This window comes from Burkholderia sp. IMCC1007, assembly GCF_027257875.1.
Taxonomy (GTDB): domain Bacteria; phylum Pseudomonadota; class Gammaproteobacteria; order Burkholderiales; family Burkholderiaceae; genus Burkholderia.
Genome location: NZ_JAPVQY010000048.1, coordinates 1 through 56,148 on the forward strand (window position 1 = coordinate 1; position 56,148 = coordinate 56,148).

54 protein-coding genes (1 of these 54 only partly in view) are annotated in these 56,148 nt (G+C 66.7%); 25 read left to right on the plus strand and 29 right to left on the minus strand.

The annotated features are described in order from the left end of the window. Together tssM and O1Q03_RS29970 are read right to left on the minus strand one after the other, a co-directional pair. Positions 1-1,831: type VI secretion system membrane subunit TssM (gene tssM, locus O1Q03_RS29965; RefSeq protein WP_269507728.1), on the minus strand; the 1,831-nt coding region annotated here is incomplete at its 3' end. Between the two features lie 301 nt (positions 1,832-2,132). Beyond that, positions 2,133-2,978, minus strand: a complete 846-nt coding sequence (locus O1Q03_RS29970) for a M15 family metallopeptidase (protein ID WP_269507731.1) — start codon at positions 2,976-2,978, stop codon at positions 2,133-2,135. Between the two features lie 121 nt (positions 2,979-3,099). Here O1Q03_RS29970 and O1Q03_RS29975 point away from each other — a divergent pair, with 121 nt between their 5' ends. Continuing rightward, a complete protein-coding gene (locus O1Q03_RS29975; protein ID WP_269507733.1) occupies positions 3,100-4,062 on the plus strand; it encodes a phage tail protein in 963 nt (320 codons plus the stop codon). A gap of 205 nt (positions 4,063-4,267) precedes the next feature. Continuing rightward, positions 4,268-5,296, plus strand: coding sequence for a transporter (locus tag O1Q03_RS29980; RefSeq protein WP_269507836.1), 1,029 nt, complete (start codon positions 4,268-4,270; stop codon positions 5,294-5,296). A gap of 56 nt (positions 5,297-5,352) precedes the next feature. Here the strand turns inward: O1Q03_RS29980 and O1Q03_RS29985 are convergent, their stop codons facing one another. Next, the gene (locus O1Q03_RS29985) at positions 5,353-5,502 is read right to left on the minus strand and encodes a DUF1427 family protein (RefSeq protein WP_332112558.1); all 150 of its coding nucleotides are present in this window, start codon (positions 5,500-5,502) and stop codon (positions 5,353-5,355) included. Between the two features lie 26 nt (positions 5,503-5,528). Next, positions 5,529-6,506, minus strand: a complete 978-nt coding sequence (locus tag O1Q03_RS29990; RefSeq protein ID WP_269507736.1) for a quinone oxidoreductase family protein — start codon at positions 6,504-6,506, stop codon at positions 5,529-5,531. A 157-nt stretch (positions 6,507-6,663) separates the two neighbouring features. On the opposite strand from O1Q03_RS29990, the gene O1Q03_RS29995 reads away from it, so the two are divergent. Next, positions 6,664-7,584, plus strand: coding sequence for a LysR family transcriptional regulator (locus tag O1Q03_RS29995; protein WP_269507739.1), 921 nt, complete (start codon positions 6,664-6,666; stop codon positions 7,582-7,584). Positions 7,585-7,744: 160 nt separating this feature from the next. Here O1Q03_RS29995 and O1Q03_RS30000 read toward each other — a convergent pair whose 3' ends face one another. Next, positions 7,745-9,913 carry a M1 family metallopeptidase gene (locus tag O1Q03_RS30000; protein WP_269507742.1) on the minus strand — a complete coding sequence of 723 codons (2,169 nt, stop codon included), beginning with the start codon at positions 9,911-9,913 and terminating at the stop codon, positions 7,745-7,747. Here O1Q03_RS30000 and O1Q03_RS30005 point away from each other — a divergent pair. The 4 genes from O1Q03_RS30005 to O1Q03_RS30020 all read left to right on the plus strand — a co-directional run bounded on the left by O1Q03_RS30005 (position 9,912) and on the right by O1Q03_RS30020 (position 13,293). Further along, entirely contained in the window at positions 9,912-10,142 is a 231-nt protein-coding gene (locus O1Q03_RS30005; RefSeq protein ID WP_269507745.1) for a hypothetical protein, read from the plus strand. The genes O1Q03_RS30000 and O1Q03_RS30005 overlap by 2 nt on opposite strands. Before the next feature lie 412 nt (positions 10,143-10,554). Beyond that, the gene (locus tag O1Q03_RS30010; RefSeq protein ID WP_269507748.1) at positions 10,555-11,049 is read left to right on the plus strand and encodes an LEA type 2 family protein; all 495 of its coding nucleotides are present in this window, start codon (positions 10,555-10,557) and stop codon (positions 11,047-11,049) included. A gap of 130 nt (positions 11,050-11,179) precedes the next feature. Then, entirely contained in the window at positions 11,180-12,313 is a 1,134-nt protein-coding gene (locus O1Q03_RS30015) for a class I SAM-dependent methyltransferase (RefSeq protein ID WP_269507751.1), read from the plus strand. 89 nt (positions 12,314-12,402) lie between these two features. Next, the gene (locus O1Q03_RS30020) at positions 12,403-13,293 is read left to right on the plus strand and encodes a class I SAM-dependent methyltransferase (RefSeq protein WP_269507754.1); all 891 of its coding nucleotides are present in this window, start codon (positions 12,403-12,405) and stop codon (positions 13,291-13,293) included. 55 nt (positions 13,294-13,348) lie between these two features. On the opposite strand, the gene O1Q03_RS30025 is transcribed toward O1Q03_RS30020, so the two are convergent. Together O1Q03_RS30025 and O1Q03_RS30030 are read right to left on the minus strand one after the other, a co-directional pair. Beyond that, on the minus strand, positions 13,349-13,921 hold the full coding sequence (locus O1Q03_RS30025) for a DUF1415 domain-containing protein (protein WP_269507757.1): 573 nt from the start codon (positions 13,919-13,921) through the stop codon (positions 13,349-13,351). 76 nt (positions 13,922-13,997) lie between these two features. Beyond that, a complete protein-coding gene (locus O1Q03_RS30030; protein WP_269507837.1) occupies positions 13,998-14,621 on the minus strand; it encodes a TetR/AcrR family transcriptional regulator in 624 nt (207 codons plus the stop codon). Positions 14,622-14,839: 218 nt separating this feature from the next. Here O1Q03_RS30030 and O1Q03_RS30035 point away from each other — a divergent pair, with 218 nt between their 5' ends. The 3 genes from O1Q03_RS30035 (at position 14,840) to O1Q03_RS30045 (ending at position 18,330) form a co-directional block, all read left to right on the plus strand. Next, entirely contained in the window at positions 14,840-16,123 is a 1,284-nt protein-coding gene (locus O1Q03_RS30035) for an MFS transporter (RefSeq protein ID WP_269507760.1), read from the plus strand. Positions 16,124-16,281: 158 nt separating this feature from the next. Further along, complete coding sequence (locus tag O1Q03_RS30040) at positions 16,282-16,887, plus strand: nitroreductase family protein (RefSeq protein ID WP_269507763.1); 606 nt, start codon at positions 16,282-16,284, stop codon at positions 16,885-16,887. 192 nt (positions 16,888-17,079) lie between these two features. Next, complete coding sequence (locus O1Q03_RS30045) at positions 17,080-18,330, plus strand: Hsp70 family protein (RefSeq protein ID WP_269507838.1); 1,251 nt, start codon at positions 17,080-17,082, stop codon at positions 18,328-18,330. Between the two features lie 124 nt (positions 18,331-18,454). On the opposite strand, the gene O1Q03_RS30050 is transcribed toward O1Q03_RS30045, so the two are convergent. Further along, a complete protein-coding gene (locus O1Q03_RS30050; RefSeq protein WP_006477070.1) occupies positions 18,455-18,658 on the minus strand; it encodes a cold-shock protein in 204 nt (67 codons plus the stop codon). Positions 18,659-19,080: 422 nt separating this feature from the next. Here O1Q03_RS30050 and O1Q03_RS30055 point away from each other — a divergent pair, with 422 nt between their 5' ends. Continuing rightward, positions 19,081-20,679 (plus strand): APC family permease, encoded by a 1,599-nt coding sequence (locus tag O1Q03_RS30055; protein WP_269507766.1) that lies wholly within the window; start codon positions 19,081-19,083, stop codon positions 20,677-20,679. A gap of 111 nt (positions 20,680-20,790) precedes the next feature. Here O1Q03_RS30055 and O1Q03_RS30060 read toward each other — a convergent pair whose 3' ends face one another. The 7 genes from O1Q03_RS30060 to O1Q03_RS30090 form a co-directional block, all read right to left on the minus strand. Then, positions 20,791-21,582: a DODA-type extradiol aromatic ring-opening family dioxygenase gene (locus O1Q03_RS30060; protein WP_269507770.1), complete on the minus strand. Its 792-nt coding sequence runs from the start codon at positions 21,580-21,582 to the stop codon at positions 20,791-20,793. A gap of 221 nt (positions 21,583-21,803) precedes the next feature. After that, positions 21,804-22,400: a UbiX family flavin prenyltransferase gene (locus O1Q03_RS30065; protein WP_269507773.1), complete on the minus strand. Its 597-nt coding sequence runs from the start codon at positions 22,398-22,400 to the stop codon at positions 21,804-21,806. A gap of 13 nt (positions 22,401-22,413) precedes the next feature. After that, entirely contained in the window at positions 22,414-22,725 is a 312-nt protein-coding gene (gene grxD, locus O1Q03_RS30070) for a Grx4 family monothiol glutaredoxin (protein WP_011883132.1), read from the minus strand. Positions 22,726-22,792: 67 nt separating this feature from the next. Continuing rightward, a complete protein-coding gene (gene prmC, locus O1Q03_RS30075) occupies positions 22,793-23,635 on the minus strand; it encodes a peptide chain release factor N(5)-glutamine methyltransferase (protein WP_269507777.1) in 843 nt (280 codons plus the stop codon). Between the two features lie 7 nt (positions 23,636-23,642). Further along, positions 23,643-24,725, minus strand: a complete 1,083-nt coding sequence (prfA, locus tag O1Q03_RS30080) for a peptide chain release factor 1 (protein WP_269507779.1) — start codon at positions 24,723-24,725, stop codon at positions 23,643-23,645. A 90-nt stretch (positions 24,726-24,815) separates the two neighbouring features. Further along, a complete protein-coding gene (gene hemA / locus O1Q03_RS30085; protein ID WP_269507782.1) occupies positions 24,816-26,114 on the minus strand; it encodes a glutamyl-tRNA reductase in 1,299 nt (432 codons plus the stop codon). A gap of 26 nt (positions 26,115-26,140) precedes the next feature. Beyond that, entirely contained in the window at positions 26,141-26,902 is a 762-nt protein-coding gene (locus tag O1Q03_RS30090) for a response regulator transcription factor (protein WP_269507785.1), read from the minus strand. 171 nt (positions 26,903-27,073) lie between these two features. Between O1Q03_RS30090 and O1Q03_RS30095 the strand changes: the two genes are divergently transcribed. The 4 genes from O1Q03_RS30095 (at position 27,074) to O1Q03_RS30110 (ending at position 30,395) form a co-directional block, all read left to right on the plus strand. Beyond that, on the plus strand, positions 27,074-27,328 hold the full coding sequence (locus O1Q03_RS30095; protein ID WP_269507788.1) for a hypothetical protein: 255 nt from the start codon (positions 27,074-27,076) through the stop codon (positions 27,326-27,328). A gap of 18 nt (positions 27,329-27,346) precedes the next feature. Further along, positions 27,347-29,161, plus strand: a complete 1,815-nt coding sequence (locus O1Q03_RS30100; RefSeq protein ID WP_269507790.1) for an aminopeptidase P family protein — start codon at positions 27,347-27,349, stop codon at positions 29,159-29,161. A 62-nt stretch (positions 29,162-29,223) separates the two neighbouring features. Next, on the plus strand, positions 29,224-29,775 hold the full coding sequence (locus O1Q03_RS30105; protein WP_269507793.1) for a cysteine hydrolase family protein: 552 nt from the start codon (positions 29,224-29,226) through the stop codon (positions 29,773-29,775). After that, on the plus strand, positions 29,772-30,395 hold the full coding sequence (locus tag O1Q03_RS30110) for an HAD family hydrolase (protein ID WP_269507796.1): 624 nt from the start codon (positions 29,772-29,774) through the stop codon (positions 30,393-30,395). The genes O1Q03_RS30105 and O1Q03_RS30110 overlap by 4 nt, the downstream gene beginning before the upstream one ends. Before the next feature lie 130 nt (positions 30,396-30,525). On the opposite strand, the gene ettA is transcribed toward O1Q03_RS30110, so the two are convergent. The 3 genes from ettA to gcvA all read right to left on the minus strand — a co-directional run bounded on the left by ettA (position 30,526) and on the right by gcvA (position 33,719). Continuing rightward, on the minus strand, positions 30,526-32,193 hold the full coding sequence (ettA, locus tag O1Q03_RS30115; RefSeq protein WP_027783420.1) for an energy-dependent translational throttle protein EttA: 1,668 nt from the start codon (positions 32,191-32,193) through the stop codon (positions 30,526-30,528). A 189-nt stretch (positions 32,194-32,382) separates the two neighbouring features. Further along, complete coding sequence (locus O1Q03_RS30120) at positions 32,383-32,691, minus strand: DUF3761 domain-containing protein (protein ID WP_269507799.1); 309 nt, start codon at positions 32,689-32,691, stop codon at positions 32,383-32,385. Positions 32,692-32,801: 110 nt separating this feature from the next. Next, entirely contained in the window at positions 32,802-33,719 is a 918-nt protein-coding gene (gene gcvA, locus O1Q03_RS30125) for a transcriptional regulator GcvA (RefSeq protein WP_269507801.1), read from the minus strand. A 193-nt stretch (positions 33,720-33,912) separates the two neighbouring features. Between gcvA and O1Q03_RS30130 the strand changes: the two genes are divergently transcribed. The 4 genes from O1Q03_RS30130 to O1Q03_RS30145 all read left to right on the plus strand — a co-directional run bounded on the left by O1Q03_RS30130 (position 33,913) and on the right by O1Q03_RS30145 (position 38,755). Next, positions 33,913-35,175 carry an MFS transporter gene (locus tag O1Q03_RS30130; RefSeq protein WP_269507802.1) on the plus strand — a complete coding sequence of 421 codons (1,263 nt, stop codon included), beginning with the start codon at positions 33,913-33,915 and terminating at the stop codon, positions 35,173-35,175. A gap of 603 nt (positions 35,176-35,778) precedes the next feature. Then, positions 35,779-37,170, plus strand: coding sequence for a GABA permease (gene gabP / locus O1Q03_RS30135; RefSeq protein WP_269507804.1), 1,392 nt, complete (start codon positions 35,779-35,781; stop codon positions 37,168-37,170). A gap of 396 nt (positions 37,171-37,566) precedes the next feature. Beyond that, the gene (locus O1Q03_RS30140; RefSeq protein WP_269507806.1) at positions 37,567-37,980 is read left to right on the plus strand and encodes a lysozyme inhibitor LprI family protein; all 414 of its coding nucleotides are present in this window, start codon (positions 37,567-37,569) and stop codon (positions 37,978-37,980) included. A 469-nt stretch (positions 37,981-38,449) separates the two neighbouring features. Beyond that, on the plus strand, positions 38,450-38,755 hold the full coding sequence (locus O1Q03_RS30145; RefSeq protein WP_269507807.1) for a hypothetical protein: 306 nt from the start codon (positions 38,450-38,452) through the stop codon (positions 38,753-38,755). 206 nt (positions 38,756-38,961) lie between these two features. Here O1Q03_RS30145 and ychF read toward each other — a convergent pair whose 3' ends face one another. Next, positions 38,962-40,056, minus strand: coding sequence for a redox-regulated ATPase YchF (ychF, locus tag O1Q03_RS30150; RefSeq protein ID WP_269507808.1), 1,095 nt, complete (start codon positions 40,054-40,056; stop codon positions 38,962-38,964). A gap of 245 nt (positions 40,057-40,301) precedes the next feature. Here ychF and O1Q03_RS30155 point away from each other — a divergent pair, with 245 nt between their 5' ends. From O1Q03_RS30155 to O1Q03_RS30170, 4 genes are all read left to right on the plus strand, one after another. Continuing rightward, the gene (locus tag O1Q03_RS30155) at positions 40,302-41,486 is read left to right on the plus strand and encodes a UbiH/UbiF family hydroxylase (protein ID WP_269507810.1); all 1,185 of its coding nucleotides are present in this window, start codon (positions 40,302-40,304) and stop codon (positions 41,484-41,486) included. A 90-nt stretch (positions 41,487-41,576) separates the two neighbouring features. Continuing rightward, positions 41,577-42,305 carry a DsbC family protein gene (locus O1Q03_RS30160; RefSeq protein WP_269507812.1) on the plus strand — a complete coding sequence of 243 codons (729 nt, stop codon included), beginning with the start codon at positions 41,577-41,579 and terminating at the stop codon, positions 42,303-42,305. A gap of 114 nt (positions 42,306-42,419) precedes the next feature. Further along, positions 42,420-44,219, plus strand: coding sequence for a M61 family metallopeptidase (locus tag O1Q03_RS30165; RefSeq protein WP_269507814.1), 1,800 nt, complete (start codon positions 42,420-42,422; stop codon positions 44,217-44,219). 146 nt (positions 44,220-44,365) lie between these two features. Further along, positions 44,366-44,962, plus strand: coding sequence for an FMN-dependent NADH-azoreductase (locus O1Q03_RS30170; protein WP_269507816.1), 597 nt, complete (start codon positions 44,366-44,368; stop codon positions 44,960-44,962). A 163-nt stretch (positions 44,963-45,125) separates the two neighbouring features. Here O1Q03_RS30170 and O1Q03_RS30175 read toward each other — a convergent pair whose 3' ends face one another. The 8 genes from O1Q03_RS30175 to rpe all read right to left on the minus strand — a co-directional run bounded on the left by O1Q03_RS30175 (position 45,126) and on the right by rpe (position 52,447). Then, positions 45,126-46,028, minus strand: coding sequence for a uracil-DNA glycosylase (locus O1Q03_RS30175; RefSeq protein ID WP_269507818.1), 903 nt, complete (start codon positions 46,026-46,028; stop codon positions 45,126-45,128). 13 nt (positions 46,029-46,041) lie between these two features. Next, positions 46,042-46,668, minus strand: a complete 627-nt coding sequence (locus tag O1Q03_RS30180; protein WP_269507820.1) for a CYTH domain-containing protein — start codon at positions 46,666-46,668, stop codon at positions 46,042-46,044. After that, entirely contained in the window at positions 46,668-47,453 is a 786-nt protein-coding gene (gene trpC / locus O1Q03_RS30185; protein ID WP_269507822.1) for an indole-3-glycerol phosphate synthase TrpC, read from the minus strand. Before trpC ends, O1Q03_RS30180 begins: the two co-directional genes overlap by 1 nt. Before the next feature lie 29 nt (positions 47,454-47,482). After that, positions 47,483-48,514: an anthranilate phosphoribosyltransferase gene (gene trpD, locus O1Q03_RS30190; protein WP_269507824.1), complete on the minus strand. Its 1,032-nt coding sequence runs from the start codon at positions 48,512-48,514 to the stop codon at positions 47,483-47,485. A 13-nt stretch (positions 48,515-48,527) separates the two neighbouring features. After that, a complete protein-coding gene (locus O1Q03_RS30195; RefSeq protein WP_269507826.1) occupies positions 48,528-49,127 on the minus strand; it encodes an aminodeoxychorismate/anthranilate synthase component II in 600 nt (199 codons plus the stop codon). A 12-nt stretch (positions 49,128-49,139) separates the two neighbouring features. Next, on the minus strand, positions 49,140-50,633 hold the full coding sequence (gene trpE / locus O1Q03_RS30200; RefSeq protein ID WP_269507827.1) for an anthranilate synthase component I: 1,494 nt from the start codon (positions 50,631-50,633) through the stop codon (positions 49,140-49,142). A 358-nt stretch (positions 50,634-50,991) separates the two neighbouring features. After that, positions 50,992-51,756 (minus strand): phosphoglycolate phosphatase, encoded by a 765-nt coding sequence (locus O1Q03_RS30205; RefSeq protein WP_269507828.1) that lies wholly within the window; start codon positions 51,754-51,756, stop codon positions 50,992-50,994. Positions 51,757-51,760: 4 nt separating this feature from the next. After that, positions 51,761-52,447: a ribulose-phosphate 3-epimerase gene (rpe, locus tag O1Q03_RS30210; RefSeq protein WP_006482066.1), complete on the minus strand. Its 687-nt coding sequence runs from the start codon at positions 52,445-52,447 to the stop codon at positions 51,761-51,763. A 177-nt stretch (positions 52,448-52,624) separates the two neighbouring features. Between rpe and apaG the strand changes: the two genes are divergently transcribed. Together apaG and mltA are read left to right on the plus strand one after the other, a co-directional pair. Beyond that, positions 52,625-52,999 carry a Co2+/Mg2+ efflux protein ApaG gene (apaG, locus tag O1Q03_RS30215; RefSeq protein ID WP_014898204.1) on the plus strand — a complete coding sequence of 125 codons (375 nt, stop codon included), beginning with the start codon at positions 52,625-52,627 and terminating at the stop codon, positions 52,997-52,999. Between the two features lie 83 nt (positions 53,000-53,082). Further along, positions 53,083-54,315 (plus strand): murein transglycosylase A, encoded by a 1,233-nt coding sequence (gene mltA, locus O1Q03_RS30225; RefSeq protein ID WP_442865888.1) that lies wholly within the window; start codon positions 53,083-53,085, stop codon positions 54,313-54,315. A 293-nt stretch (positions 54,316-54,608) separates the two neighbouring features. Here mltA and paaK read toward each other — a convergent pair whose 3' ends face one another. Beyond that, on the minus strand, positions 54,609-55,907 hold the full coding sequence (gene paaK, locus O1Q03_RS30230; protein WP_269507830.1) for a phenylacetate--CoA ligase PaaK: 1,299 nt from the start codon (positions 55,905-55,907) through the stop codon (positions 54,609-54,611). A gap of 38 nt (positions 55,908-55,945) precedes the next feature. After that, on the minus strand, positions 55,946-56,148 hold the final stretch of the coding sequence (gene paaI, locus O1Q03_RS30235; RefSeq protein WP_269507831.1) for a hydroxyphenylacetyl-CoA thioesterase PaaI. 250 nt of this gene lie beyond the right edge of the window; 203 of the gene's 453 nt are visible here — the last part of the coding sequence; the start codon falls outside the window, past its right edge; the stop codon is at positions 55,946-55,948.

A 56,148-nucleotide genomic window follows, 5' to 3' on the forward strand; every position in this document is an offset into this window, starting at 1 on the left:
CGGCCGCGGCGGACGCGCCCGGTGCGGCGCCGGCCGGCGGCGCGGCACCCGGCGGGTTCGTCGAAACGGGCAGCGTGCCGCCCTGCACGGCGCCCGATTCGGGCGGGCGCGTCATCGGCACGAGCTGTTCAGGGTGTGCGTTCACGTCCTTCATGAACGACGCGAGATTCTGCGAGACCGGAGCCAGCAGGATCTGGCGCACGCCGTTGTAGTACTCGGTCAGCAGATGCTGTTCGAGACGGTCGCCCTGATACAGGCCGAGCGACACCGACAGCGGCTTGTCGCGGCGGAACTGCTCGAGCTGTTCGATCCGGTCTTCGAGGATGTCCATCGCCTGCAGGCGCGACTGCAGGTCGTTGCGGCCCTGCTGCAGGCGCGTGACGTTGTCGAGGTCGGCCTGCACGTTCGTGACGAGCTGCTGGTTGCCGATCGTCGACCAGGTCCAGCCGCCGAGCGCGAGCGCGAGCGCGGCGACGAAGCCGAAGAAGGTCGCGTAGCGCAGCCGCGTCTTGGTCGGGCTTGCGAACTGGCGTACGGTCTGGCGGTCCGCGAAGATCACCTTCGAGAACAGGTCGCGCAGGAAGAAGCCGTTCTTCGAGAATGCGCTGTGCGGCTTCGGCAGCGCGTTCGCGTCGAGGCCGAAGCGGCTCGCGATGCGCTGCGCGGCGGCGCTGTTGGTTTCGCCTTCCTGCAGTGCGCTCGTGAAATAGAAGCCGCGGAAGATCGGCTTGTACTGGAACGGATTGTTTTCGAACAGCGTCGCGAGGAACGCGCGCAGCGCCGGCTTGATCGTCGAGAATTCGAGCGGGAAGCTCAGCTGGCCCGGCGACAGCTGGTTGCCGCGCGACAGCGACAGCTGCGCGACGCTGATCTCCTTGAGCCCTTCGTAGAGTTCCTCGAAGTGCATGTCGAACTGCGCGACGACGTCGCGCTTGTCGTCCGGCTCGTAGGGCAGGGTAGCGCCCCACACGCGGTCGTACTCGTGCTTGTCGCTGCTGCTGAAGAATTCGGTGAAGCCGGTGATCAGGTCGGCCTTCGTGAACATCACGTAGACCGGTGCGAACACTTCGAGCTTCTCCGTCAGTTCCTGAACGCGCTGGCGGAGGTTCTTCGCGAGGTTGATCGCGAATTCGGGGCGGTTGCCGGTGAGTTCGGCGATGCTGGCCGTGACGATGATCCCGTTGATCGGCGCCTTCGGACGGTAGCGCTTGAGCAGCCCGAGAAAGCCGAGCCATTCGCTGCGGTCTTCCTCGTGCACCGAATAGCGGCCGGCCGTGTCGAGCAGGATCCCTTCGGTCGTGAAGAACCAGTCGCAGTTACGCGTGCCGCCGATGCCGTGGATCACCGCGCTGTTCTTGTCCGCGAACGGGAACTGCAGGCCGGAATTGAGCACGGCGCTGCTCTTGCCCGCGGCCGGGTTGCCGATCACGATGTACCACGGCAGTTCGTACAGCGCGGAGCCGCCCGACACCTGGCCGATCTTCGACGTCTTGATCGTCTTCACCGCATCGGACAGGCGCGTGCGCAGCACGTCGAGGTCGGCCGTCTTCGCGTCGGGGGCGACCGCGGCGGCGGCCGGTGCGGCGATCTTGCCGGTTTCCGCCTGCTCTTCCAGCACCTGGCCGAGCTGCTGGTTCGCGCGCTTCACGCGCCAGCGGCGCCACAACGCGACGCCGACCCACAGCACGAGGATCGCCGCGAAGGCGGTCGCCGCCCACGGGAGCGGCAGATCGAGCATGTCGACGGCGATGAGGAGAATCGCTGCGAGCGCGACGATCCCGACGATCGAGAGCGTACGCGGATGAGTCAGCACGTTGAGGATGCGTTGCATAGGACGTTCAGGTTCCGGTGCGATTCGGTGAGGCGACGCACGCGCGTCGAGCGGCAAGGGTGGCGCCGCGATGTGTCGCCATGCTGTCAAACGGGATGAAGGGGGCTGGCATCAATGCGCTCGCGGCATCGGAGAGCGCGCGCGCATTAATGAAAGGGCGCTGTGAGAATTAAAACGGAAGCGGCGGCCTGACAAAATCGTGCAACGGAATGCCCGATCGATTGCGCCGCCCAAATAGTTTCCTGCCGGGTGATTAACAAGCCCCATGCCGCCCTCATTATTTCTTGTCCGGCAGCCCTGACTAGCTGCCGCGTCCCAGTTTAAAACCGGGTTTATGGTATTCCACGTGCCCGAGATCCATCATTTTCCAGCGGCCTCCCCAGGTCAGTCCTACTTGCTCGGCGACCTGTCCGTACAACTGGTAACCGCGCATCGCCCAGGGATCTTTCTCGGAAATGACCAGCTTGCCGTCGCGCAGGAATGCGTTGTCGGCTGCCAACCCGAATTGGTGATAACTCTGGAAGGCTGCCGCATTGGTCACGTTGGTGCCCATCTGCGCGAGCCGGTTCTGGCGTTCCGGACTCCGATAACCTTCCAATAGCGCCATTTCATAACCATATTGTTCGCGCATGATCTTGTAGATCAGCAGCAAACGCGTGCGGAAGTCGGGATCCAGCAGGTTCCAGTCGCGGCTCGCATCCTTCAGCGCCGGGCGCACCTGTTCGACTTCCTTCGTGGCAAAGACTTCAGGCGGCAGCGGCGGAGGCGGGACGAGTTGCTCGCCTTGCAGCAGCGCTGCGATCTTCTCGTCGGGCACGCGCGCGGTGTCGTCGTACTGAAACAATTGCCGACCGCGTAACGCAATGGCCACCAATGGCGGCGTCGCAAGAATACCTGCCGATACCATAATCATCAAGCGCCGACGAATCAGTAAATTTTGCACATCACTTAATGCGCCGCGCGTAACGCTTGCCGATTTAACAATTTGACTTCGCGTACGCGCGGCGCGGTCGTTCGCACGGCGTGTCAGACGGCCGTGAAACTGGGCGACGGATTCAAAAACGGTCGCGCGGATACCTGGTAAAAGCAACAGTGCCGCGACCGCGACGGCAACGGCGAAATAGGCGATAAGTGCGACGGCAATCAACGAAATCCCCGGAAATTGGAATCGATTGTGTTTTGCAATGCTTGCTCTTAGAATCAGGCTGCTTTGAGAGGCCGGGCTATATTATCGCGGTGAATTAAACCAGGATTCAATGAGACGCTGAATGAGTGCGCCGGAAAATTCAAATTCGAAAACCCCGCCCAGCCTGCTGTCCGATACTCGACCGGCGGGCGAGGGTGGACGTCAGCAGTCGCGCATTCTCGCGGATCTGGAAGGACGTGTCGCGCCGCGTGCCGAGCCGGCGCGCCGTTCGCTGAAGGGGCCGATCGCGGCCGTGGTGGCGTTCGTGATCGCCGTCGGCGGCTGGGGTGCATGGCACTGGCAGCAGCAATCCGACGAGTCGGCCGTCGTCACCGCCGCGCCCGTGCCGCAGGCGCCCGCGAAGGCCGAACCGGCCAGCGGCGCCGCGCAGGTCGCACAGAATGCCGCGTCGGCGGCGCCCGCCGTCCAAACGGCGACGATCGTCAACGAGGATGCGGCAGCCGAGACCGTTGCGTCCGCATCGTCCGCGTCCGGCGCGGACAACAGCCGCCTGTCGCGCGCGCTCGCGAATGGTGCCGACGATACGCCGGGTGCCGCCACCGCGGGCGCCGCCGCCGCGGCGACGGCAGCCGCGGTTGCAACGGCGAAAACCGCGAAAGCCGACGCAGCGAAGCGCGACAAGGTCGCCGCGCGCAGCAAGGCAGAGGCCAAGGCCGACGCGAAGGCGGAGGCCCGCAAGCATCGCAAGGAACAAGCAGAACTCGCGCAGGCGAAGAAGCGTCGCGAAACGGCGGCCCGTACCGGCGGCGCGCGATCGTCCGGGAAGGACGATCCGGATGCCGATCTGCTGGCGGCGCTCGTCGCACGCACGAAGCCGGCCGACAAGAAGGCCGCCGCGCAGAAGGCGCAGGCCGGGCCGACCAGGACGGCGGCCGCGACCGGCGGCTCGCTTGCAGCGCGCGTGAAGGATTGCTCGTCGCGTGGCTTCTTCGAGGATCAGCTGTGCCGCTGGCGTGTCTGTGAGGGCCAGTGGGGCAAGGATCCGGCATGTCCGACCGCCGCGCAATCCGAGACGCGGCAGTAAGCAGCATCGCGCCACCCATTCATCGCACACGCGCCGCCATCGAGCGGCGCGTTGCTTTTGGGGCCGCCCGCCGCGCGCGCACCGTCGTATGTGACGGTGTCACGTGCGTGTCACGCACGTCGTGCATACGTTTCCTTTCTTTTCCCGGCGTGGCGCCGCGAGGCGCGATGCGCGGCGCGGTGCGCGCCGCATGACCTTCGACACGATGGACCTGATCGTACAGACTTACGGCGCCGATACGTCCGGCATGGTATGCGGATTCCGCTTCGTCCCGGGCGGGTCGGGCGCAATGCTCGACGCCGACGCGGCCGCCGCGTGGCTGCGGACGTGTCGCGAACACGATGCGGCGGCATCGGACGATTTCGTGTGGCTGCACTTCAATCTCGCGCATGGCGCGAGCGAGCGTTGGATGCGCACGCACCTCGGGCTGCCCGACAGCTTCTTCGAATTCCTCCACGAAGGGTCGCGTTCGACCCGCATCGAGCAGGAGGACGGCGCGCTGCGCGCGATCGTCAACGACGTGATGTTCAATCTCGAACTGACGCCGTCGGAAATCGCGACGCTGTTCGTCCATGTCGAGCGGCGCATCATGGTCACCGCGCGGCTCAAGCCGCTGCGCTCGGTCGACACGCTGCGCGCATGCGTGCGCGACGGCGAGCAGTTCCGGTCGCCGGCCGAATTGCTCGTGCACCTGCTGCACGACCAGGCCGATCTCCTGATCCAGATCATGCGACGCACGAGCATCGACGTCGATCGCATCGAGGATCGCTTCCTGTCGCAGCGGCTCACGTCGAATCGTGTCGAGCTCGGTGCGATGCGCCGCACGCTGACGCGCCTGCAACGCATGCTGGCGCCCGAGCCCGGGTCGATCTTCCGGCTGCTCGCGAAACCGCCCGCGTGGCTGCATGCCGAAGACGTGCAGGAGTTGCGCGAGTCGACCGAAGAATTCTCGCTGGTGCTCGCCGATCTGTCGGGGCTCAACGAACGGATCAAGCTGCTGCAGGAAGAGATCGGCTCGCGGCTCGACGAGCAGAACAACCGGACGCTTTTCACGCTGACGCTCGTGACCGTGATCGCGCTGCCGATCAACATCGTCGCGGGCTTCTTCGGGATGAACGTCGGCGGCGTGCCGTTCTCGGAGAACAAGCACGGGTTCTGGCTGATGGTGCTGCTGGTGGCGGGCTTTACCGCGCTGGCCGCATGGTGGGCGTTTCGCCGGCGCGACGATCGCTAGCGGCGGCCCGCAGTACGCCGGCCGCTCCACGCCGGCCACTTCACGCCGGCAACGCGTCAGCGCAGCAGCGTGATCGCGTGCTCGCCGATCACCATCCCGAGCAGGCCGACGAGCGCGACGAGCGGCGGGGCCGGCGAGCGCACGTGCAGCAGTGCGTACAGCACGCCGACGCCGACGCCCACCGCAAGCGAAAGCAGGTAATTCATCATCGCGGTCTCCATGCCGGGCGGCGTCACGGTTTGAGGATCACGCGCTCGCGCGCGCCGGCCAGCACCGCACGATAGGCGTCGTGCGCGCGCTCGAGCGGGTAGGTGTACGCCTCCTCGATCGGGAACGCGCGCAGCGTGCCGTTGCCGAAGCCGGGCGCGAGCGTGTCGAGGATGTTCGCGACCGCGGTGCCGCCGAGCTGCAGCGAATCGACGCCGACGTACGTGTGCTGCCCGCGATAGAACGAGAAGATGTCGAACGGCACGTTGCGGTCGATCGTCGAGATGAAGATCTGGCGCCCGCCGATCGCCATCGACGCATTCGCCGCGTCGAAATACGGGCTGCCCACCGTGTTGTAGACGATGTCCGCGCCGTGCCCGCCGGTCGCCGCGCGCACCGCGTCGGCCACCGCTTCGCGCGACGCGTCGATCACGCGCACATCGCCCGACGCGTGGCCGCGATATGCGCCGGGGCCGCGCTCGACGCCGATCACCGTGGCGCCGCGCGCAGTCGCGAGCTGGATCGCGGCCTGGCCGACCTTGCCGTTGGCGCCGAACACGAGCACGACGTCGCCCGCTTCGGGCATGCCGGCGCGCCGCAACCCTTCGTATGCGGTGACGAACGGCACGCCGACGCCGGCCGCTTCGTCGAGTGTCAGTACGGCCGGCTTGCGGCGTACTTGCGCCGCATCGAGCACCAGCCATTGTGCATGCGAGCCGTCGCGCCCGACGCCGAGGTCGCCGCCCGAGCCCCACACCGGCGCACCGATCCAGCCGTCGGGGCCGCTGCGCACGATGCCGGCCCAGTCGCGGCCGGGCGTGCGCGGCCACACCGCATGCGGCATGCGCCCGAGCGCGGCCTTCACGTCGCTCGGATTGACGCCGGCCGCGCGCACCTCGATCAGCATCTGGCCGTCGCCCGGCACGGGCCGGTCGATTTCCGTCACGCGTGCATCGAGCGACTCGATGTCGGGAGCGGGGGCGTCGAAACGGATGCTGCGCATGATGATCTCCGTGAAGAAGGGCTGGTGCGCTGCCCGGCGGGTCGGCGCACGGCGGTGGAACAGGATGACTGGAGTCTAGTCGGCGGGATTTGACGCGGAAATATGCAAAGGCGGATGATTGTTTTGCGTTATGTGCACAGCAATCCCAGGAGCCGGCATGGACGACTTTCTTTCTCCGCATCTCGCGCTGTTCGTCGACGTCGTCGACCAGCAGAGCTTTTCGGCGGCCGCGCGCCGGCAGGGTGTCGCCGCGTCGTCGGTCACGCGGCGCATCGACCGGCTCGAGGCGCAGCTCGGCATCCGCCTTCTGCATCGCACCACGCACGCGCTGCGGCCGACCGAGGCCGGCCTGCTGCTGTACGGGCGCGCGACGCGGATGCTCGCCGAACTGCGCGGGCTGCAGGAGGACCTGCACAGCCAGCACGACGAGCCGAGCGGGCTGCTGCGCGTCGACTGTCCGGCGCCATTTGGCCGCAGGTATCTGATGGCCGCGCTGGCCGCGTTCATGCAGCGCCATCCGGCGCTGCAGGTCGAACTGCTGCTGACGGACAGCATGGTCGATCCGCAAGGCACGCGGCTCGGCTCCGACGTCGATCTCGCGGTGCGCATCGGTCCGCTGGAGGACACGCGCTTCGTCGCAACCGTGCTCGCGCCGCAACGCCGCGTGCTGTGCGCGAGCGCCGACTACCTCGCGCGGCGCGGCGAACCCGAATCGCCCGACGCGCTGGCCGCGCACGATTGCCTCGCGTGGCACGGCGCGCCGCCGCCGGGCGCGTGGCGTTTCGACGGCCGCCGCCACGTGCCGTCGCAGCCGCGGTTTCGCAGCAACCATTCCGAGGCGCTGCTCGAAGCGGCGATCGACGGGCTCGGCATCGCGCATCTGCCGACGTGGCTCGCGGGGGACGCGCTGCGCGACGGTCGGCTGCGTGCATTGCTGCCGCGTTACGCGGCCACGCCCGAGCCGGCGACGATTCACGTGCTGCGCCAGCACGCGCGCGGCAGCGCACGCGCGTCGCGGCTGGTTGCGTTCCTCGTCACGTGGTTCGCGCAGCCTGCATGGGATGCCGCGTGGGCGTGACGACGTGACTGAGGTGACCGAGGTGACCGAGGTGACCGACGCGACCCAAGCAACCAACGGCGCGCAATGAAAAACGGACCCCGCATGCGAGGCCCGTCGATCAGCGGGACGCGACGGCCGGCACCGCGGCGTGCGCGGCGCGGCCGGTCGGACGACAACGTTACTGAGCCACCGTCTTGCGCGGCTTGAACAGGCCCTGGTAGCGCAGCTGCGGACGCGCCTTGTCGACCGGTGCGATACCGCCGAAGCTCGGCGTCTGGCGCAGCTTCATCGCGGCCGGCGAAGCGACCGAGCCGATCGACGTCGAACGGGAAGCCGGCGCGAGGTTATTCGCGACGAGCAGCGCCGCTTCGCTCTTCAGGTTCGCCAGCAGCACCGGATCGGTCGACGTGTTGACCTGCGTGAGCAGGCCGCTCCAGGCCGCGTCGCTGTAGTTCACGACGTAGTAGTCGAGCCCGCTCGGATCCGCGACCACGCCCGTGCAGCCGTCGATCCGCGTCTGCGTCTGCGTATCCTTCAGCGCGAGCGTCGTGCGTTTCGCGAGACCCTGGCCGTACGCGAGCGTGATCGGCACCGTCCACTGCAGGCCCGGATACGCGTTCTTGTTCGGGAACGGCTGCTGTCTCAGCGTGACGACCGTCTGGTTCTTCGTCAGGTCGCACTGCGTGTCGAGCGAGATCAGCGGCACGCCGGTCTGACGCACGTAGCTGTCGCCGATCGGGCCGACCGCCTGGCCGCTTTCCTTCGACAGCGCATCCCACAGACGCTTCGGCGTGCCGTTGCCGAACGAGTAGTCGACCAGGTACTGCTGCAGGCCCTTGCGCAACGTCTGCTCGCCGAGATAGTTCTCGAGCGTCTTCAGCACGTGGCCGCCCTTGTCGTACGTGAACGCGCTCGCGCTCAGCACGAAGTCGTTCGACGCCCAGTCGTTGAAGTTCGGCGCGACCGGGAACGCGTTCGGGCCGATGTCACGATTGATCACGCGGTACTTGTTCTTCACCTGGTCGAGCCAGCTGAACTCGTCGGGGAAGAACTGGATCGTCGTCTTCGTCTCGAAGAACGTCGCGAACGATTCGTTGAGCCACACGTTGTCCCACCAGTCGGTCGTCACCAGATCGCCGAACCACTGGTGCGCCACTTCGTGCGTCAGCACTTCGTTGCCGTAGCGCGACATCGGCTGGCCCGGCTGCGGCAGGATGTCGTCGGCGAACTCGAGGATCGAGCCCCAGTTCTCCATCCCGCCGAAGTTCAGGTCCTTCTGCTCCTTGAACGCGTCGTTCGCCGCCACCGTGTCGAACTTCGTCAGCGGCAGCGGGATGCCCGTGTAGCGATAGTAGTAGTCGAGCGCCTGCTTGGTGCGGTCCATCGCCGGCTTCGCCCAGTCGCTCATGCCCGGCGGCGTGAACACGCGCAGGTGCAGGCCGCCCTTGCCGCCCGGCAGCGGGCTCGTGAAATCGTCCTCGTAGGTGTCGAACAGGCCGCCGCCAAAGAACAGCAGGTACGACGGCATCGGCGGGGTCTTCTCGAACTGCACGAGCTTGTAGCCGCCGCCCACGTTGGTCGACGGCTTCTCGGCCGCGTTCGACACGACGCGCCAGCTTTGCGGCACTTCGGCCGTCACTTCATAGGTCGGACGGAACGCCGGCTCGTCCCAGCCCGGGAACCACTGGCGCGCCAGGTTGGTTTCGCCTTGTGTGAGGATCGCGCCGCTCGTCTTGCCGTCGGTGCCCTTCAGGTCGACGCGGAACACGCCTTCCGCGGCCGAGCAGCCCGGATACGGATCGTCGCCGCAGCTGCCGCCCGTCTGCGTGGCCGGATCGTCATACGACTTGAAGTTGATGATGCCCGACCACTCCATGTGCAGCGAATAGTTGCCCGCCGCGATCGTGCCGGCGACGGGGCGCAGCTGATAGAAGTCGCCCTTGTCCTGCGGCGTCGCGATCAGCTGGATGTTGCCCGGCTGCAGCGTGATGCGGCCGTTCGTGAACTTGATCCGGTGGCCGGCGATCACGATGTTGTTGACCGGCTTCAGCACCTTGATTTCGACGTCGGCGCGGCCGTCGAACGCATTCAGCGCGTCGTTCGGGCGGAACCATAGCCGGTAATTGACGGGAACGACGGTATCCGGGAGTTCGACCGGCGACACGCTCTTGTCGACGTTGGAAGCCGTCGGCGCCGTGGCGACGGCGGGGGTCGAGCCCGGCTGCGGTGCGCCGGCGGAGCTGAGCGCGGAAGCCGAGCCCATGCCGCCGTCGTCGCCGCCGCACCCGGCGAGTGCCAGTGCGGCGACGAGCGGCAGATAACGCATCTTGTGAAGATTGATCGACATGACTGAAACCTCGATTGTTGAAGGAATCGTTCAGTGCTGCGAAAACGCCGGCAACAGCAATCCCCCGCCGTTAATCAACGGCGACGCGAAATGCCAATGGCGGATTATTCGAAAAAGACGGTCGACCGACTACGTGAAGGTAATCATGGTTTACTGCCCCCTCTGTGTTTTCCGGATATCGATTAACTTGCCGGTTAAAAATGGCCGGGCGCGTGTTGTACTGAATTGATTTCGCGCGCACGACACGGGGCCGCACGCCCGCTGCGGGCGCGCTGCCTTTGAACCGACGACCCACGGGGCTGGCCGCACCAGGCCGTCGACGGAAGGAAGGCGTGTCGCCGTTCCGTAAAATCGCCGTCATGCGGTTTCAAGCTTTGTCGGCCCGCTCGAAGGATGCGTAAATATACTTGATGGTTTTGGGTAAAGGAAACGAAAAAATTAGAAGTCGCGTCTATTGAGTTTTTCGCGCGCGATTGAATGGCGAAAGGCAATCATTGGCTTTCTGTTTGGCTGCTGTTTTCGTAGTTTTAATCTATTAACGATCTTGCCGATAAGCGAAAACTACGAATCATGGCGTGGCCCGGCGCGCTCGGTACAATGCATCGATGATTCGTCGATCGATTACATCGAGGAGGCCTGCCGTGCCACGAGCCCTGTTCCGTATCGCGCCGCTGCGCGCCACGCTGCTGTTGTTCGCCGCCGTCCTCATGCTCGGCGGTTGCGCGGGGCTCACGCGCGAGCCCGTGAGCGTGACCGTCGTCGGGCTCGATCCGCTCGTCGGGCAGGGCCTCGAGATGCGGTTCAGCCTGAAGCTGCGCGTGCAGAATCCGAACGACGCGCCGATCGAATACGACGGCATCGCCGTCGCGCTCGACCTGAACGGTACGCCGTTCGCGAGCGGCGTCAGCGACCGGACGGGCAGCGTGCCGCGCTTCGGCGAAACCGTGATCGACGTGCCCGTCTCGGTGTCGGCTTTCGCCGCCGCGCGGCAGGCATGGAATCTCCCCGGCGCGGCGGCCAATGGCGCGTTGCCGTATGCGTTGCGTGGCCGGCTCGCCGGCGGCGTGCTCGGCACCGTGCACTTCAACGACGCCGGCACGTTGCGGATGCCGGCGATGCCGGCCTGGGGCGGGTAGGCGGCGCACCCGCCGAACCCGCTGAAAAGGGTGGGAACGCGCGCTTTGCCGCGCGGGCAAAGCGCGGTATGGTGTGGTCCGCGCGGCGCCATCCCGCCGCCTGTCTGAAGCCAACCGTAGCAGAGCTCGCGTGACCGATTTCCCCGTTTTTCACTGGACCGACGCCGACGGCGCCGACCATGCCGTGCGCTGGCGCTCCGAAGCCGGCGTGCAGCCGCCCAAGCGCGCCGTGGCCGCCGACGACCGCGTGAGCGCCGATGCGGCGTACCGCCTCGCATGCGAGGGCACCGCGCTCGTCTGGCAGGGCGACTTCCAGAATGCGCGCCAGCTCGTGCAGGCGATGGCGCGTCGCATCGAACGCAAGCCGAAAAAGGCGAAGGCCGCGGCCGGCGTCGAGGCCTTCAACCTGCACCGTCTCGCGCAATCGCAGCGCGCCCGCACGCTGGGGATGCTGCTGATCCCGCTCGATGCCGATTACACGATTGCGCTGCGCCGCGCGCCCGACGTGCGCGCCGCGTGCGAGGAAGCGTACGGGCCGGGCGGCACGCCGTCGGTCGTGTCGCTGCGCGAACTGCTCGGCCTCGTCGGCGCGCACGAATGGCGCAAGAAGGGCGTGCCGATTCCGGCGCTCGGCGGCGCGCCGATCCATCCGCATTACGGCGTGTTCTCGCCGGTGCGCGGCGAATACGTCGAGCTGGTCGCACGTACGCCGCTGCCGGCGACGTCGCTCGCGTTCGACATCGGTACGGGCACCGGCGTGCTCGCGGCCGTGCTGGCGTCGCGCGGCGTCGAGCGCATCGTCGCGACCGACCAGGATCCGCGCGCGCTCGCGTGCGCGCGCGAAAACGTGGCGCGGCTCGGCCATGCCGATCGCGTCGAAGTGATCGAAGCCGACCTGTTTCCGGCCGGCCGCGCGCCGCTCGTCGTCTGTAATCCGCCGTGGGTGCCGGCCCGTCCGAGCGCACCGATCGAATACGCGGTCTACGATCCCGACAGCCGCATGCTGCGCGGTTTCCTCGCGGGGCTTGCCGACCATCTCGAGCCAGGCGGCGAAGGCTGGCTGATCCTGTCCGATTTTGCCGAGCATCTCGGCCTGCGGCCGCGCGACACGCTGCTGCAATGGATCGACGCAGCCGGCCTCGTCGTGCTCGGCCGCGAGGACATCCGCCCCGCGCACCCGAAGGCGGCCGACGCGGACGATCCGCTGCATGCGGCGCGCAGCGCCGAGGTCACGTCGCTGTGGCGGCTCGGCGCGCGGGCCTGATCGCGTATTTTCGGTAAACTGTCGCCATTCCTCACGAATTCCCGCCGCCGGGCCGTGGTCGACCGACCGTGGCCCGGCGCCGCATCACGATGTCGAACAAGACCTACGAAATCCGTCCGGAGCAGTCCGTCGAGCTGCTGAAGGAACTGCACATCCTGACCCGCGACGGCAAGCTGAACCAGGACAGCCGCCGCAAGCTGAAGCAGGTCTATCACCTGTTCCAGTTCATCGAGCCGCTGCTCGCGAGCGTGCAGGCCGACAAGGGCAGCGTGACGCTCGTCGATCACGGTGCCGGCAAGTCGTATCTCGGCTTCATCCTGTACGACCTGTTCTTCAAGCAGCAGCCGGGGCACGGCACGCCGGCGTTCGCGTCGCACGTGTACGGGATCGAGACGCGCGAAGAGCTCGTCACGCGCTCCACCGAACTCGCCGCCCGGCTCGGGTTCGGCGGGATGTCGTTCCTGAACCTGTCCGTCGCCGATTCGATCACGTCGCCGAAGCTGCCCGAAGCGGTCGATGTCGTGACCGCGCTGCATGCGTGCGACACCGCGACCGACGACGCGATCCGCTTCGCGCTCGCGAAGCGCGCGCAGCACATCGTGCTGGTGCCGTGCTGCCAGGCGGAAGTCGCCGGCGTGCTGCGCAGGAACAAGGGCAAGTCGCTCGCGAACGCGCTGACGGAAGTGTGGCGGCATCCGCTGCACACGCGCGAATTCGGCAGCCAGATCACCAACGTGCTGCGCTGCCTGCAGCTCGAGGCGCACGGCTACCAGGTCAGCGTGACCGAGCTGGTCGGCTGGGAGCATTCGATGAAGAACGAGCTGATCATCGCGCAGTACAAGAACCTGCCGCGCCGCAAGCCCGGCGAGCGGCTGAACGAGATCCTCGGGATGTTCGGGCTCGCCGAGCTGAACGAGCGCTTCTTCGTGCCGGCACCTGCTGCCGACGCCGGCGCGGCCGTCGAGCCGGCCGCGGACTGACCCGAGCCGGCGCGCGGCCCGTGCGCCGCGCACGCGCCGGCCTGCGCGCGACGCGTCAGACGTCGTCGCCCGGCCGGCGCATCCATTCGCGCCAGCCGTCGTGGCCGAGGCGGCGCAGCGTTTCCTGGTTTTTCTCGTAGATCGCGGACGCGTCCGGAAACGCGTCGACCGCGCGCGCGATGCTGTCTTCGCGCAGCAGATGCAGGATCGGGTACGGCGCGCGGTTCGTGTAGTTCTCGATGTCGTCGGGTTCGCTGCCCTCGAACCGGTACGCGGGATGGAAGCTCGCGATCTGCAGCACGCCGCCGAGCCGCAGTTGCTGCACCAGCCGGTCGGCGAAGAACAGCGCATCGTTGTAGTCGACGAAATCCGCGAACGCACGCGGATAGATCACGAGCGTCGTGTCGACCTGCTGCGGATCCGCCGCTTCGAGCGCGCGCAGTTCGGTTTCGAGGTCGGCCAGTGCGTCCTCGAGCGTCGTCGCTTCGCTGATCGCATAACGCACCTGCTCCTTCACATAGACGCTTTTCGCGAACGGACACAGATTGAGTCCGATCACCGCGCGCGCGAGCCAGTGCCGCGTGGCGGCGAGGATGTCGGCGTGCGAGTCGGGGCGGGTATCGGTCATGGCGAAGGCGGTGGGGCAGAGAAGCGGCGACGGCCGCATTGTAGCGGGCACGCCGCGCTCGGGCGTGCACCGCCCGTCATGCGCATGCGGCTTCGATCAGCTGCGTGACCAGCGCGGGCGCGGAGCCGATCGGCGTTTCGCCGTGCCGGTAGGTCTGGCTGGCCGCGTAGATGCCTTCGACCACGAGCGCGAGCGCGTCGGCCAGCGCCTTCGGCTGTCGCGCGCCGGCGCCTTCGCAGAGTTCGACGAGCCGCTTCATCAGCTGTTCCTTGTTCTGCGCGACGCGCTCGCGCGCCGGGTGCGACGTATCCGGAAATTCGGCCGCGACGTTGACGAACGGGCAACCGCGATAGTCCTTCTGCGTCGCGCGCTCGGCGAGATCGACGAAATACTGGATCAACTGCGCCTTCGGCTGGCCCGGATGCTTTGCGGCGCTCGAATCGAGACGCTCGAAGAAGCATGCGTCCATCCGCTCCAGATACGCGAGGATCAGCTCGTCCTTCGACGAGAATTGCCGGTACAGGCTCATCTTGTTGACGCCCGCGCGTTCCACGACCGCTTCGACGCCGACCGCACGCACGCCTTCCTTGTAAAACAGCTCCTCGGCGGCGCGCAGCAGGTGTTCCTGCGCGGCGGCGGCGGCAACCGGCCGGCGCGTGCGACGTGCCGGCGGCTTGTTGGCGGCCTCGATGCCCGACATGATGACCCTCGACTGCATGATGAATTGCTTGACATGTTACCGACTGGTCACTACGATCGCAACACACTTGTGACCGAGCGGTAACAATGCCGCCCGGATCGACAGACAAATGCCAGTGTCGGCCCAAGGTCAGCCGACGCAGCGTGCGGCGGAGGTGGCCTGGTGGTGGCGTGACACCCGCGCATGCGTGCCGGGCGCGCCAACTGGAGAACGAGAGCATGAACTGGGCAGTGACACGAATCAGAGGCCGCTTCCACTACGGATGGCTCGCGGCGGCGGTGGTTTTCCTGATCCTGCTGGCGGCGGCCGGCACGCGCGCGACGCCGAGCGTGCTGATGGTGCCGCTCGAGCGCGAGCTCGGCTGGAGCCGCGCGACGATCTCGCTGGCGATCTCGGTGAACATCGCGCTGTACGGCCTGACGGGCCCGTTCGCGGCCGCAGCGATGCAGCGCTTCGGGCTGCGTCCGACGATCCTGACCGCGTTGGTGACGATGAGCGCGGGCGTCGCGCTGTCGTCGCTGATGACGCAGAGCTGGCAGATGGTGCTGATCTGGGGGCTGATGGTCGGCTGCTCGACCGGCGTCGTCGCGCTGACGCTGTCCGCGACCTTCGTCACCCGCTGGTTCCACGCGCGGCGCGGCCTCGTGATGGGGATCCTGACCGCCAGCACGGCCACCGGCCAGCTCGTGTTCCTGCCGATGCTCGCGGCGATCGCGCAGCGCCACGGCTGGCGGCCGGTCGTGCTGGTCGTTGCGGTGGCGGCCGCGATCGTGATTCCGCTCGTCGCGTTCCTGCTGCCGGAGCGGCCGGCCGACGTGCAGCTGCGCCCTTACGGCGAACCGGCCGATGCGCCGCCCGCGCCCGACGCGACGAAGGAAAACCCGCTCGCGGTCGCGTTCCGTACGCTGCTGACCGCAAGTCGCTCGCGCGATTTCTGGCTGCTGTTCTTCAGCTTCTTCATCTGCGGCGCGAGCACCAACGGCTATGTCGGCACGCACCTGATCGCGATGTGCAGCGACTACGGGATGACCGAAGTGCAGGGCGCATCGCTGCTGGCCGCGATGGGCATCTTCGACCTGTTCGGCACGACGCTGTCGGGCTGGCTGTCCGACCGCTACGACAATCGCGTGCTGCTGTTCTGGTACTACGGGCTGCGCGGGTTGTCGCTGATCTACCTGCCGCATGCGTTCGGCATCGACTTCTTCGGGCTGCCGCTGTTCGCGATGTTCTACGGGCTCGACTGGATCGCCACCGTGCCGCCGACCGTGCGGCTCGCCACCGACGTGTTCGGCAAGGCGGCCGCGCCGGTCGTGTTCGGCTGGATCGTCGCCGGCCACCAGCTCGGCGCGGCGTTCGCGGCGCTCGGCGCGGGGCTGCTGCGCGCGAGCCTCGGCACCTATACGATCGCGTCGATGATCTCGGGCGGGCTGTGCATCGTCGGCGCGCTGATCGTGCTGCGAATCAATCGCGGGCCGTCCCGCGCGGCTGCGCAGCCCGCGTGAACGCGGCGACACGGCCGGCCGCGTAGGGGCGGCGGCCGGTCAATGCAGGATCGGTGATTTGCATTGCGGGGGATCGGTGGGCGCGTGGCGGCTCAAGCGGTTATGCTTTCGGTTGGCCGGGCGTTCGCGCCCCTTCATCGATGTCAGCGAGGAACCGCATGTCTGTCAAACCTGCACCCACCACTGTTTCGATCCACGACCTGATCGCGGGCCGCTGGAGCCCGCGCGCGTATTCGGACGAGCCGATCAGCGCCGCCGATCTGCACGCGGTGCTCGAAGCCGCGCGCTGGGCGCCGTCCGCCTACAACGCACAGCCGTGGCGCTTCATCGTATTCGATCGCACGCAGGACGAAGCTGCATTCAAGCGCGCCTTCGCGACGCTGGTGCCGTTCAATCAGGGCTGGAACGCGCCGGCACCGGTGCTGATCGCGGTGACCGCGCATACGCTTACGGCGAAGGGCGAGCCCGCGCCGACGGCACTGTACGATGCGGGCGCGGCCGCGATGTCGCTTGTGCTGCAGGCGCACGCGCTGGGCCTCGCCGCGCACCAGATGAGCGGCTTCGACCCGAAGGCGTTCCGCGATGAATTCGAGATTCCGGCCGACGTCGCGATTCCGGCGCTCATCTCGCTCGGCCACTACGGCAACGTCGAGAAGCTCGATCCCGTGCTGCGCGACCGCGAAAAGGCGCCGCGCACGCGTCATGCGCTCGGCGAAGTCGTCTACGCGGGTGCATGGAAGAAGGGCTTCGACGCCGCCGCCTGATCCCGCACGCGGGCGCGGCTGCAGCGTGCACCCGCTCGCGCCTGCCACGGCCGCGCGTCGCCCGCGCACGAGCGCCGCGTCCGCGGGCCGGTCGCGCGGCAGCGGCGGTCGCCCCGGTTGTGATCCGGCGGGCTTCATGATAAAAAGCCCGTCCTTTCCGTTTTCGCGCCGGCCATGCTGCGGCACCTTCCGATGACTTACTGCGCGATCGATTTCGGCACGTCCAATTCCGCCGTGGCGCTGCCCGACGGCGATGGCATGCGCCTCGCGCCCGTCGAGGGCGACCACCTGACGCTGCCCACCGCGATCTTCTTCAACAACGACGAAGAGACGGTCGAATACGGCCGGGCGGCGCTGGCGTCCTATATCGACGGTTTCGACGGCCGCCTGATGCGCTCGATGAAGAGCATCCTCGGGTCGCCGCTCGCGGAAACGACGACCGATCTCGGCGACGGCAGCGCGATGGCGTACACGGAGATCATCGCGCGCTTCCTGACGCACCTGAAACGCAAGGCCGAGGCACGCGCGGGCGCGCCGATCGGCCGCGCGGTGCTCGGCCGGCCGGTGTTCTTCGTCGATGACGATCCGCGCGCCGACCGCCTCGCGCAGCATCAGCTCGAAGCGGCCGCGCAGTCGGTCGGTTTCAAGGACGTGCATTTCCAGTACGAGCCGATCGCGGCCGCGTTCGACTACGAGTCGCGCCAGCAGGCCGAGCGGCTCGTGCTGGTGGCCGACATCGGCGGCGGTACGTCGGACTTCTCGCTGGTGCGGGTCGGCCCGGATCGGATGGCGCGCCTGGAGCGCAAGGACGACGTGCTCGCGCACCACGGCGTGCACGTCGCGGGCACCGATTACGACCGGCGCGTCGAGCTCGCGGCAATCCTGCCGGCGTTCGGCTACCGCGCGCTCGATCCCGAAGGGCGCGAGCTGCCGAACCGGATCTACTTCGATCTGGCGACCTGGCACCTGATCAACACGGTCTACACGCCGAAGCGGCTGGGCGAGCTGAAGCTGATGAAGCACCTGTACCGCGACGTACGGCAGTACGACCGGCTCACGCGCGTGGTCGAGCAGCGGCTCGGGCATGCGCTGATGGCGCGTGCGGAAGAGGCGAAGATCGGCGTTGCGGCGGGCGGGGAGACGATGATCGACCTGAACGACGTGGAAGAGGATCTGCAGATTGCGTTCGATGCGGACCGCCTCGTCGCGGCGAGCGTCGACGACACCGCGCGCATCGTCGATGCCGCGCGCGAGACGGTGCGGCTCGCGGGCGTCGCGCCGCGCGACGTCGGCGCACTGTATTTCACCGGCGGCTCGACCGGCCTCGCGTTCCTGTCGGGCGCGCTGGCGGCCGCGTTCCCGGACGCGCAGCCGGTGTTCGGCGACCGTCTCGCCAGTGTCGCGACGGGGCTCGGCATTCACGCGCAACGGCTGTTCGGCTGAGCGAGTGCAAAAATCCAACACGGCCGACGGCCGTTCGGATTCCCGGCGCCAACATGATTGGCGCGCCGGAAAACAAAAAGCCCCGCCGAAGCGGGGCTTTTTTACACGAAATATCGCGCCGAACTTAGACCGGACGGATGTTCGCAGCTTGCAGACCCTTCGGGCCCGTCTTCACTTCGAATTCAACCTTCTGGTTTTCTTGCAGCGTCTTGAAGCCTTCGACGCGGATTTCCGAGAAGTGCGCGAACAGATCGTCGCCGCCGCCTTCCGGGGTGATGAAGCCGAAGCCCTTTGCGTCATTGAACCACTTGACGGTACCGGTTGCCATGTTACTTGTTCCTAAAAAAATAAAACGGGGCCGAGGCCCATGGGGTGCGGAAAATCAAGGAAGGGGGTAATAGGACCAACCGGAGTACCGTTGATGGGCGAACTACGAAAGAACCAATTCACTCGCCGCTTGAAATCCTGCAAAGTCATTTATACGGCTTATTGGATCGGCGGTCAACCGTATTTCCATACTGTCAGGGTTATTGCGGAGTTCAGGTTTACAAAGCTTGCACGCGCTGCGGAATTTTTGTAGGGGCTGAACGATTTTGGCGCCAACTTGCAGGTGCAACCGTTAAACTACGCGCCGCGCGGACCCGGTTGCCCCGATCGGATGACGGGTTCCCCCAAGAATGCGTGCGCGGTGCTATCCGAGCCGATCCCGGACAGCGAGCCGACCATGCTTTTTGAGACACAGGAGAGGATGTGAAGAGTTCTATTCAACGGAACATCGGCCCGTTTGCATTGATGCTGACGGGGCTGGGTTCGATTATCGGCTCGGGCTGGCTGTTCGGTGCCTGGAAGGCCGCGAAGATCGCCGGTCCGGCGGCGATCTGCGCATGGATCATCGGCGCGGTCGTGATTCTCGCAATTGCACTGACGTACGCCGAACTGGGCGCGATGTTCCCCGAATCGGGCGGCATGGTGCGCTACGCCCGCTACTCGCATGGTTCGCTGGTGGGCTTCATCAGCGCGTGGGCCAACTGGATCGCGATCGTATCCGTGATCCCGATCGAGGCCGAGGCGTCGATCCAGTACATGAGCACGTGGCCGTATCCGTGGGCGCATGCGCTGTTCGTGAACGGCGAATTGCAGACACTGGGCCTGCTGCTGTCGGCCGTGCTGGTCGTCATCTACTTCATGCTGAACTACTGGGGTGTGAAGGCGTTCGCGCGTGCCAATACCGCGATCACGATCTTCAAGTTCCTGATCCCCGGCCTCACGATCCTCGGCCTGATGCTCTCGAGCTTCCATTCGGAAAACCTCGGCACCGCATCCAGCGCGAGCTTCGCGCCGTACGGCTGGTCGGCCGTGCTGACGGCGGTTGCGACGAGCGGCATCGTGTTCGCGTTCAACGGCTTCCAGAGCCCGGTGAACCTGGCCGGTGAAGCGCGCAATCCGTCGCGCAGCGTGCCGTTCGCGGTGATCACGTCGATCCTGCTCGCACTCGTGATCTACGTGCTGCTGCAAATGGCGTATATCGGTTCGGTGAATCCGGCCGACGTCGCGAAGGGCTGGGCGCACTTCAACTTCTCGTCGCCGTTCGCGGAACTCGCGATCGCGCTGAACCTGAACTGGCTCGCGATCCTGCTGTATGTCGACGCGTTCATCAGCCCGAGCGGCACCGGTACGACCTACATGGCGACGACCACCCGCATGATCTACGCGATGGAGCGCAACAACACGATGCCGAAGATGTTCGGCAACGTGCACCCGATCTACGGCGTGCCGCGCCAGGCGATGTGGTTCAACCTGCTCGTGTCGTTCATCTTCCTGTTCTTCTTCCGCGGCTGGAGCTCGCTCGCGGCGGTGATCTCGGTCGCGACGGTGATCTCGTACCTGACCGGCCCGATCAGCCTGATGGCGCTGCGCCGTTCGGCGACCGACATCGAGCGTCCGCTGTCGATTCCGCTGATGAAGCTGATCGCGCCGTTCGCGTTCGTGTGCGCGTCGTTGATCCTGTACTGGGCGAAGTGGCCGCTGACGGGCGAAATCATCCTGCTGATGATCGTCGCGCTGCCGGTGTATTTCTACTTCCAGGCGAAGTCGGGCTGGACCGGCTGGGGCGCGGACCTGAAGGCCGCATGGTGGCTGGTGGCGTACCTGCCGACGATGGCCGTACTATCGCTGATCGGCAGCAAGGAATTCGGCGGTCACGGCTTGATGCCGTACGGCTGGGACATGCTGATCGTCGCGGCGATCTCACTGGTGTTCTACTTCTGGGGCGTGAATACCGGTTACCGGACCCAGTATCTCGACGAGCGTGAGGCGCACGACGAGATCCTCGAAGGGGTCGGTGCCTGATCACGCGTGACCTGTCGCTGGAATCGGCGGCGACAGGAAGCGTAAAAAGGCCCGCTCGAGCATGGCTCGGGCGGGCTTTTTTGTTTGGCCGCGCCGGCGTTGCGGCCGGATTCAGGCGGCCGCGCTCGCAAACACGTAGTTCGTCATCGCGAGCACGCGCTGATACGTGCCGAGCGACTGGATGCCGAGCCGGTAATCGTCGTCGGCCGCGCCGAGGGCGGTGAATACGGGCAGCAGATGCTCGTCGGTCGGATGCATCAGCGCCGCATGCGGCGCCTGCCGGCGGTAGTCGAGCAGCGCATCGACGTCGCGTGCGGCAAGCTTCGCCTCGAACCAGTCGGTGAATTCGGCGACGCGCGGATCCGCATCCTCCGGCGCCGCGCTGAAATCGGCCGCGCGCAGGTTGTGCGTGATCTGGCCGGAGCCGATCACCATCACGCCTTCGTCGCGCAGCGGCCGCAGCGCACGGCCAAGCGCGAAGTGATGGGCCGCGTCCGCACGCGGCTGGATCGACAACTGCGCGACGGGCACGTCGGCTTCCGGGAACATCAGCAGCATCGGCACCCATGCGCCGTGGTCGAGGCCATGCTCGGTCGTCGCGGTCGCGATGCCCGCCGCGTTCAGCAGTGCGGCCGCCCGCTCCGCGACGTCGGGCGCGCCCGGCGCAGGATAGCGGATGTCGTACAGCGCCTGCGGAAAGCCGTAGAAGTCGTGGATCGTTTCCGGATGGGCGGCGACGCTCGCGACCGGCTGCTGCGTGCCCCAGTGGGCGGACAGCATCAGCACCGCGCGCGGGCGCGGCAGCTCGCCGCCGAGGTGCGTGAATGCGCCGGACGGAAGCGTCGGGTCGATCGGCAGCGTGGGGGCGCCGTGGGACAGGTAGAGCGACGGCAAGCGGTTCATGATGGAAACCTGCAAGTAGGAATTGCCTATGACTATAGGCGCGCACCGGACATTGATAAACACGTCAAAAGGAATTTGATTCGATCGTGTCTGTTGATGATTGCGGTGATTCCGGGCGCGTAGAAGCGTGCGTGGCCTTGCGGTCGCAGGTTCGAGCCGGTACGTGGTGGAATCGACGAAGATGCGCGCCTGATGGCGCCCGTACGGTACGCGGCGGCGGCTTACAGCGCCGGCCGGATGCCGGCCCACGGCGTCGTCATCGGCGCGCTGAGTGCGAACAGGTCGAGCACGCGCGTGACGGTCTGGTCGACCAGTTCCTCGATCGTCTTCGGCATTGCGTAGAACGCCGGCAGCGGCGGAAACACGATGCCGCCCATTTCGGTCACGGCCGTCATGTTGCGCAGATGCGCGAGGTTGAACGGCGTTTCGCGCACCATCAGCACGAGACGGCGGCGTTCCTTCAGCGTGACGTCGGCCGCGCGCGTGATCAGGTTGTCCGACAGCCCGTGCGCGACGCTCGCGAGCGTCTTCATCGAGCAGGGCGCGATCACCATTCCGTCGGTCGCGAACGAACCGGACGCGATCGTCGCGCCCACATCGCGCACCGAATGCACGACGTCCGCACGGCTTTCGACGTCGGCCTTCGACAGCTGCAGTTCATGCTGGATGTTGAGCCAGCCGGCGTTCGAAACCAGCAGATGCGTTTCGACGCCGCCGGCGGCGCGCAGCAGTTCGAGCAGCCGCACGCCGTAGACCGCGCCGGTCGCGCCGGTGATCGCGACGATCAGCCGACGTTGCGGCGCGCCGGGAGATGCCATCGGAACGAGGGTGTTACGCGGCCGCGAACAGTTGCTGCAGTTCGCCCGACTGGTACATCTCCATCATGATGTCCGAGCCGCCGATGAATTCACCCTTCACGTACAGCTGCGGGATGGTCGGCCAGTTCGAGAATTCCTTGATGCCCTGGCGGATTTCGTCGTCCTCGAGCACGTTGACCGTCTTGAACTGGTCGACGCCGCAGGCTTTCAGCACCTGCACGGCGCGGCCCGAGAAGCCGCACATCGGGAATTGCGCGTTGCCCTTCATGAAGAGCACGACCTGGTTTTCGTCGACGATTTGCTTGATGCGTTGTTGGGTGTCCATGACTGACCTTGCGTTTGCGGGGCGTTAGAACGAAATGATAGCGGATTTCAACCGGGCGGGCCGGCCATTAGCCCGGCAGGCGGCCGCCCGTCGTGCGTTCGATCGCGGCGAGATCGGCGAGCGATTCGACCGCGACGAAGCCGCGCGACACGAGCAATGCACGCACGGCTTCGGCCTGGTCGTAGCCGTGCTCGATCCACAGCGTGCCGCCCGGCTTCAGGTACGCGCCGGCGCCCGCGACGATCGTGCGGATCGCGCTGAGGCCGTCGGCGTCGTCGGTGAGCGCCCCGCGCGGCTCGAAACGCAGGTCGCCCTGCGCGAGATGCGGATCGTGCCGCGCGATGTAAGGCGGGTTGCTGACGATCGTGTCGAACGCGAGCGCCGGGTCGAGCGCCGCGTACCAGTCGCTCTGCAGCCAGTGCAGCGGGCCGCCGGGGCGGCGCGCGTCGAGCAGCTTGGCGGCGTTGCGCCGCGCGACGTCGAGCGCGGCCGGCGAACGATCGAGCGCCCACACGCGCGCGTCGGGGCGCTCGGCCGCGATCGACACGGCGATCGCGCCGCTGCCGGTGCCGAGATCGAGCACGGCGGGATGCGGCCGCCCGTCGATCGCGTCGAGCGCGGCTTCGACGAGCAGTTCGGTTTCGGAGCGCGGGATCAGCACGTCGGGCGTCACGTCGAACGGCCGGCCGAAGAATTCGCGCATGCCGACGAGCTGCGCGACCGGCTCACCGGCCATGCGGCGTGCTTCGAGCGTGCGGTAGCGTTCGATCGCGGCGGCGTCGAGCGGGGCGTCGCCGCGCGTGATCAGCTGCGTGCGCGTCCAGCCGAGCGCGTACGCGAGCAGCACGCGCGCATCGACCGCGTCGAGCGGTGAAGCGCGCAGCAGTTGGTCGGCGGTGAGCTCGGGCATCGCGGCCTCAGTCGGCGTCGCCGAGCGACGCGAGCAGTTCGGCCTGGTGTTCGGTGACGAGCGCGCCGATCAGTTCGTCGAGATCGCCGTCCATGAGCGCCTCGAGGCGATACAGCGTCAGGTTGATCCGGTGGTCGGTCATCCGGCCCTGCGGGAAGTTGTACGTGCGGATTCGTTCCGAGCGGTCGCCGGAGCCGATCAGGCTCTTGCGCGTCGCGGCTTCCTTCGCGTGCTGCTCGTGATACTGCTTGTCCTTGATGCGCGCGGCCAGCACCTTCAGCGCGCGATCCTTGTTCTTGTGCTGCGAGCGGTCGTCCTGGCACTCGACGACGATGCCGGTCGGGATGTGCGTGACGCGCACCGCCGAATCGGTCTTGTTGATGTGCTGGCCGCCCGCGCCCGACGCACGAAACGTGTCGATCCGCAGATCGGCCGGGTTGATCTCGACCTCGCCGATCTCGTCGGCTTCCGGCATCACCGCGACCGTGCACGCGGACGTGTGGATGCGCCCCTGCGTCTCGGTTGCCGGTACGCGCTGCACGCGATGGCCGCCCGATTCGAACTTCAGGCGCGAATACGCGCCCTGGCCGGCGATCCGCACGATCACTTCCTTGTAGCCGCCGAGATCCGACGCGCTCTCCGACATCATCTCGACCTGCCAGCGCTGGCGCTCCGCGAAGCGCAGGTACATGCGCAGCAGGTCGCCCGCGAACAGCGCCGATTCGTCGCCGCCGGTGCCCGCACGGATTTCCAGGAAGATGTTGCGGTCGTCGTTCGGGTCCTTCGGCAGCAGCATCTTCTGCAGCTCGCCTTCGAGGCGGACCATGCGCTCGCGCGCGCTGCGAATCTCGTCTTCGGCGAAATCGCGCATCGATGCATCGGCGAGCAGCTCCTGCGCGGCCGTCTCGTCGCTGCGCGACTGGCGCCACAGCGCATACTGCTCGACGACCGGGCCGAGTTCCGCGTGTTCGCGCGTCAGCTTGCGGTACTGGTCGAGGTCGGCCGTGACGTTTTCACGGCTCAGCAGGTCGTTCAGTTCGGCCAGCCGGGTGGACAGCTGGTCGAGCTTGCGTTGCATGCTCGTCTTCATGGTGTGGAGCGGCGCTCCCGGGCAAGGGTATTCAAAAGGATAGGCCGGCGGCAGGCAACTGCGGGCCGGCGGCAGGACAACCGGGCGGCGCTAGTGGCCGGACGGGTCGTTCGAGCGCGGTGCGTGCTGGTAGAAGCCGCGCATCAGGTCGATCAGCGAATCGCGATCGGCGCCGTTCACGCGATTGAGCGCGCTCGTCGGGCCGTGGATCAGCTTGTTGGTCAGCGCCTGCGACAGCGCTTCGAGGACGGCGGCCGGATCGTCGCCGCGTGCGAGCAACTTCTGCGCCTTCTCGACTTCGGCGCGACGCAGCGCGTCGGCCTGCGTATGCATGTGACGGATCACCGGCACGACGCTGCGCGTGTCGAGCCATTGCATGAAATTCTGCACGCGCGTCTCGATGATCGTCTCGGCCTGCGCGACCGCCGCCTGGCGCGAGGCGTTGCCTTCACGCACGATCGCGCCGAGATCGTCGACGGTATAGAGGAATACGTCCTTCAACTCGCCGACTTCCGGCTCGATGTCGCGCGGCACCGCGAGGTCGACCATGAAGATCGGCCGGTGGCGGCGCGCCTTCACCGCGCGCTCGACCGCGCCCAGGCCGATGATCGGCAGCGTCGATGCGGTACACGACACGATGATGTCGAATTCGTGCATGCGGGTCGGCAGATCCGACAGCGGCATCGCACGGCCGTTGAAGCGTTCGGCAAGCCGCTGCCCGCGTTCGGCGGTGCGGTTCGCGATCACCAGTTCCCGCGGGCCTTGCGCGGCGAAGTGCGTCGCGCACAGCTCGATCATCTCGCCGGCGCCGATGAACAGCACGCGCTGATCCGACACCTTTTCAAAGATGCGCTGCGCGAGGCGGACCGCCGCGGCGGCCATCGACACCGACTGCGCGCCGATCTCGGTCGTGCCGCGCACTTCCTTCGCGACCGCGAACGTGCGCTGGAACAACTGGTTCAGGTAGGTGCCGAGCGCGCCGGCTTCCGTCGCGGTGCGCACCGCGTCCTTCATCTGGCCGAGAATCTGCGTTTCGCCGAGCACCATCGAATCGAGGCCCGACGCGACGCGGAATGCGTGCCGGACCGCTTCCGACTGCGGCAATGCATAGACATGCGGCGCGAGTTCGTCGACGGGAATCCGGTGATATTCGGACAGCCAGCGGATCGCGCCTTCACGCGCGGCCCGGTCGTCGGTCGCGCAATAGAGCTCGGTGCGGTTGCAGGTCGACAGGATCGCCGCTTCAGGTGCGTTGGGCGCCTGCGGGCCGAGGAACACGTTCTTGAACGTGACGAGAGCCGGCTTGATTTGCTCGAGCGGAAACGCCACGCGTTCGCGCAGGGCGACAGGCGCAGTGTGGTGATTGATTCCGATCGTGAGGAGTTGCATATCGAGGGCTATCGTTTAGCCCCATATTATAGCGTTTCAGCGATTTCCTCACTCGCGACATACCGCGTATCAGCGTCGCGTGGCCTCGAATTTGGGGGCTCGATCGGTACGCGATCGAGCTGGTAGCCATAGCCATAGAGCGGCAGGAGCCGGTAGCCGTGCTCGGGAAGCAGCTGCAGTTTGCTGCGCAGGCGTGACGCATGCGTGTCGAGCGTGCGCGACTTCATGTCGCGGCGGCGGCCCCAGACCGTCTCGAGGATATGGGCGCGCGACACGGGCCGCGACAGGTTCGCGAACAGCAACTGCGCGAAGCGGAACTCCTTCGGCGTGAGCGAGACGGCCGTGTCGCCGAAGCGCACGATGCTGTGCGTCGCATCGAATGCGTATTCTCCATACATTTCGCGCGACCGGTTCAGCGGTCGCCGGACGCCGGCGCGGCGGCTCAGCGCGTTGACCCGCGCGAGCAGCTCGGGGCCGCTCACCGGGCGTACCAGACAATCGTCGGCGCCCGCGTGCAGGCACGACACGATTTCGCTTTCGCGCGGCAGCTGCATCACGACGATCGCCGGCAGCCCTGGCAGGACCGCCTGCGCGCGCGGAATGACTTCCTCGGCCGGCTGGTCGCCGGCCCAGCTGCCGGTGATCAGCATGTCGCAGGTATCGTTGGCGAGCCACGCGAAAAACGCCGCGCTGGATGAAAACGTGTGACACACGTGACCGCCGGCGAAGAGCAGGCGGTTCAGGAGTGCGGCATGACGTGCCTCGGGATCGATCAGGGCGATTCGCATGTGGATTTCTTCAGTACGGCTGCCGGTGCGCGCTTGCCATAACGTCGGCTCGGCCCCTACACTCGAATGTTCCCGGCGCCCGGCAGGTCCTGGGTTCGATGGATGAATCGATGCTAGCCGCTGGGAACGTTCACGCCTATGGGACGAATCTGAATTTATAGAAGGCGTCGAATGAACTGGTTTGGAATCGTTGTCCTGGGAGCCGCCGTCGGGCTGTTCGGCCGGTGGCTGCATCCGATGCGGCGCACGGGGCGGCCGGCATGGTGGATCGCGGTGCTGGTCGGCATCGCGGGCGCGGTCATCGCGCGCATCGCCGGCAATCTCTCGGGACTGTTTTACGATGGCGAGACGCTCGAATGGCCGGTCTGCACCGGCATCGCGTTCCTCGCCGTAGCCATGACGGTCGCACTGTCGGCCCGTCGCTGAATGCTCTCAGGTGAAATCATGAACGCCCGTCTCCCCGAAGTCTCGTCGGTGCCGGCTCGCCTCGCGCTGCTGCGCGGCGCGATGGTCCGCGAGGACCTGGCCGCCTATCTCGTGCCGTCCGCCGATCCTCACCTGTCCGAGTACCTGCCCGAACGCTGGCAGGCGCGCCGCTGGCTGTCCGGTTTCACGGGTTCGGTCGGCACGCTGGTCGTCACCGCCGATTTCGCGGGCCTGTGGGTCGACAGCCGTTACTGGGTGCAGGCCGACGCGCAGCTCGCGGGTACCGGCGTCCAGCTGATGAAGATGATGGGCGGCCAGCAGAGTGCGCCGCACGTCGACTGGCTCGCGCAGAACGTGCCGGCCGGTGCGACGGTCGGCGTCGACGGCGCCGTGCTCGGCGTTGCGGCCGCTCGCGCGCTGACCTCCGCGCTGAGCGCGCGCGGCATCGCGTTGCGCACCGATTGCGACCTGCTCGACGCGATCTGGCCCGAGCGGCCGGGGCTGCCCGGCGACGCCGTGTTCGAGCACGTGGCGCCGCAGGCCGACGCGACGCGCGCGAGCAAGCTCGCCGAAGTGCGCCGCGCGATGCACGCGCAAGGGGCGCAATGGCATTTCGTGTCGACGCTCGACGATCTCGCATGGCTGTTCAACCTGCGCGGCGCCGACGTCAACTTCAACCCCGTGTTCGTCGCGCACGCGATGATCGGTCCCGATCGCGCGACGCTGTTCGTCGCCGACGGCAAGGTGTCGCCGGCGCTCGCCGCGTCGCTCGCGCAGGACGGCGTCGAGGTCCGTGCATACGATGCGGCACGCGCGTCGCTCGCGGCGCTGCCCGACGGCGCGACGCTGCTGATCGACCCGCGCCGCGTGACGTTCGGCACGCTCGAGGCGGTGCCGGCCGGCGTGAAGCTGATCGAGGCCGTGAACCCGTCGACGTTCGCGAAGTCGCGCAAGACGGCCGCCGAGATCGAGCACGTGCGCGTGACGATGGAGCACGACGGCGCCGCGCTCGCCGAATTCTTCGCGTGGTTCGAGCAGGCCGTGAACCGCGAGACGATCACCGAGCTGACGATCGACGAGCAACTCACGGCCGCGCGCGCCCGCCGCCCCGGCTACGTGTCGCCGAGCTTTGCGACGATCGCCGGCTTCAACGCGAACGGCGCGATGCCGCACTATCGCGCAACGGCCGAATCGCACGCGACGATTGCCGGCGACGGCCTGCTGCTCGTCGATTCGGGCGGCCAGTACACGACCGGCACGACCGACATCACGCGCGTCGTGCCGGTCGGCACGGTCAGCGACCTGCAGCGCCGCGATTTCACGATCGTGCTGAAGTCGATGATGGCGCTGTCGCGCGCACGGTTCCCGCGCGGCATCCGCTCGCCGATGCTCGACGCGATCGCGCGCGCGCCGATGTGGGCCGCGGGGCTCGACTACGGCCACGGCACCGGGCACGGCGTCGGCTATTTCCTGAACGTGCACGAAGGTCCGCAGGTCATCTCGCACTACGCGCCGGCCGAACCGTACACGGCCATGGAAGAGGGGATGATCACGTCGATCGAGCCGGGCGTGTACCGGCCCGGCAAGTGGGGCATCCGGATCGAGAACCTGGTCGTGAACCGCGCCGGCGGGCAGACCGAGTTCGGCGACTTCCTCGCGTTCGAGACGCTGACGCTGTGTCCGATCGACACGCGCTGCGTGCTGATCGAGATGCTGCATGAAGAAGAACGCGCGTGGCTGAACGCGTATCACGCGACGGTGCGCGAGCGCGTCGGCCGGCACGTGAGCGGCGACGCGAAGGCGTGGCTCGACGCGCGCACGCAACCGATCTGACGCAACGCGCAACATACGATACCGGCCGCGCGACGGCCGGATCACGACCGAGAGGGCAAGCGATGGCAGATACCGCAGTGATCGTGATCGACATGCAGCGCGGGCTGGTGCAGCGGGCGCGGCCCGCGTACCGGCTCGACGACGTCGTCGCGGGTATCAATCGACTGACGGCGGCTGCGCGCGCGGCGAACGCGCCCGTGTGTTTCGTTCAGCACGACGGCGACGCGGACGACGACATCGTGCCCGGCACGCGCGGCTGGGAACTGCACGACGGGCTGTTCGTCGACAACGGCGACTGGCGCATCCGCAAGCAGGTGAGCGATGCGTTCCACGACACGCCGCTCGCCGCGCAGCTCGACGGCCGCGGCATTCGCTCGGTGCTGATCTGCGGCTATGCGACCGAATTCTGCGTCGACTCGGCCGCACGCCGCGCGGCGCTGCTCGGCTACCGGACGACCATCGTGTCCGATCTGCATACGACGAACGAGCGCGCACATCTGTCTGCCGCGCAGATCGTCGCGCATCATCACTTCATCTGGGCGAACAATTCGCTGTCGGGGAACGCGGTGACGCCGCGTCCGCTCGCCGACGTGCTCGCCACGGAGTTCGCATGACGATCAAGGCGGTCGTGTTCGATTTCGGTGGCGTGCTGATCGACTGGAGCCCCGAGTACCTGTATCGGCAACTGATTCCGGACGAAGCCGAGCGTCGCTGGTTTCTGACGCACGTTTGCGCGATGGACTGGGTGGTTCGCCAGGACGGCGGCCAGACGATCGACGAAGGGACGAGCGAACTCGTCGCGAAGTTTCCGGAGCACGAGGCGCTGATCCGCGCGTTCTATGCGCGCTGGCACGAGATGATCGGTGGCGTACTCGATGAAGGGGCGGCGCTCGTCGACCGGCTCGACACGCAGGGGATGCCGCTCTTCGGGCTGACGAACTGGTCCGCGCAGACCTTTCCGTACGCGTGGGACAACTTCCCGATCCTGCGGCGCTTCAAGGACATCGTCGTGTCGGGGCGCGTGAAGCTCGTGAAGCCCGATCCGGCGATCTATCATGCGATGCATGCGCGGATCGATCCGCACCTGCCGGGCATCGCGCCGCACGAGCTCGTGTTCATCGACGACAACGCACACAACGCGGCCGCCGCGACGGCGCTCGGCTGGCACGGCATTCATCACACGAGCGCGGCGACGACCGAAGCGGGCCTGCGCGAACTGGGCGCGCTCGCATAGACGACGGCCGAACGATTGCCGGATGAAAGAAAGCGGGCCCGGAGCCCGCTTTCTGTTTGCCGATCGGAAGCGGCCGCTATCGGCATCCGGCCGCGCGTGACCGCGGCGCCGGATGCGCAAGCCGCGCCGTTTAGCGGCTGATCGGCTTGTAACGCAGGCGCTTCGGCTTCGCGGCTTCCTCGCCGAGGCGCGCACGCTTGTCGGCTTCGTACTCCTGGTAGTTGCCGTCGAAGAACGTGACCTGCGAATCGCCTTCGAACGCGAGGATGTGCGTTGCGATCCGGTCGAGGAACCAGCGATCGTGCGAGATCACCATCACCGAGCCCGCGAATTCGAGCAGCGCGTCTTCCAGCGCACGCAGCGTTTCGACGTCGAGGTCGTTCGACGGTTCGTCCAGCAGCAGCACGTTGCCGCCCGAGATCAGCGTCTTCGCGAGGTGCAGGCGGCCGCGTTCGCCGCCCGACAGGTTGCCGACGATCTTCTGCTGGTCGCCGCCCTTGAAGTTGAAGCGGCCGATGTACGCGCGCGACGGCGTTTCGTACTTGCCGACCGTCAGCACGTCGGCGCCGCCGGAGATTTCCTCGAACACCGTCTTCGAGCCGTCGAGCGCGTCGCGGCTCTGGTCGACGTACGCGAGCTTCACCGTCGGGCCCATCACGACTTCGCCCGAATCCGGTTGTTCCTTGCCCGTCAGCATCTTGAACAGCGTCGACTTGCCGGCGCCGTTCGGGCCGATGATGCCGACGATCGCGCCGGCCGGGATCTTGAAGCTCAGGTTGTCGATCAGCAGGCGGTCGCCGAACGACTTGCTGACGTTCTTGAATTCGATCACTTCATTGCCGAGGCGTTCGCCGGCCGGAATGAAGATTTCCTGCGTTTCGTTGCGCTTCTGGTATTCCTGGCTGCTCAGCTCCTCGAAGCGCGCGATACGCGCCTTCGACTTGGCCTGGCGGCCCTTCGGGTTCTGGCGCACCCACTCCAGTTCCTTCTTGATCGCCTTCTGGCGTGCCGATTCCGACGCTTCCTCCTGCTTCAGCCGCTCTTCCTTCTGGTCGAGCCAGCTGCTGTAGTTGCCCTTCCACGGAATGCCGTGGCCGCGGTCGAGTTCGAGAATCCACTCGGCCGCGTTGTCGAGGAAGTAGCGATCGTGCGTGACCGCGACGACGGTGCCCGGGAAGCGCACGAGGAACTGCTCGAGCCAGTCGACCGATTCGGCGTCGAGGTGGTTGGTCGGTTCGTCGAGCAGCAGCATGTCGGGCTTCTCGAGCAGCAGCTTGCACAGCGCGACGCGGCGCTTTTCGCCGCCCGACAGGTGCTCGATCTTCGCGTCCCACGCCGGCAGGCGCAGTGCGTCGGCCGCCACTTCGAGCTGCTGCTCGGGGCTGCCGCCGTCGCTCGACGCGAGGATCGCCTCGTATTTCGCCTGCTCGGCCGCGAGCGCGTCGAAGTCGGCGTCCGGCTCCGCGTAGGCCGCGTAGATTTCTTCCAGCTTCTTGTTGGCCTGGAACAGGTCGCCGAGACCTTCCTCGACGGCTTCGCGCACCGTCTTCGTCGGGTCGAGCTGCGGTTCCTGCGGCAGGTAGCCGATGTTCAGGTTCGGCATCGGCGTCGCTTCGCCTTCGATGTCCTTGTCGACACCCGCCATGATGCGGATCAGCGTCGACTTGCCCGAGCCGTTCAGGCCGAGCACGCCGATCTTCGCGCCGGGAAAGAACGACAGCGAGATGTCCTTCAGGATCTGGCGCTTGGGCGGCACGATCTTGCCGACCCGGTTCATCGTGAAAACGTATTGGGCCATTTGGATGTGAAAGTCAGAAATGGTTGAGACTGCCGCGCAGCGCTGCGGCGTGCGTGGCGTCGGGTGATTCGGTACGGAGCGTGCCGCGCGGGGCGCGGCGGTGTCGCCGCGGGTTGGCAGCGCGAGCGCGTATTGTACTTCGCCGCCGGCTGCTGCTGGCACCGCACTGGCCATCCGGCCGACCCGCGCTCACAGCCATGCGGCGACGCCGCCGTGCCCCGAGCAGGTGCCGCGCCGATGGCGGCTGAAGCTGTAGGTGCCGTCGCGGCAGCGCGCGCTCGCGCCGTCGGGCACGCGGCCCGATTTCGAACGGGCCGGCGCGTGGACGGTGTCGCCGTCGCGATTGCGGTACGTGTCGTGCCGGTCGAGGTCGGCTTCGTTGCCGTAGCCGGGCGACGCGCGATACGCGTGTGCCGGAGTCGGCAGCGCGGCGCATGCGACGAACAGCGCGGCCGACAGGGTCGCGATATGCGTCGCGCGGCGCAGCAGGGCAGCCATGGTCTCTCTCCGCTTGTTCTTGTCGATTGCGGGCCGGCGGCCCGTGCCGGATGTTAGCCGATCGGCCGCCTGTCGTAGTCGGCGCCGTACGGTGCGGCGCCGCTATGCCGCTATGTCGCGCCCGTCATCGACGCGGCGCCGTCGGCCTGCGCGGCGTCGAGAATCCACCGGCGGAACGCGGCGACCTTCGTGCGTTCCGCGTGATGCGGCGGATAGACGAGGTAGTAAGCGAAATCGTCGAGCCATGCGATATCGGCAAGCTGCACGAGTTGGCCGCTCGCGAGCTCGTTGCGCACCATCGCCGCCGGCAGCAGCCCGGCGCCCTGGCCCGCGAGGATCGCCTGCAGCAACAGGCCGGAATCGTCGAACGCGGGGCCGCGCGGCGGACCGAAATCGTCGATTCGCTGTGCGTCGAACCAGATATGCCAGCCCTTGCGCTCGGCGTCGTGCAGATGCGGCCAGCCGGTCAGGTCGGCGGGCGTCGCCGGCATGCCCAGCCGCGCGACGAGTTCCGGCGCCGCGAGCGCGACGATCTCCACCGTGAGCAGACGTTCGCTGCACAGCCCGACGTAGCGGCCGAGGCCGTGGCGAATCGCAACCTCGACGCCGTCGCGCGAGAAATCCGCGAGTGCGTGGCTCGTGACGATCTGCAGATCGACGTCCGGGGACGCGTCGCGGAACTGCGCGAGGCGCGGCACGAGCCACGCGGACGCGAAAAACGGCGTGACGCTCACCGTCAGCACGCCGCTGTCGGCGGCGCCCGATACGCGTTGCGATGCGTCGGCGATTTGCCGGAACGCGTTGCGCACGGGCGGCAGGTAAGCGCGGCCCGCGGCCGTCAGCAGGATGCCGCGGTTCACGCGCTCGAACAGCTCCACGCCGAGATGCGTCTCGAGCGTGCGGATCAGCTGGCTCACCGCGCCGGGCGTGACCGACAACTCCTCGGCCGCGGATTTCACCGACAGATGGCGGGCGGCCGCTTCGAACGCACGCAGCGCATTCAGCGGCGGCAAGCGGGAACGTTTCATTGAGTTTTTCTAAACCGAACGGCCGACGAAATATCGTTTGAGACGATGGGTGTGCGCGAGTACCGTTGTTGCTGGCGATCGCGTTGCCACGACGAGGCTTCGTGCTGCCGATGTGATCAACATAGTCCAACTATATCCACGACGCAAATGCGCGCCGCCCGGCGGCCGGTGCGTCAGTGGCAGGAGCAACGTCATGAACCGCCCGCGCGCATCGCGCGTCTTCTACGGCTGGTATGTGGTGGCGGCCGCGTTCGCCGTCACGTTCGTCGGATTCGGCAGCGCGTACTCGTTCAGCGCGTTCGTCGAGTCGCTGCAGCGGGATTTCGCCGCCTCGCGCGGGCAGATCTCGCTCGTGTTCTCGCTGGCCGGCTTCCTGTATTTCGGCTTCGGCGTCGTCAGCGGCCCGTTGGCCGATCGCTTCGGCTCACGGCGGCTCGCCGTCGTCGGGATGCTGCTGACGGCCGCGGGGCTTGCGGCGGCCGGTGCCGCGCATACGCTGCTGCAGGTCTATGTCGCGTACGGGCTGGGTGTCGGTCTGGGCGTCGGCTGCGCGTACGTGCCGGCCGTCGGCGCGGTGCAACGCTGGTTCGTGCGGCGGCGCGGCTTCGCGTCGGGGCTCGCGGTCGCAGGGATCGGCGTCGGTACGCTCGTGATGCCGCCGCTCGCGTCCGCGCTGATTGCGCACGTCGGCTGGCGCGGCGCGTATGTCGCGCTCGCCGTGATCGCCGTCGTGGTGGGCGCGGGCATGTCGCTGTTGATCGAGAACGACCCGCGCGGGCGCGGTTTGTCGCCGGACGGCGATGCGGCGCGTGCGCAGACGGGCGACGATCTGCGCGCCGCCGTCGCGGCGGTGCCTGCCGGCGCGACCGTGCGCGAGGCCGTCACGTCGCGGCCGTTCGCGAGCCTCTACGCGGCGTGCGTCGTATGTTCGTTCGGCGTCTTCGTGCCGTTCGTGCACCTCGTGCCGTACGCGCTCGATCACGGCGTCGCGCCGTCCACGGCCGTATTGCTGCTCGGTGCAATCGGCGTCGGCAGCACGGCAGGGCGCTTTTTCCTCGGCGGCCTCGCCGATCGCTTCGGCCGCCGCGCGTCGCTGCTCGCGATGTTCGCCGGCATGGCCGTCGCGCTCGTCGCATGGGCGGGCGCCGACACCGTCGCGACGCTCGCCGCGTTCGCCCTCGTATTCGGCGTGTTCTACGGCGGCTGGGTCGCCGTGCTGCCCGCCGTCGTGATGGACTACTTCGGCGGTCGCAACGTCAGCGCAATCATCGGCATCCTGTACACGAGCGTCGCGTTCGGCACGCTGATCGGGCCGGCCGCGGCCGGTTTCATCTACGACGCGGGCGGCGGCTACCTCGTGCCGATCCTGGCGAGCGCGGCCGCGAATGCAATTGCGTTCGCGATCGTTGCCACCACCGGGCGCGCATCGGCAACCGCGCGCGCGGCCGGCCGATAGACGAATCACATTGCGGGCTGGCCGAGCGTGCTGGCGCAGCCGCCGGCTGCGCATCCCGACGCCGTGAAAAACCCGCTTCGGCGAGAATGGCGTGCAACCATGCCGGCCTAGTGGCAGAGCGAAGGGGCGGGCGGCGCGACCTGAACGAGCGGCGCAGCGCGCTGCCGGACACGCGAGCGTCATTGGTGCGGCGCGATTTCGGCGATGCCGGACGACCGCAATCGATCGTTCCGGGATCCGCAATCCGGCGCCGGACTCGGACCAAGCGTTGCATCGTTTCGCATCGATGCAACAAGTGGTTCCATCGAAATTCTTCAATTGGTTCTTAGTGAAGAACCGTTTGATGCTTACACTCCTTCGCTTCGAAGGCGGCTGACCGACACAGCCGACGGAAAGGGCGCACGCGATGCGCCGGCGCCCGGTGCGCCGCATCGCACCCGCAGCTTCGCAGACTGCGTCGCGCACCCACCGGAACAGGCTTGATCCGGCTCCATGCCCGTATGCCGTGCACGCGCGGCGGGCAGCCGGATTCGACAACGACAACTCCCCGCGCCGCCTTCAGCGACTACGGTCGTACCGGAACCGTTTTTTGGAGAGAGACACATGAGTGGAAGCAAGACAGGCCTCGGCACGGGTCTGAAGCAGCGTCACGTGACGATGATGTCGATTGCCGGCGTCATCGGCGCGGGCTTGTTCGTCGGCTCGGGCCATGCGATCGCGGAAGCCGGCCCGGCTTCGATCCTCGCGTATGCGATCGCGGGCGTACTGGTCGTGCTGGTGATGCGCATGCTCGGCGAGATGGCCGTCGCGCATCCGGACAGCGGGTCGTTCTCGACCTATGCCGATCGCGCGATCGGCCACTGGGCCGGCTTCTCGATCGGCTGGCTGTACTGGTGGTTCTGGGTGCTCGTGATCCCGATCGAGGCGACGGCCGCCGCCACCATTCTCAACGCGTGGTTCCCGAGCGTCGCGACCTGGATCTTCGCGCTCGGCATCACGCTGCTGCTGACGATCACCAATCTCTTCTCGGTCAAGAACTACGGCGAATTCGAATTCTGGTTCGCGCTGATCAAGGTCGTCGCGATCGTCGTGTTCCTGTGCATCGGCGGGGCGGCGATCGTCGGCATCATTCCTGCGCCGGCCGTGTCGGGCGTGTCAAACCTGTTCGTGCATGACGGCTTCATGCCGCACGGCGCGAGCGCGGTGCTCGCGGCGATGCTGACGACGATGTTCTCGTTCCTCGGCACCGAGATCGTGACGATCGCGGCCGCCGAATCGGACAACCCGCAACGCCAGATCGTACGCGCGACGAACTCGGTCATCTGGCGTATCACGCTGTTCTATCTCGGCTCGATCCTCGTCGTCGCGGCCATCGTGCCGTGGAACGACCCGCTGCTGCCGAAGCACGGCTCGTATCAGCGCGCGATGGAACTGATCGGCGTTCCGAACGCGAAGGCGATCATCGACGTGATCGTGCTCGTGTCGGTCGCGAGCTGCCTGAATTCGGCGCTGTACACGGCGTCGCGGATGCTGTTCTCGCTGTCCAGGCGCAAGGACGCGCCCGCCTTCCTGCATCGCACCGATTCGACCGGCACGCCGCGCGCGGCCGTGCTGGCATCGACCGCGTTCGGTTTCCTGACCGTGATCGCTAACTACCTGATGCCGGAGCAGGTGTTCGGCTTCCTGCTGGCGACGTCGGGCGCGATCGCGCTGCTCGTGTATCTCGTGATCGCGATCTCGCAGTTGCGGATGCGCAAGACGCTCGAATCGAGCGGCGCGGACCTGACGCTGCGGATGTGGCTGTTTCCGTGGCTCACGTGGGCGGTGATCCTGTTCATCTGCGGCACGTTGACCGTGATGTTCGTCAGCGAGGAGCACCGGATGGAAGTCGGTGCGACGGCCGTGCTCGCGCTGATCGTGCTCCTTGCGTCGTGGCTGAACAAGCGCGGCCGCGATGCGCAGGCGAGCGCGGGGCGGCGGGTGTCGGCGACGTGATGACGGCGTGATGGAGCGGGCGGCTGCGCTGAGCGTTCGCTGCCGGCTAGCCCGGGGATTTTCGTCGTGAAAATGGCCCGATCGGTATGTACCGGTCGGGCCATTTGTCTTTTACGCGCGAGCAGATACGCTTGCCCCAGGCGATGGAGGCCGTTTCGCAACATGACGCGTCATGGCCATTTGGACTCGCAAAATCGAACTCGTCTGATTTCATCGACAACGGCAACTTCGTACATTGTTCACTTCGACAACCGAAGTGAATCGGCTCGCGATTAGCCATCCGCGAGACGAGAACGGGCGTCGCCTGGCACCCGTCCGTCCGAATGGCCCTGTCAATCGGCGTCGGCTCGAGTCGGCGCCGTTTCAGCCACAGCAGAGGGTACAGTGAGACGGGGCATGATCGGTTTGTTCGTGCTGGTGTCGGCGAATGTATTTGCCGGTCCGACGCCAGCCGATGAGATAGCAGCACGCAGCGGTTTGCCGGTGAGCGAGGTCAACGCGTTGCTCGGTCAGTGCGATTCGAACCAGACGAGCATGAATTTCTGCGCATGGCGTGATCAACTCATCGCCGAGCGGGAATTGCAGCGCGTCGCCGATAAACAGGCGCGCGAGCAGCCAGGGCGCAAGAAGACGCTCGACGCGCAACTCGCGAATTGGAAGAAAGCGCGTGATGCATCATGCGATAAATCGGCGCGTAACGCGTGGGATGACGGGTCGATGCTTCCTGCAGCACGGGCGATCTGTGCAACGGAGGCGACGAAGGAAATGACGAAAAGATTGTCCGCGAGCGCATCCCGCAAACCTTTATGAACCGACCCGGAATGAAAAAGGCCCGCAGCAATTGAGCTCCACCCCAAAAGTCGGACACCGATCCAACCTTTGGGGTGTTTTTCATCGCGACGTATGACGAGCGGTTTCGACTGCAGGTCGTTCAAGCGTATCTGGGAGGGGAGGCGAGTACACCCATGCTCGCAACTCGCCACGCGGTTGGGTGCACGATCATCCGGCGTTTGCTGGTCGGGCCAGTTGTTTTTTGCGATGGGTAAAGGCCGCGGCGAGAGTCGACGCGGTAGTGTCGAAATTTAAGGGCGAAGAATCGAACTCGTCCGATTTCATTCTCGACGGCATCTTCTTACATTCATCACTTCGACTGCCGAAGTGAATCGATGGAGCAATCGATTTGGAATGCTCGTTTATGCGTTTACGTTCCGAAGCGAGCCACGCCGCTCGTCATCGAGCGTGACATACATCCTTGCCCCGGTGCATTGAGGACGGGCCAATGACCGGGCCGCCGACTGCCCGGATACGCGTCGAGTTTTGCGCCGCCGATGGGTACGTGCTTCGAGGCGCCTATTTCCCGGCCGAGGCCGGTGTCCGCTCTCCGGTACTCGTCTGTCCCGCTACCGGACTGCGTCAGTCCTTCTATTTCGCATTTGCGGAGTGGCTGCGCGATGGCGGCTATCCGACGTTCGTATTCGATTACCGCGGTATAGGTGCATCGCTGAATGGGTGCCACGTGCGTCGATCGCGCGACGCCGGCCAATATCGACGACTGGCTGCGTTGGTTGCCGAACGCGAGCCGTAACGTCCATTTCATCAGCCCGAAAAACTGCGATGGCCGAGCGATCGGTCACGTCGGCATGTTCTGCCGCGCGCATTCGTCGTTGTGGCCGGAACTCACCAGTGGATTGCGAGGCTGACTGCCGGGATCGCTGCGATGCATTCGCCACGGCTCAAAGAAAAAGCCCGCAACCAGCGGGCTTTTTGCTGCGACCTGTGTGGGGAACAACGTCACACGTTGAACAGGAAGTTCATCACATCCCCGTCGTGCACGACGTATTCCTTCCCTTCGGCGCGCATCTTGCCGGCTTCCTTCGCACCCTGTTCGCCCTTGTACGTGACGAAGTCGTCGAACGCGATCGTCTGCGCGCGAATGAAGCCGCGCTCGAAGTCGGTGTGGATCACGCCTGCGGCTTGCGGTGCGGTGTCGCCGATGTGGATCGTCCACGCGCGCACTTCCTTCACGCCCGCGGTGAAGTAGGTCTGCAGCCCGAGCAGCCTGAAGCCCGCGCGGATCACGCGGTCGAGGCCCGGCTCTTCCATGCCCATGTCGGCGAGGAACGCTTCCTTGTCCGCATCGTCGAGGTCGGCGATTTCCGCCTCGATGGCCGCGCACACCGCGACGACCGGCGCATGCTCGCTTTCCGCGTACTTGCGCACCGCTTCGAGGTGTGCGTTGTTCTCGAAGCCGTCGTCCTTCACGTTCGCGACGTACATCGCCGGCTTCGCGGTGATCAGGCAGAACGGCTTGAGCAGCGCCTGCTCTTCTTCCGACAGATCGAGACCGCGCACGGCCTTGCCCTGGTCGAGGTGCGCGCGCACCTTCTCGAGCACCGCGGCGAGCTTCACCGCTTCCTTGTCGTTGCCCGACTTCGCCGCCTTCGAGTAGCGCGTGAGCGCCTTTTCGACGGTGGCGAGGTCGGCGAGCGCGAGTTCGGTGTTGATCACTTCGATGTCGTCGATCGGGCTGACCTTGCCGGCGACGTGGATGACGTTGTCGTCCTCGAAGCAGCGCACGACGTGCGTGATCGCATCGGTTTCACGGATGTTCGCGAGGAACTGGTTGCCGAGGCCTTCACCCTTGCTCGCGCCCGCGACGAGGCCCGCGATGTCGACGAATTCGACGACGGCCGGCACGACGCGCTCGGGCTTCACGATTTCGGACAGCGCCTTCAGGCGTGTGTCGGGCACCTCGACGATGCCGACGTTCGGCTCGATCGTGCAGAACGGGTAGTTCTCGGCGGCGATGCCGGCCTTGGTCAGCGCATTGAACAGGGTGGACTTGCCGACGTTGGGCAAGCCGACGATGCCGCATTTGAGGCTCATGGAATCCTTCGAACGGATGAGGCGGCGCGGCCGGACAAGGCACGGCGGCGCGGGAAAATAGGGACGGCCGGCGCTTGGGGCGCCGCGGGCCGACGTTCAAAGGCGCTATTGTACCGTGCCGACGCAGCGGTTTCCGGGCTCGATCCGAACGGCCGATGCGACGGGCCGCCGCTACCGGCCGCGCCCGCGATTCTGCTGATTTCCCGCAAACTGCGGCCGCATAAGGGATTGGCCCCGCAGCTATAATGCCCGCCATGACTGCCCACCATATCTTCGACGTCGCCGTGGTCGGCGGCGGGCTCGTCGGCAAGACGGCCGCGCTCGCGCTGACCCAGTCCGGCTACAAGACCGCGTTGCTGGCACAGCCGGCCACGCCGCGCCCCGCCGATCTCGCGTTCGACACGCGCATCTATGCGCTGTCGTCCAGCTCGCAGGCATTGCTGGAGCGGCTGCGGGTCTGGCAGGCGCTCGACCACGGCAGGCTCGCGCCGGTCTACGACATGCGCGTGTACGGCGATGCGCACGCGGAACTGCATTTCTCCGCGTACCAGGCGTCCGTGCCGCAACTCGCATGGATCGCCGAATCGTCGCTGATCGAGACGTCGCTCGACGCCGCGCTGCGGTTCCAGCCGAACCTCACGTGGTTCGATGCGCGTGCGCAGGGCTTCGACGTGCGCGACGACGCGGCCGCGCTCACGCTGTCGTCGGGGCAGGTGCTCGAAGCGGACCTCGTGGTCGGCGCGGACGGTGCGCATTCGTGGGTACGCTCCCAAATGGGGGCCAGGGTGGAGCGACGCGACTACCGGCAGACGGGCGTCGTCGCGAACTTCAAGGCGTCGCTGCCGCACCGCGAGACGGCCTACCAGTGGTTCCACGAAGGCGAGATCATTGCGCTGCTGCCGCTGCCGCTGCCGGACGGCCATGTGTCGCTCGTGTGGTCCGCGCACACCGCGCACGCGGATGAACTGCTCGCGCTCGATCCCGCGCAACTCGCCGCCGAAGTCGAGCGCGTGTCGCACGGCCAGGTCGGCACGCTCGAATGCGTGACGCCGGCCGCCGGCTTCCCGCTCGCGCTGCAGACCGTCGACAAGCTGATCGCCCCGCGCGTCGCGCTCGTCGGCGATGCCGCGCACCTGATCCACCCGCTCGCCGGGCAGGGGATGAACCTGGGGCTGCGCGACGTCGCAGCGCTCGCCGATGCGATCACGAACAAGGAAAGCTTCCGCAACCTCGGCGATACCGTGCTGCTGCGCCGCTACGAGCGTTCGCGCCGCGAGGACATCCGCGCGCTGATGGTCGCGACCGACGGGCTGCAGCGGCTGTTCGCGGTGCCGGGTTCGTTCGCGAAGGCGGTGCGCAATGCGGGCATGGCGTTCGTCGGCGCGCAACCGCTCGTGAAGCGCTGGCTCGTGTCGGCCGCGCTCGGCTGAGCGAACCTTCGCGCAGGTTGCCGGTCGGACAGGGTTCCATTACGGCGTACACTATGCCGTGCACTCCGATTGAGCTGAAGGAACAACTGGATGAAAAAAACGATCCGCATCGCGTCGCTGGCGCTGGCCGTCACGATGGCGACGCTTGGCTGCACCGCGCAGGCCGACCCAATCACCGACAAGCTGAAAGCGACGCTGCAAGCGCGTCTGGGCAGTGACGCGCCGATCAAGAGCGTGTCGAAATCGCCGATCGCGGGGCTGTACGAAGTGAACCTCGGCTCGCAAATCATCTATAGCGATGCAGCCGGCGACTACGTGCTGCTCGGCGATCTCGTCGACACCAAGACGCACAAGAACCTGACCGACGCGCGCCTGTCCGATCTCAACAAGATCGACTTCGCGAGCCTGCCGTTCGCGAATGCGATCAAGGTCGTGAAGGGCAACGGCGCACGCAAGATCGCGGTGTTCTCCGATCCGAACTGTCCGTACTGCAAGAAGCTCGAGACGACGCTGCAGTCGATCGACAACGTGACCGTCTACACGTTCCTGTATCCGGTGCTGTCGCCGGATTCGACCGCGAAGTCGAAGGCGATCTGGTGCGCGACCGATCGCGCGAAGACCTGGCAGAGCTGGATGCTCGACCATCGTGCGCCGTCCGGCGCCGGCACGTGCGACACCACCGCGCTCGACAAGAACCTCGCACTCGGCCGCGGGATGAACGTCACCGGCACGCCGACGATCTTCCTGCCCGACGGCCGCCGCCTGCCCGGCGCGGTGTCGGCCGACCAGCTCAACCAGGCGCTCGCGTCGAGCAAGTAACCGACCGACACGCCGGGCCGCATGGCCCGGCCAGCGAGGGGCGCCCGCGATACTGCCGGCGCCTCTCTTCGTTTCCGCCGCCGTATTCCGTTCGATTTTCGACCGATTGCCACGATGACCCAGCCGATCCGCTATTCGATTGTCCCGAAAGATGTTGCCGCGCACCTGTTCGAAGTGTCGGTGACGGTCGCCGATCCCGATCCCGACGGCCAGCGCTTCTCGCTGCCGGTGTGGATTCCGGGCAGCTATCTCGTGCGCGAGTTCGCGCGCAACATCGTGACGCTCGCCGCGTTCAACGACGCCGGTCGCAAGGTGCGGATCGCGAAGACCGACAAGAACACGTGGCAGGCCGCGCCGGTGAACGGCGCGCTGACGCTGCGCTACGACGTGTACGCGTGGGACCTGTCGGTGCGCTCCGCCTATCTCGACGAATCGGGCGGCTTCTTCAACGGAACGGCCGTGTTCCTGAGCGTCGCCGGCCGCGAGGATGCGCCGTGCGAAGTCGACATCGCGAAGCCGGCCGGCCCGGCGTTCCGCACGTGGCGCGTCGGCACCTCGCTGCCCGAGGCGCGCGGCACCAAGCGCCACGGTTTCGGCGCGTATCGCGCATCGAACTATGATGAACTCGCCGACCATCCGGTGACGATCGGCGAATTCGCGCTGGCGACGTTCGACGCGCACGGCGTGCCGCACGACATCGTGATCGCCGGGCGCGTGACGCAACTCGACATGGAGCGGCTGCGCGCCGACCTGAAGCGTGTGTGCGAAGCGCAGATCGCACTGTTCGAGCCGAAATCGAAGAAGGCGCCGATGGAGCGCTACGTGTTCATGACGCTCGCGGTCAGCGACGGTTACGGCGGCCTCGAGCATCGCGCCTCGACCGCGCTGATCTGCAACCGCACCGATCTGCCGGTGAAGGGGCGGCCCGAAACGACGGAAGGCTACCGCACGTATCTCGGCCTCTGCAGCCACGAGTACTTCCATACGTGGAACGTGAAGCGCATCAAGCCTGCCGCGTTCGTGCCGTACGACCTCGCACGTGAAAACTACACGTCGCTGCTGTGGCTGTTCGAAGGCTTCACGTCGTATTACGACGACCTGATGCTCGTCCGTAGCGGGCTGATCTCGCAGGACGACTATTTCGCGGCGCTCGGCCGCACGGTCGGCGGCGTGCTGCGCGGCACCGGGCGTCTGAAGCAGAGCGTCGCGGACAGCTCGTTCGACGCGTGGATCAAGTATTACCGGCAGGACGAGAACGCGACCAACGCGATCGTCAGCTACTACACGAAGGGCTCGCTGGTCGCGCTCGCGTTCGATCTCGCGATTCGCGCGCAGACCCGCAACCGCAAGTCGCTCGACGACGTGATGCGTCTGCTGTGGCAACGCTACGGCCGCGATTTCTATCGCGGCAAGCAGGCGGGCGTCGAAGAAAACGAAGTCGAGGCGCTGATCGAGGAAGCGACCGGCGTCGCGCTCGGCCGCCTGTTCGTCGACGCGGTGCACGGCACGCGCGACCTGCCGCTCGCCGACCTGCTCGCGCCGTTCGGCGTGACGCTCACACCCGAGGTCGCGGCGGGCGCGGCTGCGAAGCCGACCATCGGCGCGCGCCTGCGCGGCGGCGCGGACTGCACGCTGGCGGCCGTCTACGAAGGCGGCGCCGCGCATCGCGCCGGGCTGTCGGCGGGCGATACGCTGATCGCGCTCGACGGGCTGCGCGTCACCGGCACGAACCTCGACGCGCTGCTTGCGCGCTATCGGCCGGGCGACAAGGTCGAGATCCATGCATTCCGCCGCGACGAGCTGCGGACCGCGAAACTGAAGCTGGACGGCCCGGAAGTCACGCGCTACCGGCTGACGGCCGCTGCGAAGCCGGCCGCCGTACAGAAGGGCCGGGAAGCCTGGCTGAAGGGCTGAACGCCGAAGAGCGGGTTTGGGGCGCGATCATGGATTGTTCTGCTGCTGCAACAATCCGTCGCCCGCAGCCCGCTTTTTCGGGACCGCGCGGCCACGCACAATGGCGTCACTCGCGCTACCGAAGCGCAACCTAACTGGAGCCTGACATGACGACCATTCTGCAAATCAATTCCGCCGCACGCTCGCAAGGCGCGCAGTCCACGCTGCTGTCCAACGAACTGACGGCAAAGCTGCAACAATCGAACCCCGGTTCGAAGGTCGTGGTTCGCGACCTGCTGACCGACGCGCTGCCGCACCTCGACGAATCGGTGCTCGGCGCGTTCTTCACGCCGGCCGACAAGCGTAGCGCGGAACAGAATGCGATCGTCGCGAAGAGCGATGCGCTGATCGCCGAACTGCAAGCCGCCGACATCATCGTGATCGGCGCACCGATGTACAACTTCGGCGTGTCGTCGCAGCTGAAGACGTATTTCGACTGGATCGCACGTGCCGGCGTCACGTTCCGCTACACCGAGAACGGTCCGGAAGGCCTGATCAAGGGCAAGAAGGTTCACGTCGTGACGGCCCGCGGCGGCAAGTACCTGGGTACGCCGAACGACAGCCAGACGCCGTTCCTGCGCACGTTCCTCGGCTTCATCGGCTTGACCGACGTGAGCTTCATCCACGCCGAAGGCCTGAACCTCGGGCCGGATGCGCAGAGCGTAGCCCTCGCCGGCGCTCGCGAAGCGATCGCTGCAGCGTAAGTCGATGCGGGTGCGTTGCACCCGTTGAGTCGGCCGGTGAAAAAAACGCCGCGCCCCAAAATGAATTGAACCGCAGAAGTTGGCTTCCCACTTCGTGGTTCAGTTCAGCAAGGGGCGCGGCGTTTTTGCGTGGTGCGGGCGAAAGGCGGGCAGTGGAACGCGGTTACGCGAGCGTTTCGGCCACGTCCGGCAGACGCCAGTCGATCGGCGGGCGGCCGGCTTCGACGAGATAGTCGTTCGCGAGCGCGAAGTGGCGGCAGCCGAGGAAGCCGCGGTGCGCGGACAGCGGCGACGGGTGCGGCGCCTCGAGCACGCAATGCGCGCTCGCATCGAACAGTGCGCGTTTCGCCTGCGCATGCGCGCCCCACAGCATGAACACGAGCCCGCGATGGCGGTTCGCCAGTTCGCGGATCAGCGTGTCCGTGCATTGCTCCCAGCCGCGCTTCGCGTGGCTCGCGGCTGCGCCGCGCTCGACCGTCAGCACGGTGTTGAGCAGCAGCACGCCCTGGCGCGCCCAAGTGTCGAGGCAACCGTGGCGCGGCGTGTCGTGGCCGAAATTCGCGGCGATTTCCTTGAAGATGTTGCGCAGCGACGGCGGCGTGCGGACCGCCGGCGGCACCGAGAACGCCAGGCCATGCGCTTGCGGCGTGCCGCGGTCGTCGCCGTGGTACGGGTCCTGGCCGAGGATCACGATCTTCACGTCGTCCGGGCTCGTCAGGCGCAGTGCGCGGAACACGTCGGTCGGGTAGACCGTCTTGCCGGCCGCGCGCTCCGCGTCGACGAAGCGGCACAGCGGCGCGTACGCGTCGCTGTCGGTGAAGGGTTTCAGCACGTCGCGCCAGACGGCCGGCAGCGCGTCGAATTGCGCGGCGAGGTGCGGGATGTCCGCGCCGGCGGGTTGCGCGGCGGGAGCCGGAGCGGCTGCCGCGGCTTTCTTCGCCGGCTTGCGTGCCGGCGACGGCGGCTCGGACGCCGGAGCGGGAACATCGTCGCGTGCCGTTTCCGGCACGAGATCGTCGAACAGCGACGCCTGCTGCGGCGTGCGGAGAGTCTTGCGGGTTGCCATGCGTGATGCGTGTTTATTGCGCGCGCAGCCGATAGCCGCGCTGCGCCTTGCTGATGTTTTCGGGGGCGAGGCCCGGCAGCGCTTGCTGCAGTTCGGCGGCGAGCGTCGCGAGCGCCGCTTCCGGGCCGTCGATCAGTTCGAGTTCGATTTCGCTGATCGGTTCGCGGCGCGTGTCGTTGCCTGCCTGGACGACGATCTCGCCGACGTCCACCGCGGCTTCGACGGTGGCGCCGGCGATTGCGATCCGCCACAGCGTACGCGAAAAATCCGTCCGGAACAGCGCGTGCAGCGCGGGCGCCGCGTCGCGCAGCGCGGTGGCGGCCTCCGGCACGTCGCACGCGGCGACGAGCGCGTCGATTTCGAGCGCGTCGCCGGCGACCGGCAGTTCCCACTCATGGCGGCGATGCAGGCCGGCTTCCGCGCTGCCGACCGTCTTGAACGTCTGCAGCCAGCCGTGCGGCGTGCGGCGCACGCGCACCGCGCTCTTCGAGCGGGACAGCGCGAGATCGGGCGTGTCGTAATAGACGTTCGCGAGCGCAATGACGTCGCCCGCTTCGCCGGTCAGCGTCTCGAAAAAGCGTCGCGCCGCGTCGGCCGCGCCGGCCGGCACCGCGAGCTTGATTTCCTTTTCGATCGCCATCAGAAGAACATCCGCGCGAGCTCTTCGCCCGGCTGCTCGGCGCGCATGAACGCTTCGCCGACGAGGAACGCGTTGACGTTCGCCGCGCGCATCGTGTCGACGTCGGTGCGCGACAGGATGCCCGACTCGGTCACGACCATGCGGTCCGCCGGGATCATGTCGAGCATGTCGAGCGTGGTCTGGATCGTCGTTTCGAACGTGCGCAGGTTGCGGTTGTTGATGCCGAGCAGCGGCGTCTTCAGCGTCAGCGCCTGTTCCATCTCGTTGCGGTCGTGTACTTCCACGAGCACCGCGAGGCCGAGCGAATGCGCATACGCTTCGAGTTCCTGCATCAGCGGCGTGTCGAGCGCGGCCGCGATCAGCAGGATCGCGTCGGCGCCCATCGCGCGTGCTTCGAGGATCTGGTACGCATCGACGATGAAGTCCTTGCGCAGCACCGGCAGCGAGCACGCCGCGCGTGCTTCCTGCAGATAGCGGACGCTGCCCTGGAAGAACTGTTCGTCGGTCAGCACCGACAGGCACGCGGCGCCGTGGGCCGCATACGAGCGCGCGATGTCGGCCGGCACGAAATGCTCGCGCAGCACGCCTTTCGACGGGCTGGCCTTCTTCACTTCGGCGATCACCGCCGCGTGGCCGGCGGCGTTCTTCGCACGCAGTGCGCCGACGAAGTCGCGCAGGTCGCGCGCGGATGCTTCCAGTTTCAGTGCCTCGAGCGGCGTGCTGCGCATGGCCGCCGCGACTTCTTCGCGCTTGACGGCGATGATTCGGTCGAGAATGTCGCTCATGTGGGTTCCTGCTTGATTCGTAAGGGGAGTCAGCGCTTGAACTGCTGCGTGAAGCGCACGAGTTCGTCGACTTTCGCGCGCGCCTTGCCGCTTGCGATCGCTTCGCGGGCGAGCTGGATGCCATCCGCGATCGATTCCGCGATGTTGGCCGCATAGAGCGCGGTGCCCGCGTTCAGCGTGACGATCTCGCGTGCGACGCCCGGCTGGTTGTCCAGCGCGCCGAGGAGCATCGTGCGCGATTCCTCGGCATTTTCCACCTTCAGCGTGCGGTTCGACACCATCTGCAGGCCGAAGTCCTCCGGATGGATCTCGTATTCGTGCACCTTGCCGTCGCGCAATTCGCCGACGAGCGTCGCGGCGCCGAGCGACACTTCATCCATCCCGTCCTTGCCGTACACGACGAGCACGTGCTGCGCGCCCAGACGCTGCATCACGCGCACCTGGATACCGACGAGGTCGGGGTGGAACACGCCCATCAGCTGGTTCGGCGCGCCGGCCGGATTCGTCAGCGGGCCGAGGATGTTGAAGATCGTCCGCACGCCGAGCTCGCGGCGCACGGCCGCGATGTTCTTCATTGCCGGATGATGGTTCGGCGCGAACATGAAGCCCATGCCGGTTGCGGCGATCGACGCAGCCACCTGGTCGGGCTGCAGGTCGATGTTCACGCCGAGCGCCTCCAGCACGTCGGCGCTGCCGGACTTGCTCGACACGCCGCGGTTGCCGTGCTTCGCGACCTTCGCGCCGGCCGCCGCGGTGATGAACATCGACGCGGTCGAGATATTGAACGTGTGCGAGCCGTCGCCGCCGGTGCCGACGATGTCGACGAAGTTCGAGTTGTCCTGCACTTCGACGTGGTTCGCGAATTCGCGCATCACGGTCGCGGCGGCGGCGATCTCGCCGATCGTCTCCTTCTTCACGCGCAGCCCGGTGATGATCGCGGCCGCCATCACGGGCGACATGTCGCCGCGCATGATGAGCCGCATCAGGTGCAGCATCTCGTCGTGGAAGATTTCGCGGTGTTCGATCGTGCGTTGCAGCGCTTCCTGCGGGGTAATCGTCATCGTGCGTCTCCCGTCAGGCGGCCGGCGCGGCCGCACGGGCCGCTGCGCGGTGCTGCTTCAGGAAATTCTCGAGCAGCGCGTGGCCGTGCTCGGAGAGAATCGATTCCGGGTGGAACTGCACGCCTTCGATCGGCAGCGTCTTGTGACGCACGCCCATGATTTCGCCGTCGTCGGTCCACGCGGATACCTCGAGGCAGTCGGGCAGCGATTCGCGTTCGATCGCGAGCGAGTGGTAGCGGGTGACGTCGAAATGCTTCGGCAGATCCGCGAACACGCCGCGGCAATCCGTTTCGATCCGGCTCACCTTGCCGTGCATGATGGTCTTCGCGCGCACGACGCGGCCGCCGAATGCTTCGCCGATCGCCTGATGGCCGAGGCAGACGCCGAGGATCGGCTTCTTGCCCGCGAATTCGCGCAGCACGTCGAGCGTGATGCCCGCATGCTGCGGATTGCTCGGGCCCGGCGACAGGCAGATGGTGTCGGGATTCACGCGCGCGATGTCGTCGAGCGTGATTTCGTCGTTGCGGTACGTATGCACGTCCTCGCCCAGTTCGCCGAAGTACTGGACCAGGTTGTAGGTGAACGAGTCGTAGTTGTCGATCATGAGCAGCATGGTCAGTCTCCGTCAGAAGTCGCTATCGAGGCCGTCCTGGACCTGTTCGGCCGCACGCAGCACCGCGCGCGCCTTGTTCTCGGTCTCTTGCCATTCGGATTCGGGCACCGAGTCGGCGACGACGCCGGCTGCCGCCTGCACGTACAGGTTGCCGTTGTGGATCAGGCCCGTGCGGATCGCGATCGCGAGATCCATCTCGCCGGAGAACGACAAGTAGCCGACGGCGCCGCCGTACAGCCCGCGCTTGATCGGCTCGAGCTCGTCGATCAGCTCCATCGCGCGCACTTTCGGCGCGCCCGACAGCGTGCCGGCCGGGAACGTCGCGCGCAGCACGTCGTAGTTCGTCATGCCGGGCTTCAGCTTGCCTTCGACCGAGCTGACGATGTGCTGAACGTGCGAGTACTTCTCGATCACCATCTTGTCGGTGACCTGCACCGAGCCGATTTCGGCGATGCGGCCGACGTCGTTGCGCGCGAGGTCGATCAGCATCACGTGCTCGGCGATTTCCTTCGGATCGTTCAGCAGTTCGGTCGCGAGTTCGGCATCGCGCTCGGGCGTGTTGCCGCGCGGACGCGTGCCGGCCAGCGGCCGAATCGTGACGATCTGGTCGTCGCCGCGCTTTTCCTGGCGCACCAGGATTTCGGGCGATGCGCCGACCACGTGGAAATCGCCGAAATTGTAGTAATACATGTACGGCGACGGGTTCAGCGAACGCAGCGCGCGATACAGCGACAGCGGATTGTCGCGGTACGGCTTCGTCAGCCGCTGGCCGACCTGGATCTGCATCAGTTCGCCGGCCGCGATGTATTCCTTCGCCTGGCGCACGGCGGCCAGGTAGTCGTCCTTCTTGAATTCGCGGAAGGTTTCGGTGCGCACGCTCGCCGACGTGACAGGCGGCTGCACGGTCGTGCGCAGGCGTTGCTTGAGCTCGCGCAGGCGCTGCTTGGCCTTCGTATAGGCTTCCGGCTGGGCCGGGTCTGCGTAGATGATCAGATAGAGCTTGCCGGCCAGGTTGTCGATCACCGCGACTTCCTCGGTGAGCAGCAGCTGGATGTCGGGCAGGCCGAGATCGTCGCGCGGCGCGGTGTTCGCGAGCTTCTTCTCGATGTAGCGCACCGCGTCGTAGCCGAAGTAGCCGGCGAGGCCGCCGCAGAAGCGCGGCAGGCCCGGACGCTGCGCGACCTTGAAGCGCGCCTGGAACGACTCGATGAATTCGAAAGGATCGCCGTCGTGCGTTTCCACGACCTGACCGTCGCGCACCACTTCCGACACGCCGTTGCGGGTGCGCACCAGTGTGCGGGCCGGCAAGCCGATGAACGAGTAGCGGCCGAAGCGTTCGCCGCCGACCACCGATTCGAGCAGGAACGAGTTGGCGCCCGCGCGTTCGGGCTGGGCCAGCTTCAGGTAGAGGGACAGCGGCGTTTCGAGGTCGGCGAGCGCTTCCGCGATCAGCGGGATGCGGTTGTAGCCTTCGTTCGCAAGCGATTGGAATTCGAGTTCGGTCATGTTCCGGTCCTGTTCGGGACGAGCGGCGGGGTGCGCCAGGGATCACTTGACGCTGCGCGGGCTGCCGTCGGCGAAAGGGCGGTCGATCGAGAAGTGCCTGTTGCCGGCCGGCATTCCGGGCGTGAACGTCGCGAGCCTGCGGCCGATCCTGAACGCAGGCGTTCGGGCGCGGTAGAACTCGAGGTGGTGCGACGATCGGCGCGCGGATGCGCAGCGAGATAAAAAACGGCGCTGAAGACGGGCTTCAGCGTACCTCATCGAAGAGGTTAGCGCGACCAGCGACGCCAGGGCCAGGCTCCCCGGTCGATGCTGCTCAGACTCCGTTTTTTATTCAGAAACATGCGGATGGAAGAAATAATCAGAAGGTTGGCCGGCCGGCGTTGTGCGCGGTGATCGCGCGGGCTGCGACCAGCAACGAATCGACTATACCATCCGAATTTATCGTTTGTATAGCTTTGCCGTGGTTGTAGCCGTACGGCACCGTCAGCGTCGCCATGCCGGCCGCGCGGCCCGCCAGCGCATCGTTTTCCGAGTCGCCGATCGCCACCGCCGCGCCGGGCGCGACGCCGAGTGCATCGCACGCCGTGTGCATTGGCAGCGGATCGGGCTTCTTGCGCGCGACGCTGTCGCCGCCCAGCACGATGCCGAAGCGATCGATCAGCCCGTATTGCGCGAGGAGCTCGACTGCGAAGCGGTGCGGCTTGTTCGTCACGCACGCGAGCCGGATGCCTGCCGCGTGCAACGCGTCGAGGCCCGCTGCAACCTCGGGGTAGAGGCGCGTGTGGCGGCCGTTGATCTTCGCGTATTCGGCCTGGTAGATCGCGAGTGCGTCGTCGAAGCGCGCGAGCGCTTCGTCGGGCCTGAAGCGCGGCTTCAGCACGCTCTGGATCAGGTGCTCGGAGCCCTTGCCGATGTAGCCGATCACCTCGTCGCGCGACGTGGCCGGCGCGCCGAGCTGCGCGAGCATCCCGTTCAGCCCGGCCGTGAAATCGTCGACCGTGTCGACCATCGTACCGTCGAGATCGATCACCGCCGCGTCGATACGCGGCGTCGCGAAACGGATCGGGGCCGCGTCCGTGGCGGCCCCGGCCGGCGCGTGGCCGGCGAACGACGAGTCGGCCACGGCGTCAGCTCCGCTCGACGGTGGCGAGCGCGGCGCGCATCTCGTCGATCACCTTGCGGTAGTCGGGCTTGCCGAAGATCGCCGAACCGGCGACGAACGTGTCCGCGCCGGCCGCCGCGATTTCCGCGATGTTGTCGGCCTTCACGCCGCCGTCCACTTCGAGCAGGATCTCGCGGCCGGTGCGCTCGGTGTACGCGTCGATGCGCGCACGTGCTTCGCGCAGCTTGTTCAGCGTTTCCGGAATGAACGACTGGCCGCCGAAGCCCGGGTTCACCGACATCAGCAGCACGAAGTCGAGGCGATCCATTACGTGGTCGAGGTAGTTCAGCGGCGTGGCCGGATTGAACACGAGGCCGGCCTTGCAGCCGTGGTCGCGGATCAGCGACAGCGTGCGGTCGATGTGATCCGAGCCTTCCGGGTGGAAGCTGATCAGGTTCGCGCCGGCCTTCGCGAAATCGGGCACGATCCGGTCGACCGGGCGCACCATCAGGTGCACGTCGATCGGCACCTGCACGTGCGGGCGAATCGCCTCGCACACGAGCGGGCCGATCGTCAGGTTCGGCACATAATGGTTGTCCATCACGTCGAAGTGAATCCAGTCGGCGCCGGCGGCGACCACGTTGCGGACTTCTTCGCCGAGCCGTGCGAAGTCGGCCGACAGGATGCTGGGAGCGATGCGGAATTGAGTCATGACAGGGGAGCGGGGACGCTGCGGCGCAAAACCGCCATTCTACCGTCCGGCGACCCGGTGCGCGGCGACAGGCCGTGCGGTTGCGGCCGGATTCCGCATAGAATGCCGAACCAGTGCGGCGCGCCCGCGGCTCCGCCGCTCGAGTTGGCGCGGGCGGTTACCTACAGCGGAAACATCATGAGTCAGTATCAGTTCACCGTTTCGGTGAAAACCAGCTACCTGCCGGAACAATCCGACCCCGATCGGCGTCAATACGCATTCGCGTACACGCTGACCATCCGCAATACCGGGCAGGTCGCGGCGCAACTGATCGCGCGCCACTGGATCATCACGGACAGCGACAACCACGTGCAGGAAGTGAAAGGGCTCGGCGTCGTCGGGCACCAACCGCTGCTGCAGCCGGGCGAACAGTTCGAATACACGAGCTGGGCCGTGATCGCGACGCCGGTCGGCACGATGCGTGGCGCGTACTTCTGCGTGGCGGAGGACGGCGAGCGGTTCGATGCGCCGGTCGACGAGTTTGCGCTGCACATGCCGCGCACGCTGCATTGAGTCGAGCGTGCGGCGGCGCTCAGCGCGGCTGGCGATCGTTGCCGCGGGCGTGCTTCTTCCTGCCCGACGACGTCCACACGACGATGAAGATCAGCAGGGCGAGCGCTACGAAAGCTTCGAGCGCGAAGATGAGCATCGGATATTGGTCGAGAAAATCTGACATGGCGGTTTCCATCAAGAACGGACATTGTATGTGGTTTGGGCCCCGGGTGGCCGGCTGGGTCGCCGCGGTCGCGGCGGCCGCACTGCTGGCCGCGTGTGGCAGCGCGCCGACGCGGACGTCGGCGCTGAAGCCGCCGACCGGCGCGGCGATCGTGCCGGGGCAGGTTGCCGCGCAGCGGCTGACGCCGGTGGCCTGGCAGCAGGTGCCGGGCTGGCAGGACGATTCGCTGATCGGCGCAACGGCCGCGCTGCGGCAGAACTGCGCGCGGCTCGCGCGCCAGCCGGCGTGGCAGCGCGCTTGCGCGGCCGCCGACCGGCTCGACGAGCTCGACGTCAGCAGCGCGCGCGCTTTCTTCGAAACGTATTTCACGCCGTTCCAACTGGCGAATACCGACGGCACCCTCGACGGGCTCGTGACCGGTTATTACGAGCCGCTGCTGCACGGCTCCCGCGTGCGTCGCGGTCCGTATCAGTATGCGCTGTACCGCTGGCCGGCCGGCTATCGCGCCGGCGCCGCGCTGCCTGCGCGCGCGCAGCTCGAGCGTGCCGGCATCCTGAACGGCAATGAACTCGTGTGGGTCGACGATCCGATCGAGGCGTTCTTCCTGCAGGTGCAGGGGTCGGGGCGTGTGCTGCTCGACGACGGTTCGGTGATGCGGGTCGGCTTCGGCGGCACCAACAACCAGCCGTACCGCTCGATCGGCAGGTGGTTGCTCGATCGCGGCGAACTGACGCCCGCGCAGGCGACGATGCAGGGTATCAAGGCATGGGCGAAGGCGAACCCGACGCGCGTCGACGCGCTGCTCGACACGAATCCGCGCTTCGTCTTCTTCCGCGACATGCCGACCAAGGAAGATGCACCGCATGGCGGCGCGGACGGCCCGATCGGCGCGCTGGGCGTGCCGCTCACACCCGAGCGCTCGATCGCGGTCGATCCGTCGTCGATCCCGCTCGGCACGCCCGTGTTCCTGCAGACCACGCGTCCGCTCACGAATACGCCGATGAACCGGCTCGTGTTCGCGCAGGATACGGGTTCGGCGATCAAGGGCGGCGTGCGGGCCGACTATTTCTGGGGGCTCGGCGACGACGCAGGCGATCTGGCCGGGCGGATGAAGCAGGTCGGCCGGATGTGGCTGCTGTTTCCGAACTCGTGAGTTGGGGCGGCGTAGGTGCCCGGAGGGTGGCCTGCGCGGGGGGCGCGGCATCCGTGGTGCGTTTCATGCCGGTGGCGCGTGCCGGTTTGATCGCCGGTGTGCCCATGTGAATTCAGTTCGCGTGATGCTATGCGTGTCTCGTCGAACGACGCTTTGGCGTAAAAGAGCCCGATCGGCGTTGGCCGACCGGGCTGTTTCATTTGCACACCCGGATTCGCCGCTGTGCGGCGGGCGCGCGGCGAGTCAATGAGGTTCGCGAAGTTCGCGCCCATCGCCTGCGCGGTGAGATTACCTCAGCCCTTGCGCTTGTCGATGACGCGACGGGCCTTGCCGACCGAGCGCTCGATCCCGTTCACGGGCAGCACGTTGATCACGGCCGTCACGCCGATCAGCGACTTGATGTCGTACGCGAGCGCCTCGCTGGCCGCGCGGATCGCCGCCGTGTCGGGCGCCGTTTCAGGACACGGCTCGACGTTCAGCGTCAGCACGTCGAGCGGGCCTTCCTTCGTCAGGACGATCTGATAGTGCGGCGCGAGCGCGCGCTGCTTCAGCAATTGCTCCTCGATCTGCGTCGGGAACACGTTGACGCCCCGCACGATCATCATGTCGTCGGAGCGGCCGGTGATCTTTTCCATCCGGCGCATCGTGCGCGCGGTGCCGGGCAGCAGCCGCGTGAGGTCGCGCGTCCGGTAGCGGATGATCGGCAGCGCTTCCTTCGTCAGCGACGTGAAGACCAGCTCGCCGAGTTCGCCGTCCGGAAGCACTTCGCCGGTTTCGGGGTCGATGATTTCCGGGTAGAAGTAGTCTTCCCAGATGGTCGGGCCGTCCTTGGTCTCGACGCATTCGGACGCGACGCCGGGGCCCATCACTTCGGATAGCCCATAGATGTCGACCGCGTCGATTCCCATCCGCTGCTCGATCGCGACGCGCATGTCGTTCGTCCACGGCTCCGCGCCGAAAATACCGATGCGCAGCGAGCTTTGCGCGGGATCGAGGCCCTGACGCTCGATCTCGTCGGCGATCGACAGCATGTAGCTCGGCGTCACCATGATGATGTCGGGGCGGAAATCCTGGATCAGTTGCACCTGCTTCTCGGTCTGGCCGCCGCCGAACGGAATCACCGTCAACCCCGCACGTTCGGCGCCGTAGTGGGCGCCGAGCCCGCCGGTGAACAGCCCGTAGCCGTAGCTGACGTGGACTTTGTCGCCGCGGCGCGCGCCGGCCGCGCGGATCGAGCGCGCGACGAGATTCGCCCACGTATCGATGTCGCGCGCCGTATAGCCGACGACGGTCGGCTTGCCGGTCGTGCCCGACGACGCATGAATGCGCGAGATCTGGTCCTGCGGCACCGCGAACATCCCGAACGGATAGCTGTCTCGCAGGTCGCTCTTGGTCGTGAACGGGAAGCGCGACAGGTCGGACAGCGTCTTCAGGTCGTCGGGGTGCACGCCCGCTTCGTCGAATTTGCGGCGATAGACGGGGGAATGTTCATACGCATGCCGGAGCGACCACTTCAGGCGTTCGAGCTGCAGCGCGGTCAGCTCGTCGCGTGAGGCGGTCTCGATCGGCTCGAGCGGTAGCGGGGTTGTCATGCGTGTCTCCAGTGTTTGTTATGAGCGAACCGTGGCCGTCACCGATCTTCCGGAAGAACCGTGCCCTTGATCTGGGCCGATTTGCCGCGAAACATCGCGACGGTTTCGCCGGTCTGGTTCGTGACGCGGATGTCGTAGATCCCGTGCCGGCCGCTGCGCGTCTGCTCGATCGCCTCGGCCGTCAGCAAGTCGTTGCCGTGTACGGGACGCAGGTATTCGATCGAACAGCCGGCCGCAACGG

Bases quoted from the DNA above. Each gene is read 5' to 3' on its own strand.
- O1Q03_RS30195 (WP_269507826.1), bottom strand. From the start codon at position 49,127: ATGCTGCTCATGATCGACAACTACGACTCGTTCACCTACAACCTGGTC.
- apaG (WP_014898204.1), top strand. From the start codon at position 52,625: ATGAGTCAGTATCAGTTCACCGTTTCGGTGAAAACCAGCTACCTGCCG.
- O1Q03_RS30110 (WP_269507796.1), top strand. From the start codon at position 29,772: ATGACGATCAAGGCGGTCGTGTTCGATTTCGGTGGCGTGCTGATCGAC.
- O1Q03_RS30170 (WP_269507816.1), top strand. From the start codon at position 44,366: ATGACGACCATTCTGCAAATCAATTCCGCCGCACGCTCGCAAGGCGCG.
- O1Q03_RS30140 (WP_269507806.1), top strand. From the start codon at position 37,567: ATGATCGGTTTGTTCGTGCTGGTGTCGGCGAATGTATTTGCCGGTCCG.
- ychF (WP_269507808.1), bottom strand. From the start codon at position 40,056: ATGAGCCTCAAATGCGGCATCGTCGGCTTGCCCAACGTCGGCAAGTCC.
- O1Q03_RS30030 (WP_269507837.1), bottom strand. From the start codon at position 14,621: ATGTCGGGCATCGAGGCCGCCAACAAGCCGCCGGCACGTCGCACGCGC.
- O1Q03_RS30180 (WP_269507820.1), bottom strand. From the start codon at position 46,668: ATGGCGATCGAAAAGGAAATCAAGCTCGCGGTGCCGGCCGGCGCGGCC.
- hemA (WP_269507782.1), bottom strand. From the start codon at position 26,114: ATGCAACTCCTCACGATCGGAATCAATCACCACACTGCGCCTGTCGCC.
- gabP (WP_269507804.1), top strand. From the start codon at position 35,779: ATGAGTGGAAGCAAGACAGGCCTCGGCACGGGTCTGAAGCAGCGTCAC.
- paaK (WP_269507830.1), bottom strand. From the start codon at position 55,907: ATGACAACCCCGCTACCGCTCGAGCCGATCGAGACCGCCTCACGCGAC.
- O1Q03_RS29985 (WP_332112558.1), bottom strand. From the start codon at position 5,502: ATGAATTACCTGCTTTCGCTTGCGGTGGGCGTCGGCGTCGGCGTGCTG.
- O1Q03_RS30160 (WP_269507812.1), top strand. From the start codon at position 41,577: ATGAAAAAAACGATCCGCATCGCGTCGCTGGCGCTGGCCGTCACGATG.
- O1Q03_RS30100 (WP_269507790.1), top strand. From the start codon at position 27,347: ATGAACGCCCGTCTCCCCGAAGTCTCGTCGGTGCCGGCTCGCCTCGCG.
- O1Q03_RS30130 (WP_269507802.1), top strand. From the start codon at position 33,913: ATGAACCGCCCGCGCGCATCGCGCGTCTTCTACGGCTGGTATGTGGTG.
- O1Q03_RS30105 (WP_269507793.1), top strand. From the start codon at position 29,224: ATGGCAGATACCGCAGTGATCGTGATCGACATGCAGCGCGGGCTGGTG.
- gcvA (WP_269507801.1), bottom strand. From the start codon at position 33,719: ATGAAACGTTCCCGCTTGCCGCCGCTGAATGCGCTGCGTGCGTTCGAA.
- O1Q03_RS30095 (WP_269507788.1), top strand. From the start codon at position 27,074: ATGAACTGGTTTGGAATCGTTGTCCTGGGAGCCGCCGTCGGGCTGTTC.
- O1Q03_RS30090 (WP_269507785.1), bottom strand. From the start codon at position 26,902: ATGCGAATCGCCCTGATCGATCCCGAGGCACGTCATGCCGCACTCCTG.
- O1Q03_RS30145 (WP_269507807.1), top strand. From the start codon at position 38,450: ATGACCGGGCCGCCGACTGCCCGGATACGCGTCGAGTTTTGCGCCGCC.
- O1Q03_RS30060 (WP_269507770.1), bottom strand. From the start codon at position 21,582: ATGAACCGCTTGCCGTCGCTCTACCTGTCCCACGGCGCCCCCACGCTG.
- O1Q03_RS30005 (WP_269507745.1), top strand. From the start codon at position 9,912: ATGACTGAAACCTCGATTGTTGAAGGAATCGTTCAGTGCTGCGAAAAC.
- O1Q03_RS30120 (WP_269507799.1), bottom strand. From the start codon at position 32,691: ATGGCTGCCCTGCTGCGCCGCGCGACGCATATCGCGACCCTGTCGGCC.
- O1Q03_RS30065 (WP_269507773.1), bottom strand. From the start codon at position 22,400: ATGGCATCTCCCGGCGCGCCGCAACGTCGGCTGATCGTCGCGATCACC.
- O1Q03_RS30175 (WP_269507818.1), bottom strand. From the start codon at position 46,028: ATGGCAACCCGCAAGACTCTCCGCACGCCGCAGCAGGCGTCGCTGTTC.
- trpE (WP_269507827.1), bottom strand. From the start codon at position 50,633: ATGACCGAACTCGAATTCCAATCGCTTGCGAACGAAGGCTACAACCGC.
- O1Q03_RS30000 (WP_269507742.1), bottom strand. From the start codon at position 9,913: ATGTCGATCAATCTTCACAAGATGCGTTATCTGCCGCTCGTCGCCGCA.
- O1Q03_RS29975 (WP_269507733.1), top strand. From the start codon at position 3,100: ATGAGTGCGCCGGAAAATTCAAATTCGAAAACCCCGCCCAGCCTGCTG.
- prfA (WP_269507779.1), bottom strand. From the start codon at position 24,725: ATGAAGACGAGCATGCAACGCAAGCTCGACCAGCTGTCCACCCGGCTG.
- O1Q03_RS30025 (WP_269507757.1), bottom strand. From the start codon at position 13,921: ATGACCGATACCCGCCCCGACTCGCACGCCGACATCCTCGCCGCCACG.
- O1Q03_RS30155 (WP_269507810.1), top strand. From the start codon at position 40,302: ATGCCCGCCATGACTGCCCACCATATCTTCGACGTCGCCGTGGTCGGC.
- O1Q03_RS30165 (WP_269507814.1), top strand. From the start codon at position 42,420: ATGACCCAGCCGATCCGCTATTCGATTGTCCCGAAAGATGTTGCCGCG.
- rpe (WP_006482066.1), bottom strand. From the start codon at position 52,447: ATGACTCAATTCCGCATCGCTCCCAGCATCCTGTCGGCCGACTTCGCA.
- O1Q03_RS29990 (WP_269507736.1), bottom strand. From the start codon at position 6,506: ATGCGCAGCATCCGTTTCGACGCCCCCGCTCCCGACATCGAGTCGCTC.
- O1Q03_RS30020 (WP_269507754.1), top strand. From the start codon at position 12,403: ATGTCGAACAAGACCTACGAAATCCGTCCGGAGCAGTCCGTCGAGCTG.
- O1Q03_RS30040 (WP_269507763.1), top strand. From the start codon at position 16,282: ATGTCTGTCAAACCTGCACCCACCACTGTTTCGATCCACGACCTGATC.
- O1Q03_RS29995 (WP_269507739.1), top strand. From the start codon at position 6,664: ATGGACGACTTTCTTTCTCCGCATCTCGCGCTGTTCGTCGACGTCGTC.
- ettA (WP_027783420.1), bottom strand. From the start codon at position 32,193: ATGGCCCAATACGTTTTCACGATGAACCGGGTCGGCAAGATCGTGCCG.
- trpC (WP_269507822.1), bottom strand. From the start codon at position 47,453: ATGAGCGACATTCTCGACCGAATCATCGCCGTCAAGCGCGAAGAAGTC.
- O1Q03_RS30045 (WP_269507838.1), top strand. From the start codon at position 17,080: ATGACTTACTGCGCGATCGATTTCGGCACGTCCAATTCCGCCGTGGCG.
- O1Q03_RS30035 (WP_269507760.1), top strand. From the start codon at position 14,840: ATGAACTGGGCAGTGACACGAATCAGAGGCCGCTTCCACTACGGATGG.
- prmC (WP_269507777.1), bottom strand. From the start codon at position 23,635: ATGCCCGAGCTCACCGCCGACCAACTGCTGCGCGCTTCACCGCTCGAC.
- trpD (WP_269507824.1), bottom strand. From the start codon at position 48,514: ATGACGATTACCCCGCAGGAAGCGCTGCAACGCACGATCGAACACCGC.
- grxD (WP_011883132.1), bottom strand. From the start codon at position 22,725: ATGGACACCCAACAACGCATCAAGCAAATCGTCGACGAAAACCAGGTC.
- O1Q03_RS29980 (WP_269507836.1), top strand. From the start codon at position 4,268: ATGGACCTGATCGTACAGACTTACGGCGCCGATACGTCCGGCATGGTA.
- mltA (WP_442865888.1), top strand. From the start codon at position 53,083: ATGAAGATCAGCAGGGCGAGCGCTACGAAAGCTTCGAGCGCGAAGATG.
- O1Q03_RS30050 (WP_006477070.1), bottom strand. From the start codon at position 18,658: ATGGCAACCGGTACCGTCAAGTGGTTCAATGACGCAAAGGGCTTCGGC.